55 protein-coding genes, 1 tRNA gene, 1 pseudogene and 1 riboswitch are annotated in these 56013 nt (G+C 55.7%); of the genes and pseudogenes, 35 read left to right on the forward strand and 22 right to left on the reverse strand.

Features of this window, described 5'->3' with window-relative positions:
• The 5 genes and pseudogenes from J7413_RS10555 to J7413_RS10575 form a co-directional block, all read right to left on the reverse strand.
• Nucleotides 1-196: pseudogene (locus J7413_RS10555) on the reverse strand (electron transfer flavoprotein subunit beta/FixA family protein); the annotation flags it as partial.
• 29 nt (nucleotides 197-225) lie between these two features.
• Nucleotides 226-1086 carry a sugar phosphate isomerase/epimerase family protein gene (locus J7413_RS10560; protein ID WP_209098057.1) on the reverse strand — a complete coding sequence of 287 codons (861 nt, stop codon included), beginning with the start codon at nucleotides 1084-1086 and terminating at the stop codon, nucleotides 226-228.
• A 4-nt stretch (nucleotides 1087-1090) separates the two neighbouring features.
• Nucleotides 1091-2239, reverse strand: coding sequence for a dihydrodipicolinate synthase family protein (locus J7413_RS10565; RefSeq protein WP_209098058.1), 1149 nt, complete (start codon nucleotides 2237-2239; stop codon nucleotides 1091-1093).
• A 9-nt stretch (nucleotides 2240-2248) separates the two neighbouring features.
• The gene (locus J7413_RS10570; RefSeq protein WP_209098059.1) at nucleotides 2249-3019 is read right to left on the reverse strand and encodes a 3-ketoacyl-ACP reductase; all 771 of its coding nucleotides are present in this window, start codon (nucleotides 3017-3019) and stop codon (nucleotides 2249-2251) included.
• Entirely contained in the window at nucleotides 3016-4161 is a 1146-nt protein-coding gene (locus J7413_RS10575; protein ID WP_209098060.1) for an acyl-CoA dehydrogenase family protein, read from the reverse strand. The genes J7413_RS10570 and J7413_RS10575 overlap by 4 nt, the downstream gene beginning before the upstream one ends.
• A 268-nt stretch (nucleotides 4162-4429) precedes the next feature.
• Between J7413_RS10575 and J7413_RS10580 the strand changes: the two genes are divergently transcribed.
• The 3 genes from J7413_RS10580 (at nucleotide 4430) to J7413_RS10590 (ending at nucleotide 6464) form a co-directional block, all read left to right on the forward strand.
• A complete protein-coding gene (locus tag J7413_RS10580) occupies nucleotides 4430-5446 on the forward strand; it encodes an aldo/keto reductase (protein ID WP_209098061.1) in 1017 nt (338 codons plus the stop codon).
• A 23-nt stretch (nucleotides 5447-5469) separates the two neighbouring features.
• A complete protein-coding gene (locus tag J7413_RS10585; RefSeq protein ID WP_209098062.1) occupies nucleotides 5470-5937 on the forward strand; it encodes a MaoC family dehydratase in 468 nt (155 codons plus the stop codon).
• A 95-nt stretch (nucleotides 5938-6032) separates the two neighbouring features.
• Nucleotides 6033-6464: a heme-binding protein gene (locus J7413_RS10590; RefSeq protein ID WP_209098063.1), complete on the forward strand. Its 432-nt coding sequence runs from the start codon at nucleotides 6033-6035 to the stop codon at nucleotides 6462-6464.
• Between the two features lie 99 nt (nucleotides 6465-6563).
• On the opposite strand, the gene J7413_RS10595 is transcribed toward J7413_RS10590, so the two are convergent.
• The gene (locus J7413_RS10595; RefSeq protein ID WP_209098064.1) at nucleotides 6564-7205 is read right to left on the reverse strand and encodes a TetR/AcrR family transcriptional regulator; all 642 of its coding nucleotides are present in this window, start codon (nucleotides 7203-7205) and stop codon (nucleotides 6564-6566) included.
• Between the two features lie 332 nt (nucleotides 7206-7537).
• Here J7413_RS10595 and J7413_RS10600 point away from each other — a divergent pair, with 332 nt between their 5' ends.
• The 9 genes from J7413_RS10600 (at nucleotide 7538) to J7413_RS10640 (ending at nucleotide 17419) form a co-directional block, all read left to right on the forward strand.
• A complete protein-coding gene (locus J7413_RS10600) occupies nucleotides 7538-8644 on the forward strand; it encodes a sugar ABC transporter substrate-binding protein (protein ID WP_247743463.1) in 1107 nt (368 codons plus the stop codon).
• A gap of 140 nt (nucleotides 8645-8784) precedes the next feature.
• Nucleotides 8785-9741, forward strand: coding sequence for an ABC transporter permease (locus J7413_RS10605; RefSeq protein WP_348538740.1), 957 nt, complete (start codon nucleotides 8785-8787; stop codon nucleotides 9739-9741).
• A 10-nt stretch (nucleotides 9742-9751) separates the two neighbouring features.
• On the forward strand, nucleotides 9752-11260 hold the full coding sequence (locus J7413_RS10610) for a sugar ABC transporter ATP-binding protein (RefSeq protein WP_209098066.1): 1509 nt from the start codon (nucleotides 9752-9754) through the stop codon (nucleotides 11258-11260).
• A gap of 10 nt (nucleotides 11261-11270) precedes the next feature.
• Nucleotides 11271-12236 (forward strand): ABC transporter permease, encoded by a 966-nt coding sequence (locus tag J7413_RS10615; RefSeq protein ID WP_247743464.1) that lies wholly within the window; start codon nucleotides 11271-11273, stop codon nucleotides 12234-12236.
• Nucleotides 12233-13276, forward strand: coding sequence for an alcohol dehydrogenase catalytic domain-containing protein (locus tag J7413_RS10620; protein ID WP_209098067.1), 1044 nt, complete (start codon nucleotides 12233-12235; stop codon nucleotides 13274-13276). Before J7413_RS10615 ends, J7413_RS10620 begins: the two co-directional genes overlap by 4 nt.
• A 22-nt stretch (nucleotides 13277-13298) precedes the next feature.
• Nucleotides 13299-13868, forward strand: coding sequence for an NAD(P)H-dependent oxidoreductase (locus tag J7413_RS10625; protein ID WP_209098068.1), 570 nt, complete (start codon nucleotides 13299-13301; stop codon nucleotides 13866-13868).
• Nucleotides 13868-14167 carry a putative quinol monooxygenase gene (locus tag J7413_RS10630; RefSeq protein WP_209098069.1) on the forward strand — a complete coding sequence of 100 codons (300 nt, stop codon included), beginning with the start codon at nucleotides 13868-13870 and terminating at the stop codon, nucleotides 14165-14167. The genes J7413_RS10625 and J7413_RS10630 overlap by 1 nt, the downstream gene beginning before the upstream one ends.
• A 50-nt stretch (nucleotides 14168-14217) precedes the next feature.
• Nucleotides 14218-15720, forward strand: coding sequence for an aldehyde dehydrogenase family protein (locus J7413_RS10635; protein ID WP_209098070.1), 1503 nt, complete (start codon nucleotides 14218-14220; stop codon nucleotides 15718-15720).
• Nucleotides 15721-15817: 97 nt separating this feature from the next.
• Nucleotides 15818-17419 carry a GMC family oxidoreductase N-terminal domain-containing protein gene (locus J7413_RS10640; RefSeq protein ID WP_209098071.1) on the forward strand — a complete coding sequence of 534 codons (1602 nt, stop codon included), beginning with the start codon at nucleotides 15818-15820 and terminating at the stop codon, nucleotides 17417-17419.
• A 194-nt stretch (nucleotides 17420-17613) separates the two neighbouring features.
• On the opposite strand, the gene J7413_RS10645 is transcribed toward J7413_RS10640, so the two are convergent.
• Nucleotides 17614-18432, reverse strand: a complete 819-nt coding sequence (locus J7413_RS10645) for an aldo/keto reductase (RefSeq protein ID WP_209098072.1) — start codon at nucleotides 18430-18432, stop codon at nucleotides 17614-17616.
• A gap of 144 nt (nucleotides 18433-18576) precedes the next feature.
• Here J7413_RS10645 and J7413_RS10650 point away from each other — a divergent pair, with 144 nt between their 5' ends.
• Genes J7413_RS10650 through J7413_RS10665 form a run of 4 tightly spaced genes read left to right on the forward strand, consistent with a single transcriptional unit; the run spans nucleotide 18577 to nucleotide 22558 of the window.
• On the forward strand, nucleotides 18577-20160 hold the full coding sequence (locus J7413_RS10650) for an acyl CoA:acetate/3-ketoacid CoA transferase (protein ID WP_209098073.1): 1584 nt from the start codon (nucleotides 18577-18579) through the stop codon (nucleotides 20158-20160).
• Nucleotides 20157-20927 (forward strand): enoyl-CoA hydratase/isomerase family protein, encoded by a 771-nt coding sequence (locus tag J7413_RS10655; RefSeq protein WP_209098074.1) that lies wholly within the window; start codon nucleotides 20157-20159, stop codon nucleotides 20925-20927. The genes J7413_RS10650 and J7413_RS10655 overlap by 4 nt, the downstream gene beginning before the upstream one ends.
• 45 nt (nucleotides 20928-20972) lie before the next feature.
• Nucleotides 20973-21284, forward strand: coding sequence for a Dabb family protein (locus J7413_RS10660; RefSeq protein WP_209098075.1), 312 nt, complete (start codon nucleotides 20973-20975; stop codon nucleotides 21282-21284).
• Nucleotides 21281-22558, forward strand: a complete 1278-nt coding sequence (locus J7413_RS10665; protein WP_209098076.1) for a glycerate kinase — start codon at nucleotides 21281-21283, stop codon at nucleotides 22556-22558. Before J7413_RS10660 ends, J7413_RS10665 begins: the two co-directional genes overlap by 4 nt.
• 115 nt (nucleotides 22559-22673) lie before the next feature.
• Here J7413_RS10665 and J7413_RS10670 read toward each other — a convergent pair whose 3' ends face one another.
• The 6 genes from J7413_RS10670 to J7413_RS10695 all read right to left on the reverse strand — a co-directional run bounded on the left by J7413_RS10670 (nucleotide 22674) and on the right by J7413_RS10695 (nucleotide 30099).
• A complete protein-coding gene (locus J7413_RS10670) occupies nucleotides 22674-23708 on the reverse strand; it encodes an aldo/keto reductase (protein ID WP_209098077.1) in 1035 nt (344 codons plus the stop codon).
• A gap of 77 nt (nucleotides 23709-23785) precedes the next feature.
• Nucleotides 23786-24814 (reverse strand): ABC transporter permease, encoded by a 1029-nt coding sequence (locus tag J7413_RS10675; protein ID WP_209098078.1) that lies wholly within the window; start codon nucleotides 24812-24814, stop codon nucleotides 23786-23788.
• 20 nt (nucleotides 24815-24834) lie between these two features.
• Nucleotides 24835-26385 (reverse strand): sugar ABC transporter ATP-binding protein, encoded by a 1551-nt coding sequence (locus J7413_RS10680; protein ID WP_209098079.1) that lies wholly within the window; start codon nucleotides 26383-26385, stop codon nucleotides 24835-24837.
• 66 nt (nucleotides 26386-26451) lie between these two features.
• On the reverse strand, nucleotides 26452-27426 hold the full coding sequence (locus J7413_RS10685) for a substrate-binding domain-containing protein (protein WP_209098080.1): 975 nt from the start codon (nucleotides 27424-27426) through the stop codon (nucleotides 26452-26454).
• A 23-nt stretch (nucleotides 27427-27449) separates the two neighbouring features.
• Nucleotides 27450-28937, reverse strand: coding sequence for an NAD-dependent succinate-semialdehyde dehydrogenase (locus J7413_RS10690; protein ID WP_209098081.1), 1488 nt, complete (start codon nucleotides 28935-28937; stop codon nucleotides 27450-27452).
• 10 nt (nucleotides 28938-28947) lie between these two features.
• Complete coding sequence (locus J7413_RS10695; protein WP_209098082.1) at nucleotides 28948-30099, reverse strand: mandelate racemase/muconate lactonizing enzyme family protein; 1152 nt, start codon at nucleotides 30097-30099, stop codon at nucleotides 28948-28950.
• Nucleotides 30100-30259: 160 nt separating this feature from the next.
• Here J7413_RS10695 and J7413_RS10700 point away from each other — a divergent pair, with 160 nt between their 5' ends.
• Nucleotides 30260-31021: a FadR/GntR family transcriptional regulator gene (locus J7413_RS10700; RefSeq protein ID WP_209098083.1), complete on the forward strand. Its 762-nt coding sequence runs from the start codon at nucleotides 30260-30262 to the stop codon at nucleotides 31019-31021.
• A gap of 338 nt (nucleotides 31022-31359) precedes the next feature.
• Here the strand turns inward: J7413_RS10700 and J7413_RS10705 are convergent, their stop codons facing one another.
• The 4 genes from J7413_RS10705 to J7413_RS10720 form a co-directional block, all read right to left on the reverse strand.
• A complete protein-coding gene (locus J7413_RS10705; protein ID WP_209098084.1) occupies nucleotides 31360-32283 on the reverse strand; it encodes a DUF5655 domain-containing protein in 924 nt (307 codons plus the stop codon).
• An 11-nt stretch (nucleotides 32284-32294) separates the two neighbouring features.
• On the reverse strand, nucleotides 32295-34964 hold the full coding sequence (locus J7413_RS10710) for a DEAD/DEAH box helicase family protein (RefSeq protein ID WP_209098085.1): 2670 nt from the start codon (nucleotides 34962-34964) through the stop codon (nucleotides 32295-32297).
• Nucleotide 34965: 1 nt separating this feature from the next.
• Nucleotides 34966-36588: a site-specific DNA-methyltransferase gene (locus tag J7413_RS10715; protein ID WP_209098086.1), complete on the reverse strand. Its 1623-nt coding sequence runs from the start codon at nucleotides 36586-36588 to the stop codon at nucleotides 34966-34968.
• 119 nt (nucleotides 36589-36707) lie between these two features.
• Nucleotides 36708-36875, reverse strand: a complete 168-nt coding sequence (locus J7413_RS10720; RefSeq protein ID WP_209098087.1) for a hypothetical protein — start codon at nucleotides 36873-36875, stop codon at nucleotides 36708-36710.
• A gap of 174 nt (nucleotides 36876-37049) precedes the next feature.
• On the opposite strand from J7413_RS10720, the gene J7413_RS10725 reads away from it, so the two are divergent.
• Together J7413_RS10725 and J7413_RS10730 are read left to right on the forward strand one after the other, a co-directional pair.
• The gene (locus J7413_RS10725) at nucleotides 37050-38126 is read left to right on the forward strand and encodes a hypothetical protein (protein ID WP_209098088.1); all 1077 of its coding nucleotides are present in this window, start codon (nucleotides 37050-37052) and stop codon (nucleotides 38124-38126) included.
• Nucleotides 38127-38184: 58 nt separating this feature from the next.
• Nucleotides 38185-38355: a hypothetical protein gene (locus J7413_RS10730; RefSeq protein ID WP_209098089.1), complete on the forward strand. Its 171-nt coding sequence runs from the start codon at nucleotides 38185-38187 to the stop codon at nucleotides 38353-38355.
• Nucleotides 38356-38475: 120 nt separating this feature from the next.
• On the opposite strand, the gene J7413_RS10735 is transcribed toward J7413_RS10730, so the two are convergent.
• A complete protein-coding gene (locus tag J7413_RS10735; protein ID WP_209098090.1) occupies nucleotides 38476-39030 on the reverse strand; it encodes a recombinase family protein in 555 nt (184 codons plus the stop codon).
• A 400-nt stretch (nucleotides 39031-39430) separates the two neighbouring features.
• On the opposite strand from J7413_RS10735, the gene J7413_RS10740 reads away from it, so the two are divergent.
• From J7413_RS10740 to J7413_RS10750, 3 genes are all read left to right on the forward strand, one after another.
• Nucleotides 39431-40192: a phosphoribosyltransferase family protein gene (locus J7413_RS10740; RefSeq protein ID WP_209098091.1), complete on the forward strand. Its 762-nt coding sequence runs from the start codon at nucleotides 39431-39433 to the stop codon at nucleotides 40190-40192.
• Between the two features lie 445 nt (nucleotides 40193-40637).
• Entirely contained in the window at nucleotides 40638-40985 is a 348-nt protein-coding gene (locus tag J7413_RS10745) for a helix-turn-helix domain-containing protein (protein WP_209098092.1), read from the forward strand.
• 1 nt (nucleotide 40986) lies between these two features.
• Nucleotides 40987-42096, forward strand: a complete 1110-nt coding sequence (locus tag J7413_RS10750; RefSeq protein ID WP_209098093.1) for a tyrosine-type recombinase/integrase — start codon at nucleotides 40987-40989, stop codon at nucleotides 42094-42096.
• Between the two features lie 66 nt (nucleotides 42097-42162).
• On the opposite strand, the gene J7413_RS10755 is transcribed toward J7413_RS10750, so the two are convergent.
• From J7413_RS10755 to deoC, 4 genes are all read right to left on the reverse strand, one after another.
• Nucleotides 42163-42239 (reverse strand) — tRNA-Arg (locus J7413_RS10755).
• A gap of 107 nt (nucleotides 42240-42346) precedes the next feature.
• Complete coding sequence (locus J7413_RS10760) at nucleotides 42347-42829, reverse strand: RNA pyrophosphohydrolase (RefSeq protein ID WP_209098094.1); 483 nt, start codon at nucleotides 42827-42829, stop codon at nucleotides 42347-42349.
• A gap of 111 nt (nucleotides 42830-42940) precedes the next feature.
• Nucleotides 42941-45286 carry an aldehyde dehydrogenase family protein gene (locus J7413_RS10765; RefSeq protein WP_209098095.1) on the reverse strand — a complete coding sequence of 782 codons (2346 nt, stop codon included), beginning with the start codon at nucleotides 45284-45286 and terminating at the stop codon, nucleotides 42941-42943.
• A 19-nt stretch (nucleotides 45287-45305) separates the two neighbouring features.
• Nucleotides 45306-46298 (reverse strand): deoxyribose-phosphate aldolase, encoded by a 993-nt coding sequence (gene deoC, locus J7413_RS10770; protein WP_209098096.1) that lies wholly within the window; start codon nucleotides 46296-46298, stop codon nucleotides 45306-45308.
• A 189-nt stretch (nucleotides 46299-46487) separates the two neighbouring features.
• On the opposite strand from deoC, the gene J7413_RS10775 reads away from it, so the two are divergent.
• The 13 genes from J7413_RS10775 to J7413_RS10835 all read left to right on the forward strand — a co-directional run bounded on the left by J7413_RS10775 (nucleotide 46488) and on the right by J7413_RS10835 (nucleotide 55999).
• Entirely contained in the window at nucleotides 46488-47450 is a 963-nt protein-coding gene (locus J7413_RS10775) for a zinc ABC transporter substrate-binding protein (protein ID WP_209098097.1), read from the forward strand.
• Nucleotides 47451-47460: 10 nt separating this feature from the next.
• Complete coding sequence (locus tag J7413_RS10780; RefSeq protein ID WP_209098098.1) at nucleotides 47461-48267, forward strand: metal ABC transporter ATP-binding protein; 807 nt, start codon at nucleotides 47461-47463, stop codon at nucleotides 48265-48267.
• A 3-nt stretch (nucleotides 48268-48270) separates the two neighbouring features.
• Nucleotides 48271-49476 (forward strand): metal ABC transporter permease, encoded by a 1206-nt coding sequence (locus J7413_RS10785; RefSeq protein WP_209098099.1) that lies wholly within the window; start codon nucleotides 48271-48273, stop codon nucleotides 49474-49476.
• Nucleotides 49473-50405, forward strand: coding sequence for a metal ABC transporter permease (locus J7413_RS10790; RefSeq protein ID WP_209098100.1), 933 nt, complete (start codon nucleotides 49473-49475; stop codon nucleotides 50403-50405). Before J7413_RS10785 ends, J7413_RS10790 begins: the two co-directional genes overlap by 4 nt.
• Before the next feature lie 167 nt (nucleotides 50406-50572).
• Nucleotides 50573-50728, forward strand: coding sequence for a hemin uptake protein HemP (locus tag J7413_RS10795; RefSeq protein ID WP_209098101.1), 156 nt, complete (start codon nucleotides 50573-50575; stop codon nucleotides 50726-50728).
• Nucleotides 50729-50740: 12 nt separating this feature from the next.
• Nucleotides 50741-51007: a (2Fe-2S)-binding protein gene (locus J7413_RS10800; RefSeq protein WP_209098102.1), complete on the forward strand. Its 267-nt coding sequence runs from the start codon at nucleotides 50741-50743 to the stop codon at nucleotides 51005-51007.
• A complete protein-coding gene (gene bfr / locus J7413_RS10805) occupies nucleotides 50982-51470 on the forward strand; it encodes a bacterioferritin (RefSeq protein ID WP_209098103.1) in 489 nt (162 codons plus the stop codon). The genes J7413_RS10800 and bfr overlap by 26 nt, the downstream gene beginning before the upstream one ends.
• 88 nt (nucleotides 51471-51558) lie before the next feature.
• Nucleotides 51559-51666: riboswitch (TPP riboswitch) on the forward strand.
• A gap of 48 nt (nucleotides 51667-51714) precedes the next feature.
• Nucleotides 51715-52518: a bifunctional hydroxymethylpyrimidine kinase/phosphomethylpyrimidine kinase gene (gene thiD, locus J7413_RS10810; RefSeq protein ID WP_209098104.1), complete on the forward strand. Its 804-nt coding sequence runs from the start codon at nucleotides 51715-51717 to the stop codon at nucleotides 52516-52518.
• Complete coding sequence (locus J7413_RS10815) at nucleotides 52515-53492, forward strand: FAD-dependent oxidoreductase (RefSeq protein ID WP_209098105.1); 978 nt, start codon at nucleotides 52515-52517, stop codon at nucleotides 53490-53492. Before thiD ends, J7413_RS10815 begins: the two co-directional genes overlap by 4 nt.
• Nucleotides 53476-53670: a sulfur carrier protein ThiS gene (thiS, locus tag J7413_RS10820; RefSeq protein ID WP_209098106.1), complete on the forward strand. Its 195-nt coding sequence runs from the start codon at nucleotides 53476-53478 to the stop codon at nucleotides 53668-53670. Before J7413_RS10815 ends, thiS begins: the two co-directional genes overlap by 17 nt.
• A 3-nt stretch (nucleotides 53671-53673) precedes the next feature.
• A complete protein-coding gene (locus tag J7413_RS10825) occupies nucleotides 53674-54444 on the forward strand; it encodes a thiazole synthase (RefSeq protein ID WP_209098107.1) in 771 nt (256 codons plus the stop codon).
• Nucleotides 54441-55037, forward strand: a complete 597-nt coding sequence (locus J7413_RS10830) for a thiamine phosphate synthase (protein ID WP_209098108.1) — start codon at nucleotides 54441-54443, stop codon at nucleotides 55035-55037. Before J7413_RS10825 ends, J7413_RS10830 begins: the two co-directional genes overlap by 4 nt.
• Nucleotides 55034-55999, forward strand: a complete 966-nt coding sequence (locus tag J7413_RS10835; protein ID WP_209098109.1) for a HesA/MoeB/ThiF family protein — start codon at nucleotides 55034-55036, stop codon at nucleotides 55997-55999. Before J7413_RS10830 ends, J7413_RS10835 begins: the two co-directional genes overlap by 4 nt.
• Nucleotides 56000-56013 lie beyond the last annotated feature (14 nt).

The raw sequence follows: 56013 nt of genomic DNA on the forward strand, positions 1-56013 counted from the left end.
TCACACCGATCGAAACAGCCACAACTTCGTCTGCTTTGCCGGCTTCCTTGAGACGGATGGCCTCTTCGACGGCAATCTCGTCAAATGGGTTCATCGACATTTTGACATTGGCGAGATCAACTCCGCTTCCGTCCGCTTTCACACGCACTTTCACGTTATAGTCAATCACGCGCTTGACAGGTACCAAGACCTTCATGGGGTTCTCCGTTGGGAAAGTTGCTTTCTTCAGCAACAGCTGCGGAAACGTTCGACGATGGTGTCGAGAACATCTTCCGGGGCGCGTTGCCACCAATTGTTGGCTGAGAAAATCTCAACCTCGCACAGACCATTATAGCCTGCGGATTCGACAGCGGCGCGCAGTGCTTTGAGATCGGCCACGCCGTCCCCCATCATGCCACGGTCCAGCAGAACATCGGTGGTGTCTGCCAGCCAGTCGCAGAGATGATAGCCGAGGATGCGACCGGCGCCACGTTTGGCGAGCGTGGCCGCCAGTGTGGTATCCCACCAGACATGGTAGACATCAATCGCCACCCCGACATTGGCCGCCCCCACAGCATCACAGACATTGAGCGCATCTGCGGCGGTCATGATGCAGGTGCGATTGCCTGCGGTCGCCGGGCTCAGCGGCTCCAGCGCCAGATTGACATTGCGCTCTGTGGCATAGTCGGCGGCACGCGCAACCCGGTCTGCCAGCAGTTTCTGACTTTCAAGAACCCCTTTGGTGCCCGGCTCAGGCCCTCCGGTCACGATTGTCAGCACCTCTGCGCCGAGTTCTGCGGCCTCATCAATCGAGCGGTGGAAGTCGTCCATGATCTCCGTGTCGCTGGGGAGAGCGAGGGGGCCGGTCAGAAAGGGTGTGCGGCACAGACCGGCAATTTGCAGCCCGGCCGCGCGGGTGCGCACCCCGATGTCAAAGGCGCGTTCCCCCAGTTCACGACGCCAGAAGGTGATGCCCCCATAGCCGCGCGCCGCGCAGGCGTCGATCACCTGTTCCGGCGACCAGCCTGCGCCAAAACCCTCAAGATTGTGCCCGAGGCTCGCAGTGTTGAGCGCAAGTGCGGCGTGGTTTTGGGAGAAATCACGCATCAGATCACACGCCGTAGAGCTTCAGCATGGCACCCATGCGTTCGACCGCCAGATCGGGATCCCGCAGCAAGCCGCAACCGTCCGCCATTTTGAAGCAATCGGTGAAATAGGGCAGAGAGCGGGTCGATTGCGCACCGTTGAGCATGATGAAGTGGTCCTGAAACCCATTCAGCCAAGCGAGAAACACCACACCGGTTTTGTAGTACTGCGTGGGTGCGCGGAAGATATGGCGCGCCAGTGGCACAGTGGGATCCAGCGTGTCGCGGAAGCTGCGCGTATCGCCCTCGCTGAGTTTACTGACCGCATAGGCCGCCGCAGGAGCCAGCGGGTCAAAGATACCAAGCAGCGCGTGAGAATGCCCCTGCTCGTCGCCTTCGATGAGTTCGGGGTAGTTGAAATCATCGCCGGTGTACATCTTGACGCCTTCGGGCAGGCGGCGGCGCAGCTGCACCTCTTTGTCGGCATCTAGCAGAGAGATCTTGATGCCATCGACCTTGGCGACATTGGCCTCAATGATCTGCACCACCGTGTCCAGCGTATCGGCGAAATTGTCGCTGCCCCAGTAGCCTGCCAGCTGCGGGTCAAACATATCGCCAAGCCAGTGCAGAATCACCGGCTGGTCGCAGGCGTTCAGCACATCGGAATAGATGGTGATATAGTCTTCTGGGCTTTGCGCGACGCGTGCCAGCGCGCGCGAAGCCATGAGGATCAGGCGGCCACCGACGGCCTGAATGGCGTCAACCTGCTCCAGATAGGCGCGGCGCACATCGTCCAGATCACGCGCGTCAGCTGGATCGAGGTGATCTGTGCCGCAGCCATTGGCCACCAGGGCATCAGGCAGCTCTTCTTTGGTGCGGCGGATCAGTTCGAGCGCGCCGTTCCAATCCAGCCCCATGCCGCGCTGCGCGGTATCCATTGCTTCGGCTATGCCCATGCCCATGCCCGCCAGATAGTGGCGAAACTCCATGGTTTTGTTCCAGTCCACCTTGGCGGGGCCGGTTGGATCATGATCGCCAAACGGATCAGAGACCACATGTGCCGCAGAATAGAGCACGCGGGCAGAGTTCTCTGTCAGTTTTGATGGGGTCACCGGGGTGCCGGTGAGCTGGTAGGGGTGCAACACACCTTGCGTGTCAGGCAGTTGAATTTTCATCAGAAGACCTCAGAAACGGGGCACAAGCATGCCGGCATCTGCCGAAATTGCCTGTCCGGTGGTGTAGGGGAGTTTGCCGCTGGCCAGGGAGGCGATGATGGCGCCCATGTCCTCTGGCTGGCCGACGCGCGGGAAGAGGGTGAGCCCGTCTTTGGCGCGCTGGTCATACATATCGATCACGGGTGCCGTCATTTCGGTGGCGATCAGCCCGGGCTGCACATCATAGACGGCGATGTTTTCCGCGCCCAATCGCACCGCGAAAGTTTTGGATACCATCGCGGCCGCCGCTTTTGAGGCGCAATATTCAGCGCGCGGCACGGCCACGGCAACAGCATTGGAGGAGGTGACATTGACGATGGCGTGAAACAGCGCTGTGTCGCGCTGGCGCGCGATCAGGCGTTTGGCAAAGGCTTGTGACAGAAAGAACATTGCCTTGGTGTTGACCGCCATGCAGCGGTCATAGCTTTCTTCGGACACCTCCAGCAGATCGCCGCGTTGCAAGACGCCCACACCGGCATTGTTGACCAATGTGGTGAGCGGGCCGAGCTCTGCCTCGATGCGTGCCAGTTGGGCATCATGGGCGGAGAGGTCGGTCACATCAAAAGCACAGGCCATGGCAGGCACACCTTCGGCGCGTATCGCTTCGACGGCGCGGTTGAGCTCTGCGTCTTCGTGGGGACCGTTGACCGCGACGGCAAAGCCCTCGCGTGCCAAGGCTGTTGCCGCCGCAAGGCCGATCCCCCGGGAGGACCCTGTTACTAGTGCAACCTGTCGCGTCATGCCTGCGCTCCTTTCGCAACCAGTTCACGCGCAATGATCATGCGCTGAATCTGGTTTGTGCCCTCATAGATCTGGGTGATCTTAGCATCGCGATAGAGGCGTTCCACCTCAAAGCCGCGAATGTAGCCAGAGCCGCCAAAGACCTGCACTGCGTCGGCGGAGCGGGCCACGGCCATATCGCCCGCAAAGCATTTTGCGATGGAGCAGGCTTTGGTTGCATCCTGTCCCATATCGATCTTGTAGGCTGCGGATTGCACGAGAAGGCGCGCGGCCTCCACATCTTTGGCAATGTCAGCCAGAAGCCATTGTACACCCTGAAACTCAGAGATGGCTTTGTTGAACTGTTTGCGCTGTTGAGCATATTCGGTGGCGGCCTCAAGCCCGGCTTGACCGATGCCAACAGCCAGTGCGGCGATGCCGACGCGGCCTTTGTCGAGCACGCTCATCATCATATGGAAACCACGCCCTTCGACACCCAGAAGTGCATCTGCAGGCAGGCGGACTTCGTCAAAGGACAGGGGGCCCACCTGACTTGCGCGCTGGCCCATCTTGATTTCTTTGGGGCCGCGGGTGACGCCCGCTGCGTGTAGATCAACGATGAAGATCGACATGCCACGATGCCCGGCGTCTGGATCGGTGCGTGCCAGCACAAAGCCCACATCGGCCACAGGGGCATTGTGGATCCAGATCTTCCCACCATTGAGTACCCAACCGTCACCGTCGCGCACGGCTGTGGTGCGAATGCCGGAGACATCTGTGCCTGCTTCTGGTTCGGTGATGCAGTAAGCAGGGCGCAGTTTGGCTGTGAGCAGATCGCCCATCCATTTGTCCCGTTGCGCTTCGGTGCCGTGACGGACAAGCAGGGTGGAGACCAGCTCCAGCAAACCGCATTGATCAGCCACAGAGGCATAACCGCGTGATAGCTCTTCCATCACCAAGGCATAGGTCACAGTGTCAAAACCCGGTCCGCCCATTTCTTCGGGTACGCCGATGCCAAACAGGCCCAATTCTCCCATCTGGTCATAGATTTCGGCCGGGAATCGCGAATCGCGATCCAGTTCTTCAGCAAGGGGGCGGATGACCTCCTGGGCAAATTGCCGGGTCATATCACGTACTTGTTCATGTGTTTCCGTCAGAAACATGGCGCGCCTCTTGTTCGATCTTAATGTAACTATCTAGTTACTTATAAGTCGGACAAATTCGACCCGTCAAGCGCGATGTCTGGCGTTGGTGCGGCGCGCGTCCTATTTGAGGCGAGCGCACCTGTGCTTGGCGCTTGATCGGAGAGGTAGTTTGCGTTAAATAACCAATCAGTTACTTAGGTGATTGTGTGCCTGTGGCACTGGGAGACACATCAGGCATGTTTGGCATAGGCGAACGTGTTTGAATGGAGGAAAAGGGAGGCTGGGTATGAACCCGAACAGTAAAAACAAATTTGGCCGAGTGGATCTTGAGGTCACGGCGTTTGGCTTTGGCACGGCGCCGGTAGGCAATATTTTCCGCGAAATCGATGAGCAGACATCCTCTGCCATGTATGAACATGCCTGGGATGCAGGCGTGCGGTACTACGATACGGCACCAATGTATGGCCATGGTTTGTCTGAACTGCGCACTGGGCAGAACCTGCGCTGGAAAAATCGCGATGAATTGGTGCTGTCATCGAAAGTGGGGCGCCTGCTGAAACCTGCCAAGCGCAGTGAGATCAATTTTGAGCCCTGGACGAACGCAGCGCCATTCACGATGGAATTCGATTATTCCTATGATGGTGTGATGCGCTCCTTTGAAGACAGTTTGCAACGGCTGGCGCTGGAGCGCATGGATATCTGTTTTATCCATGACATCGATGTGTTCACCCGAGGCAGCGAGCAGCCTGAAGTTTTCAAGCAGGCGATGGATGGTGCCTATAAGGCGCTGGAAAGCCTGCGAGATCAGGGTGTGGTCAAGGCCATCGGTGTGGGTGTGAACGAGTGGGAAGTTTGTCATGCTGCGTTGGAGCAACGTGACTTTGACTGCTTCCTGCTGGCGGGGCGGTACACGCTGCTGGAACAGGAGGCGCTTGATAAGTTCTTGCCTCTGTGTGAGGCGCGCGGCGCGGCCGTGGTTGTAGGTGGTGGCTTTAACTCAGGTATTTTGGCGACGGGTGCCAAAGAGGGCGCGAAATACAACTACGCCCCGGCCCCTGCAGACATCATGCAGAAAGTGGCCAAAATCGAAGAGGTGTGTGCGGAATACAACGTACCTCTGGCCGCGGCGGCGTTGCAGTTTGTTGTGGCACATCCAGCGGTGCCGTCGTTCATGGCGGGCACGCGCACCGTTCAGCAGTTGGAACAAAATCTGGCCTGGTTCAGTCATGAGATTCCAGCACAGTTCTGGGCTGATCTGAAAGCCAAGGGCCTGTTGCGCGAAGATGCGCCAACACCTGTTTAAGCGGCCAATCGGAGCGAAAGCACATGACGCAGGGTTTGAAGGGGGCAGCTTTGCCCCCTGGTGTGTATGGCTATGATGATCTGGCCATCGGAGATTGGATTGATGCGGGATCTGCGCAAGTTACGACTGCGCTGATTGATCAATTCGCCGCGGTGTCTGGGGATCACTATGCGTTGCATATGGATGCGGACTTTGCCGCCGAAAAGGGGTTTGCCAACCGTGTGGCCCACGGGCTTCTCGTGCTCTCTATGGTGGACGGCCTGAAGAACAATGCAGCGGCACGGCTGGATGGTTTGGTGTCCATGGGGTGGAACTGGCGCTTTGAGGCGCCAGTGCTGGCCGGGGACCGTATCCATGCGGGGCTGACCATTGTCGGGAAACGCAAAACCTCTTCGGGCGACAAGGGGATTTTGCGCACGCAGTTTGACGTCACAAATCAAGATGGGGATTTGGTGCAAAGCGGCACCAATGAACTGTTGTTTGTGTTGTAAGCACTGCGCGCGCGCAGGTTGGCCGCCCTGCAGGGCGCGTCGGCGCTGAGAAGCGCGCATTTGCAGATTTCAAAGACTGAAAAGGAGCAGATAAGATGAAGAGCTTCGCTCAACGCACAATCACGTTTCAGGCCGCGCAAGAGCTTGTGGCCGCAGCTTTAGAGTATGCGCAGTCAGAAGGTTGGGCCGTTGCTGTTGCCGTCTGTGATCCGCATGGCGGGCTCGTGTCTTTTGGACGTGATGATGCTGCCGCTCCGCCCATTGGCGGATTTGCGCAGGACAAAGCTTATACAGCAGCAACCTTGCGCAAGCCCTCCGCTGAGTTTGGTGAAGGCATGATGAAAAGCGCAACACTCAGCCTTGGTGTCGGCACGCGTGAGCGGTTTCTGACCTGGGGCGGTGGCGTTCCGATTTACGACGACGGGGTGCTGATTGGCGCTATTGGGGTGTCAGGTGCGAAAGAGCCCGAAGATGTGGCCTGCGCTTTGGCGGCGATCGAGGCAGCGGGGCTAGCGAGCGCGAAATGACGTTTGGTTAGGCGTTGGTTTGCGACATGAGGGAAGGAGCGGTATCTGCTTCTTCCTTTTTTGTTTGGTTTCGGTGCGGCGGCACTGGAGGGCAGGCCACTACTCCGCTGCAACCAGTCGCATGATTGTGTCGACGTTGAAGTCCAGACGGGCATCAAGCGCTGCCGTGTCCATCATGTCGCGGTCAAAAAGATAGGACCCGGTGAAGCGGTTGGTCAGATAGTAGTACCCGATCGCAGCAATGGTAATGTTGAGCTGTGTCGCATCAATGCCCGGGCGGAACTCGCCTGATTCTTCCCCTCTTTTCAGGATGTCGGAGACCAGATCCACGAGGCCGCGAGTCGCTTCTGGAAGTGTTTTGAGCCCTTTGAGGTGCTTGGCGCGGTGCAGGTTTTCGCTGTTCACGAGGGTGATGAATTCTGGGTTTTTCAGGTAATAAGTCCAAGTAAACCGCACCAGCTTTTCAAGTGCTTCGCTTGGGGCCATATCGTCTAGCTTCAGCCGCTTCTCAGCTTCACGAATTCCAAGATAGGCCTCTTCCAGCACTGCGCGAAACAGGTCCTCTTTGCTCCCGAAATAGTGGTAGATCATACGTTTGTTTGCATTGGCACGTTCGGCGATTTCGTCAACGCGGGCGCCGCCAAGTCCGCTTTTTGCAAACTCTTTTTTTGCTGCAACAAGGATTCGCGCCTTTGTGGCTTCTGCGTCTCTCTTGCGTTTCTTGGTGTTTGCTTCAGCCATGCTCTGCTCTTCCTTTTGCGGCGGGTTGGCGTTTTCAAAAAGGCAAAACGCTTTCAAAAATCGCCCTATGCAGCTCCTTTCAAATCGCCTCTTTGCGCCTCTCGCGTCAAGGGGCAACTGCGCCAGAGACTGGCAAACTGTTGAAATCTGCCCTGCGAGACGGGTTGACACGCCGTCATTTCGTGAAGTAACCAGTTAGTGCATTAAGCGCGACGCGGGGCGGTTGTCAGAGTGGTGTTTTGAGGCTGGGCTGGAGGCACTTCCTAGCGAAAACACGGTGGGCATCAGGCCGCACAGCGTTTTGCGAGATTTGAATGAAAAGGGAGGAAACCATGTCATTCATTAAGAAGTTCATTGAGCAGGAAACGATCAGCCGTCGTAACTTTCTTCTCGCCTCTGCCTATGGCGTGGGCGGTGTCGCTGCGTCCAGCATGCTGGGTGGCGTTGCGAGAGCGGCGATTTCTGATCCAACCGTTGCTTGGAGCTATCGCAACCGTACGAACCCGTACTGGAACGAGATTGTTTCCGGTGGCGAAGCGTTCATTGAGAGCCTCGGCAAGCCGAAGGAATTTCTAACACACCTGATCAACGAGGGGTCTTCTGAGAAGTCTCTGTCGGATGTGAAGGCATTGCTTTCCAAGACCAACGGCGAGCTTGCGCTTGCAATTGACACAAATGATGCGCCAAACGCACGCCCGATCGTCGAGGCCGTAGCGCAGGCGGGTGGCTATGTGTCCACCATTTGGAACAAAACAGACGATCTGCATCCTTGGGATTTTGGCGACAACTATGTCTCCCATATGACTTGGTCTGATGAAGGCCCTGCGGAGCAGACCGCGCGCATTCTGCTGGATGCCATGGGTGGCAAAGGTGGCGTTGTTCATCTTGGCGGCATCGCGTCCAACAACCCAGCGATCGAACGACTGCAAGGTCTGAAGAACGCGCTGAAAGACTATCCTGATGTGGAGCTTCTGGCAGCAGAGCCTGCGGATTGGGATACCCAGAAAGCCAATCAGGTGATGAGCGCCTTCCTGACCCGCTACGGTGATGAGATCAAAGGTGTGCACTGTGCCAATGACACCATTGCCTATGGTGTTCTGGAAGCCCTGCGTGCGGAAGGCATCGAGGACATGCCGATCGTGTCTTATGATGGCAACCCTCAGGCGGTTCAGCTGGTGGCAGAGAAGAAAATTCTCGCGACCGTCTTCACGAACCCGCATTGGGGTGGCGGCATCACAGCGGCACTGGCTTATCACGCGGCAATTGGCACGTTCAAACCGTCTGAAGAGCCCAATGCGCATCGCGAGTTCTACGGCCCGGCCGTGTTTGTCACGCCTGAAGATGCAGCGGCCTTCAAAGCCAACTACATCGACAGCGTGCCAAACTACGACTGGAAAGACTTCTGGGGTCCGACCAACGGTCAGATCGCCTATAAGTAAACTCCCTGGATGGGGTGGCGCTACGGCGTCATCCGATCTCTCCTCAGGCCACGCCGTAACTAGGCGTGCGTGGCCTGCCCTTTGTGGTCAGGGGATGGCCAAATTCTAATTTCTACACGGAGTGGGAACAGGTGGGCAGTGTGCTGACACGGAATGTTCTGATAAAATGGGCGCCATTGATCGTCCTGATCGTACTGGTGCTGTTTTTTGCGGCAATGGAGCCGCGCTTCTTTTCGCTGCGCAACTTTGCCAGGATCGGGATTTCGTCTGCACCTGCGCTCATGGTGGCGATTGGCGTAACTTTCATCATCATAATGGGGTCGATTGACCTGTCGATGGAGGGCACTGTTTCCGTTTGTGCGGTGGTGTTTGCCTTTGCGTTCATCGCCATGGGCGGGACATTGGCCTCGTTTGCCTGGTTGGCCCTGCCGCTTGCCTTGTTGGTGGGGGCGGTTGTCGGCCTGGTGAATGGGATGGTGCACGTCTGGTTGAAGATTCCCTCTTTCATGGCGTCGCTTGCGATGGGCTTTGTCGGCACCGGTTTTGCGTTGCTTTTGACGGGAGGGGATCGCGTCAGAGTGCAGGATGAGCTGTTCCGCTCACTGCTCACGGAGCGTTGGTTTGGCTTTCCAATCATGTGCTATGTCGCTCTGCTCTTCCTGCTGATCGGCTGGTTCATTCAGACCCGCACAACACTGGGCCGGAACTTCTACGCTGTTGGAGGAGGCGAAGAGTTGGCGCACGCCTCTGGTCTGAATGTGAACCGGGTGCGCATTCTGGGCTTTATGCTGGCGGGTGTCTTCTACGCTGTGGGGGCGTTGCTGGCAGTGGGTCGGATTGGTATCGCGGAAACCGCGACAGGCTCCAACTTCATGTTTGTTTCGATCACCTCAGTTGTGGTCGGGGGCACAGCACTTTGGGGCGGCATCGGTGGGGTGTGGAACACGCTGATCGGTGTGCTCATCGTGAACGTCATCAACAATGGAATGGTGGTGATTGGCCTGCCCGGATACGTCCAGGATGGCGTGCTGGGCCTGCTGGTTATCCTCGCGGTCGTGTTGTCCACCGACCGTAAGTCCGTCACCTTCGTGAAATAGGGGCCGGGATATGTACGAGCTTCAAAAAGTAGACAAGATCTTCCCTGGCGTGCATGCGCTCAAGGCGGTGGATTTTAAGATCGGGCGGGGCGAGATCGTCGGTCTGGTTGGGGAAAACGGCGCGGGCAAATCAACCTTGATGAAGGTGATCTATGGTGCCTATCAGCCTGATGGCGGTGATATCACCATCGACGGAACCAAAGTGCGCTTTCAAAATCCACGTCAGGCCATGGATCATGGTATTGGCATGGTGTTTCAAGAGCAGTCCCTGATCACCAATCTCACTGTGATGGAGAACATTTATCTGGGCTTTGAGCAGCAGTTTGTCAGCTTTGGCGTGATCAACTGGAAGGCCATGGCTGCAGCGGCGCGCCAACAGCTTGAAAAGGTGAAGCTGGATATTGATCCAGCAACCATCACTTCTGAGCTTTCATTCGCGCAACGCCAGTTGGTTGAACTTGCCAAAGTGTTGACCTTGGAAGAGCGCATTGATGGCGATCTGGTCATCTTGCTGGATGAGCCAACTTCAGTGCTGGCCAAGGAAGAGGTGGAACTGCTGTTCAGCCTCGTGCGTGAACTGACCAAACGGGCGTCGTTCATCTTTGTCAGCCACCGTATGGATGAGGTGCTGGATCTGTCTGACCGCATTTATGTGATGAAAGACGGCGAAGTGGTGGATGTGGTCACCCATGATGAGGCTGACGTCGATGCGATCCAGCATAAGATGGTCGGGCGCGACGTAGACAAGGAATACTACCGCGAGCAAAAACAAAAGCCCTATAAGGCTGACGCGCAGCCGCTGGTTTCCTTCAAGAATGTTTCACTGGAGCGGAAATACAGCGATATCTCGTTTGATCTGCATCCGGGCGAAGTGCTTTGTCTGGTGGGGACAGAAGGCTCTGGCCGCGAAGCCATTCTGAGAACTATTTTTGGCCTCGAAACACCGACGGAGGGGCAGGTTGCGCTGAAAGGCAGCGAAATAACCTCTTTCACGGCTAAGTCTGGCGTTGTGAATGGCGTTGGCTATATCCCGCGTGAACGCAAGATCGAGGGCATCGTTGCGGGCATGAACGTTTATGAAAACATGACCCTCAGCCAGATGGGTAACTATTCCAAATCAGGTGTCTTGAGCATCGGTGAGGAAAAAGCGCTTGCCCGAAAGTGGATTGAGCGTTTGGCGATCAAAACCCCGGATGTCTACAAGGACTGTGGCGGCCTTTCAGGTGGCAACCAGCAGAAGGTAGTTTTGGCGAAATGGCGCTCTGCCGGATCAGACATCATTCTGCTTGATCACCCCACACGTGGCTTGGACATTGGCGCAAAAGAAGATGTCTACGACATGGTGCGCGAGATGTCTGATGATGGCGTTGGGATCGTTTTGGTGGCGGACACGCTCGAAGAGGCCATTGGCCTCAGCCACACGATCATCGTGCTCAAAGACGGTGAGGCACAGAAACGTTTTGAGTGCAGCCCAGGAGACAAGCCGTCGCTCTATGACCTTGTCCACCACATGATCTGAGGATTTAAAGATGACTTCCAAGACGATGACAGCTGTCAACTTTGCGCGGATCAAACCGCATCTCCCCTGGATCACCCTGCTGGCGCTTGTGCTGATTGTGGGGATCGCCGATACCAATTTCTTGCGACCCGTAAATCTTGTGTCGATGGCTGCGGATATTGTGCCGCTGTTCATTATGGCGCTGGGCATGACCTTTGCGATTTACATCGGTGGCATTGATCTGTCGGCGCAATCGATTGCCAATATGACCACAGTGATCGCCACGCTTGCGTTGCCGAGCTACGGCATTGGCGCGGCGCTGATCTGTATTTTGGCCGGTTTGGCGATGGGCGCGGTCTCTGGCTATGTGACCACCAAGCTTCTTGTGCCGTCGTTTATTTCTACGCTGGCCGTGGGCGGCGTGGCCTTTTCGGCGGCGCAGTATATGTCCGGTCAGCGGGCCTTGTTCATGGATGCGACGATGCGTGACAGCACGTTTGGCTGGATGACGGGCGTGACTGCCGGCATTCCCCATGAGATTTTCATTGGTGGCGCGCTTGTCTTGGGCACATGGTTTCTGCAGTCTCGCACAACTTTTGGCCGCGCCTTGAAAGCTGTGGGCGCAGGTGAGCCTGCGGCGGTGGCCTCCGGATTGAATGTGACCCGTATCAAGATCATGGCCTTTGCGCTCTCTGCCGGGTTGGCCGCGATTGCGGGGCTGTTGTTTTCTGTCAAACTGTCTGGTGGCTCGCCAACGCTTGCCAATGGATTTTTGCTGCCGGCCATTGTGGCGGTCTTGGTCGGAGGCACTCCTCTGACTGGGGGTGTGGGCGGTGTGATCAACACGTTGATTGGCACGCTGATTGTGGCAGTGATCCGGTCCTCCATGCTCTACTTTGAGGTTGATGCCACCAAACAGCAGATGGTGTTTGGCCTGATCCTGATTGCGGCCATTGCTCTCACCATCGACCGCACCAAGTTGCGAGTGGTCAAATGACGGACGTGGCGTGCAACACGATGCGCGCCGCCGTCCTTACGGCGCCCGGCACCTTTGAACTTAGAGAGGTGCCGCGGCCCCTGGCGGGGCGCGATGAGGTGCTCATAAAGATCAGCCGTGTCGGGATCTGTGGCACGGATTTTCATATTTTCAATGGTCACTACGCCGCAGAAAACCTGCCGATGATCCCCGGGCATGAATTCACAGGTGAGGTTGCGGAATTGGGCGAGGGCGTGCGCGACCTCACTGTCGGGCAGCCTGTCGTGGTGGATATGAACATTGGTTGCGGTCGGTGTTTCTGGTGTCGGCGCAACGAGATCCTGAACTGCCCAGACATGCAGCAAATGGGCATCACAATGGATGGTGCTTTTTCTGAGTATCTCGCTGTGCCTGCACGGCTTGTGATCCCCGCTCCATCTGACATTCCGTCCGAAGTGCTGGCGCTGACGGAGCCTTTGGCCTGTGTCGTGCGCTGCGCGCGTAAGGCGAACATCACCTTTGGTCAGTCGGTGGTTGTACTTGGGGCAGGACCGATTGGTAACCTGCATGTGCAGCTTCTGCGCACGATTGGCGCAGCGCCAATCATTGTGGCGGATCTGTCTGAAGAGCGCGTGCAGATGGCGTTGGATGTGGGCGCAGATTTTGGCGTGACGGACCCGGATGCGCTGGAGTCTCTGGTGCGTGACAAAACGGCGGGACGTGGCGCGGATGTGGTGATTGAAAGTGTGGGTTTACCGGCACGGTATCGCCAAGCCACGCAGCTGATCCGAAAAGGCGGGCATATCGCGGCCTTCGGCATCACCGGCGCAGAGGAAGCGCTGGACCTGAACATCGTGGAAACGATCCTGCAGGAAAATTCCATCAAGGGATCGGTCGCCGGCATGGGGCAGGACATGCACGATGCGCTGACCCTGCTTGCTCATGCGCGCATCAAAACGGACCGGTTTACAGCCGCGTCTTTTGATTTGGAGGAGATCCAGCAGGCGTTTGACACCTTGTCGGAACGCCCGGGGGATCTAAAGACGCAAATTGTAATCTGATCGAAGAGTCTGGGAGGACCAAATGGGAAAGATCCTGATCATTTACGACAGCGAGAGCGACCGCAAATTCACCGCCTCAATGGTGCCGCTTGTGGAGGAGGGCATCAAACGTGTCGAGGGGATGGAGGTGCGTGTGCGCCATGTGGATGAGGCTGAAACAGAAGATGTATTTTGGGCCGACGGCATTGCGATTGGCTGCCCCACACATTTCGCGGGTATTTCCTGGAAAATGAAAAAATGGTGGGACACGCGGGTGGCGGACATCTGGTTCAAGACGGATGGTAAATTCGCGGTGCCTTTCACATCTGGCGGCTCGCTTGGTGGCGGTGGCGAATTGACCTGCAATGCGCTCAGCCTGATGATGATGAACATGGGCTATTTCGTTTTTGGGATCACCGATTATGTCGCCAAGAAAGAGAGCCTGCACTATGGCGCGGTTGTAGCCGGGGAACCCCGTGCCGATCATGCCAAAGAGGCCTGCCGTCGTGCGGGGCAACGATTGGCGGAGTGGGTTGGATACTACATGGATGGGCGCAAAGAGCTGCATCCGCTTGAGGCCAAATATCAACGTTTCTGGGAGCTTGCTGACTGATGACAAAAGTACGTCTTTTGGTGGAACTGGATGTGAAACCTGATCTTTCCGATGAGTTTGTGGCAATGTTTCGGGAGGAATTCATCGCCCGCTCGCGCACTGAAAAAGGGTGTGAGCAATACGAGCTTTGGCGTGACAGCACGTCGTCGAGCAAGATGACGATTGTTGAGGTCTGGAGCACGCAAGAAGATTTAGACACCCATCTCTCTCAAGACTGGTTCGCGATTTGGGGCCCCAAATTGGAAGCGATGCAGGCGACACCACTGGTTGTGCGCACGCTTTCCTCTATTGATGACTAACACCTGACGTCCGGCCACCGTTTCTGGACGCTCTACAGACTGAGGACACTATGGACAATTCCAACTCAATCCTGACGCCACCAAGCGCACCGCGCGACTTTGGCTTTTTTCTTGATGGCGCAGTTGTGCCAGCGGGCGAGCGAGATGTTTTTGAACGCAGCTCACCGGGACACGGTGTGCCAGTATCGCGCGTTCCGCGTTGTAGCGAAGCGGATTTGAACGCCGCGGTTGCCTCTGCGCGCAAAGCGTTTGATGATCGCCGCTGGGCCGGTCTGTCAGGGGCGGATCGTGCGGCTGTTCTGTTGAAAGCCGCCGAGTTGGTCCGCGCACGTGCTGAGGAAATCGCCTATTGGGAAACGCTCGAAAACGGCAAGCCGATTTCTCAGGCCCGCGCCGAGGTTGGTGGCTGCATCGGCATGTTCGAGTTTGCGGCAGGTCTTGCACGCGGGCTGCATGGGGACAGCTTCAACAACTCTGGTGATGGCGCGATGGGCATTGTGACCCGCGAGCCTATCGGGGTTGTTGGACTGATCACGCCATGGAATTTCCCATTCCTGATTTTGTGTGAGCGCGTGCCTTACATCCTCGCGTCTGGCTGTACCATCGTGGCCAAGCCTTCTGAGGTGACGGCGGTGACCACCCTGATGCTGGCGGAAATCATGTCTGAGGCTGGTCTGCCGGATGGGGTGTTCAATGTGGTCACTGGTTCTGGCAGTGTGATTGGCCAAAAACTGGCAGAGCATATGGATGTGGATATGCTGTCTTTTACAGGGTCGACTGCTGTGGGGCGCTCTGTTGTGGAAGCCTCTGGCAAGAGCAATTTCAAGAAGCTGGGCCTCGAACTTGGCGGCAAAAACCCGCAGATTGTTTTTGCCGATGCGGATCTGGATGATGCGGCAGATGGTGTAGCCTTTGGCATCGCGTTTAACACAGGCCAGTGCTGTGTGTCTGGCTCGCGCCTGTTGGTCGAGCGGTCGGTGGCAGATGAGTTTGCTCAGAAAGTGGCTGACAAGCTGCGCAAAGTGCGCGTTGGTGATCCGCTGGATGAGACCACGCAGGCCGGGGCCATCACGACGGATGCGCAAAATCGCACCATTCTGTCCTATATCGCGAAAGGTCAGGAAGAGGGCGCAACGCTGGTTTCCGGCGGTGGCACACCAGAGATTTCTGGGGGTCAGTACATAGAGCCGACAGTGTTCACCAATGTCACCCAAGACATGGCGATCGCGAGCGAAGAGATCTTTGGCCCGGTGCTTTGTGTGATGCCTTTTGACGACATCGAGGACGCCATCGCGATTGCAAACGACACAGAATATGGTTTGGCTGCAAGCGTATGGAGCAAAAACATCGACAAAGCGATGACGGTTTCGCGCCGCGTACAGGCCGGGCGTTTCTGGGTGAACACCACATTGGCCGGTGGCCCGGAACTGCCAATTGGTGGTTTTAAAGCCTCTGGTTGGGGCCGCGAAGCGGGGATGCATGGCGTAGAAGAATACACGCAGCTGAAATCGATCCATATTGAGTTTGGCAAGCGCAGCCATTGGATCGAATGATCGCTAACGGCGGTATGTGATCTTTGCATAAACATGGCATCTCGCCGCGCGTTTGTGCGGCGAGATGAAAGAAAAAAGACGGCAAATGGGGGCCACGATGGCACAAGTTGGATATGACTACGTGATCGTTGGGGGCGGTTCGGCAGGCTGTGTGCTGGCCAACCGACTGAGTGAAGACAGTGCGGTGCGTGTTCTGCTGCTTGAGGCGGGCGGCAAAGACAATCATCCGCTGATCCATATGCCCGTAGGGTTTGCCAAAATGACTGATGGCCCGCATACGTGGGGGTTCAATACGGTGCCGCAGGTGCATGCGAACAACCGCGAAATCCCCTATGCGCAAGCGCGCGTGATCGGCGGCGGCAGCTCGATCAATGCAGAGGTTTTTACCCGCGGCCACCCGGTGGATTATGATCGCTGGGCCAATGACGAGGGATGTGACGGCTGGTCGTTTGATGAGATCAAAAAGTACTTCATCCGATCAGAACGCAACGCCATCTTGTCTGGGGATTGGCATGGCACCGAGGGGCCTCTGGGAGTGTCAAACATCAACGCGCCGCAGGAAATGACCCGTGCCTTTGTGCGGTCTGCGCAGGAAGCGGGGTTGCCCTATAACCCAGATTTCAATGGCCCAGTGCAAGAAGGTGCAGGCGTCTATCAGGCGACGATCTGGAACAATAAGCGTTGCTCGGCAGCTGTTGGCTATCTCAAACCCGTTCTTGGGCGCGCCAATCTGACCGTCGAAACCGGTTGTCAGGTGCATCGCGTAGTGATTGCCGGGTCACGGGCAACCGGCGTTGAGTATGTCCGCAATGGTCAGAAAACTCTGGCATGTGCTGAGCAAGAGGTGCTGGTCACCTCCGGTGCCATTGGCTCACCCAAACTGCTGCAGCTTTCAGGTATAGGCCCTGCGGATCACCTGCGCGATGTGGATGTGGACGTGGTGCATGACCTGCCTGGGGTGGGGGAAAACCTGACGGACCATTTCGGCATTGATATTGTTGCCGAGCTGAATGGCCACCAAAGCCTCGACAAATACAGCAAGCCGCATTGGGCGCTTTGGGCGGGGATGCAGTATTACCTGTTTGGTTCCGGACCTGTGGCCTCCAACGTGGTTGAAGGTGGTGCGTTTTGGTATGGAGATAAGGCGGCTAAGGTGCCAGATCTTCAGTTCCACTTCTTGGCGGGGGCTGGGGCAGAGGCTGGAGTGCCAAGCGTGCCCAAAGGAAGCTCTGGCATTACGCTGAATTCCTACACTTTGCGCCCCAAGGCCCGCGGAACGGTGCGCTTGCGTTCCAACGATGTGGCGGACCTGCCTTTGGTGGATCCCAATTTCCTCGGCCATCCTGATGATCTTGCGATCTCGGTGGAAGGCGTCAAACATTCAATTGAAATTTTCAACCAGCCAAGTTTGCAGAAATACATTCGCAAGATCCGTTTCCCGGATGACTCTGTCAAAACGCAGGCGGACTATGAGGCCTACGCCCGCCAGTATGGTCGCACCTCTTATCACCCGACCTGTACCTGCAAGATGGGTGTTGATGAGATGGCTGTGGTCGATCCGCAGTTGCGGGTTCATGGCATCGATGGGTTGCGTGTGTGTGACAGCTCGGCGATGCCGAGCCTTATCGGATCCAACACCAATGCCCCGACCATCATGATGGCGGAAAAGGCAGCGGATATGATCCGTGGAAACCACTGAAATCTGAGCGCTTTGCCGCGACGGCATGCAAAAAAATAAGAAAGGCGGTGCAGCAAAGCTGCATCGCCTTTTTGCTGTTCAGAGGGGCCTGAACGCATTCAAAAAAGGCCCGCCACATTGGCGAGCCTCACGTTTTGATTTTTTCCTGATCGCTGTGTGCCGCCTGAAAGGGCGACACTTGCCTTAGGGCAGGCTTAGTCCCAGTCTGGCGCCCAAGGTACGAGATCAGATGTCACAATGCGGAAACCTGTCTGGGTCATGGCATCAATGCGCGCCATATCGATGTTGGACAGCGTGAAATCCATCACGTCAAAATTGGCTTCGATATTTGCACGTTTGGTCGACATTGTGTTGATCGACACGCCCTTCTGCAGGATCCAGCGCAGCACGACCTGTGCGGCGGATTTTTGGTAGGCGGCTCCGATCTCCGCAAAGATCGCATGTTTGAAAACCTCTCCACGCGCCACTGAACAGTATGACGATAGGGGGATTCCGGTCTCACTCGCAGCGGCGAGCAGAATGTCCTGATTGAGCAACGGGTGAAACTCGACCTGATTGGTGACGATCGGCGTCTCAATGATCTGAGTCGCATCTCGCATCATTTTGGCGGTGTAGTTGGAAACACCAATGTTGCGCGCAAGCCCTGCCTCATGGGCTTTTTCCAGAAGCTTAAGTGACGGAGCGATGTCGCCATCCGCAGGGGGCCAATGGAGCAGCAGCACATCCACATAGTCCAGTTGCAGCTTTTTCAGGCTCTCTTCTACGGATAGCAAAAAGGCCTCTGCGGTGAAATTGTCTGGATGCACTTTGGTGGTGATGCAAATCTCATCGCGTTTGAAACCCAATTCGGCAAGCGCTGATCCGGTTTCTTCTTCGTTTCCATACATTTGCGCGGTGTCAAATGAGCGATACCCAACTTCCGCAGCATGTACCATCGCGTTGCGCAGTTCTTCTCCTGTGAGTGGAAATGTGCCAAACGTGCGCTGATTGGTTCCTTGAAAATAGATATTCATGAAGGGCCTCCCTAACAGATTTGCAAGTAACCTAATGGTTACTTATGGTCTCGTCAAACCAAACTGTCTCCGGATTTAAGGTTGATTTTTGTTGTCTAATTTGCCATGAATTGATGTAACCAGTTAGTTACATATGAGAGTCGAATGACCAAGCTTATGACAGCGCGCGAGGCGGCAAACCTAATTCCGGACGAGGCAGTCCTTGCTGTAAATTCCTCTTCAGGTCTGTGTTGCCCTGATGCGCTTCTGCAAGGCTTGGGAGAGAGGTTCGATGAAGAGGCTGCACCCAAAAATCTGACGTCTATTCATCCGATTGCTGCTGGCGACATGTTTGGCACGAAGGGTGTGGACCATATTGCCAAGCCCGGCCTGCTGAGCAGGATCATTGGTGGCTCATATCCGTCCGGACCTTCCAAAGCGGAGCCGCCCAAGATTTGGCAAATGATCACGGCGGAGCAAGTTCGGGCCTATAACGTGCCATCGGGCATTATTTTTGACATGCTGCGCGAGGCAGCCGCCAAACGCCCCGGTGTGCTGACCAAGGTTGGCATGGAAACCTTTGTCGATCCAGATATCGAAGGCTGCGCAATGAATGGCGCAGCGCGCGAAGAGGCGATTGTGGAGCGCAAGAGCTTTGATGGCGAAGACTGGCTCTACTTCAAAGCCATTGCGCCAAATGTTGCGATGATCCGGGCCACCACCGCAGACGAAAAAGGCAATCTGAGTTTTGAGCAGGAAGGCGCGTATCTGGGCGCGATGGAGATGGCACTGGCTGTTCGCAACAATGGCGGTGTGGTGATTGCACAGGTCAAGCGTGTCGGTGCTGCCGGGTCCATCCGCCCTCACGATGTGCATGTCCCTGGAATTCTGGTGGACGTGATTGTTGAGGCGCCAGACCAGCTTCAGACAACTGCGACGGAATATGATCCTGCGATTTCAGGGGAACTTATCCGCCCACTCGATAGCTTCCGCACTGCCGAGTTTAATGTGGGCAAGGTGATTGCGCGCCGTGTGGCCCAAGAGCTCAAAGATGGTTGGGCGGTGAACATCGGTTTTGGTATTTCCGCCAATGTGCCGCGCATCATGGTCGAAGAAGGGCTGCATGGCTCCGTGACCTGGATGATTGAACAGGGCGCTGTTGGCGGCATTCCGCTTCTGGATTTCAAGTTCGGCTGCTCTGCCAATGCCGAAGCCTTTGTCGCATCACCGCATCAGTTCTGCTATTTCCAGGCGGGTGGTTTTGATGCCTCTCTCCTGTCATTTCTCGAAGTGGACAAGCACGGCTCGGTCAATGTTTCGCGCTTGTCAGCGATCCCGCACCGCACCGCAGGTTCCGGTGGTTTTGTCGACATCACGACACGCGCGCGCAAGATTGTGTTCTCTGGTAACTTCAATGCCGGTGCGAAGATGAGCATCGAAGAGGGGCAGCTGAAGATCCATCAGGAGGGCAAGGTCGCCAAGTTCGTGAATGAAGTGGATCAAATTTCCTTCTCTGGCAAAAAGGCGCGGGCACAGGGGCAGGACATCACCTATGTCACCGAGCGCTGCGTGATCCGCCTGACGGATCAGGGGCTGATGGTCACTGAAATCGCGCCGGGTATTGATTTGCAACGTGATGTTCTGGATCAGGCTGCAACGCCGCTGTTGGTCGCGGACGATCTTAAAACCATGGATGCCGCACTGTTTGATCCGGCATTGATGGGGCTGACCCTGGCCGCAGAAGGATGAGTTTCCTCCGGCTCGAAATCGCTGAGGGGATCGCGCATCTGACCTTGGTGCGTCCAGAGCGGTTAAACGCTCTGACCCAGGAAATGATGGATGATCTTCTGACGGTCTGTCGCCAGATTGAACGCGCTGAGGACGCGCATGTCGTGATCCTCAGTGGTGAAGGGCGTGCATTTTGTGCTGGGGGAGATATTGATGCCTGGTCGGATTTGTCAGCGCAGGATTTCTCGCGCCACTGGTTGCGCGATGGGCATCAGGCGCTCGACGCATTGGCGCGTTTGCGCCAACCTGTGATTGCCGTCCTCAATGGCCATGCGCTTGGCGGAGGTCTTGAACTGGCCGCCTGTGCCGATCTGCGTATTGCTGAGGAACACATTCGCATAGGCCAGCCAGAGCCGGGGCTGGGCGTGATACCGGGATGGTCCGGGACGCAGCGTGCTGCGCGCCGCTTTGGTGCGCAGGTCTTGAGGCGCATGGCGCTCTTTGGGGAAATTTTTACGGCACAGCAGGCACTTGAAATCGGGTTGGTGGATCAGCTTGCCCCAAGCGGTGATGGGCTCACACAGGCTCGCGCATTGGCGGGGACACTGCGCCATCGCGGCCCAGTTGCCACAGAACTCGCCAAGATGATGATCAATGCCGCCGAAGGCGAAGAGCGGGAGCGGGTGATCGATGCGTTTGCGGGGCGTATCGCGGCCTCTCAGCCTGAACTTCAGCGGGGCCTTGACGCCTTCAAGGTGCGCCGCAAACCCGATTTCTGGGAGCGCTGAGCACGGCGAAACACACCACAGTATTTGACAAATCGGGAGGAAAGCATGATCCGTCACCTTGTCCACCTGCGCTTTCGCGCGGATGTTACGCAGACACAGAAAAACGCCCTATACGAAGAGTTGGCTGGGCTATCGAACCACATTTCTGGGATTGTTGATTTTCAACACCGCAAAAATGTTTCTGTTGAAACGCCTCTGGTGCGGGATTTCCTCGATATGTTCTGGTTTGATTTTGCCGATACGGCAACACGAGATCTGTATCTTGAGGACAGCCAGCATCAGGCGATAGGCGCCAAAATTGTGGCGTGCCTTGAAGGTGGCGCGGACGGCGTATTTGTCTGCGACATCGCGCTATGATGCCAAACGCTTCGTTTCTGACTTCGCTGTTTGAAGCAGCGGTTGATGCGGCCGATCCGATGTCTGCGCTACGCCCTCACGTGCCTGCCCCGCCAAAGGGCCGCACTGTGGTGATCGGTGCAGGCAAGGGGGCGGCCCAATTGGCCAGCGCGTTTGAAACGCTTTGGGACGAGGCAGGACATGGGCCACTGTCCGGCGTTGTGGTTACGCGATATGGCTATGCAACGCCCTGCAAATACATAGAAGTTCTAGAAGCGGCTCATCCGGTGCCTGACGAAGCAGGGCTGCACGCGACAAAGGCGCTGTTTGAGTCCGTTGAGGATCTTGGTCCCGACGATCTGGTTGTGGCACTGATTTGCGGAGGCGGTTCGTCCCTTTTACCGTGCCCGCCCAGTGGGCTGACCTTGGCCGATGAGCAAGGTCTGAACGAGGCATTGCTGGCGTCGGGTGCCCCCATTTCGGCCATGAACGCCATTCGCAAACATGTCAGCGGCATTAAGGGTGGGCGACTTGCCGCAGCGGCCTTCCCGGCCCGGGTGGTGAGCTTGGTCGTGTCTGATGTGCCCGGCGATGATCCGGCGCAGGTGGCGTCTGGGCCGACGGTGCCCGATGATGTTAGCCAAGCGACCGCGCTAGATCTGATAAGCAGCCATGCCATTGATCTGCCTGATCACATCTTGCGTCATATTGCCAGCGATCAGGCGCGGGCCCCGGCTTCTGACGCGCTGGAATTCCAAAAGAATTCAGTCACGGTGATCGCCTCTGCGGATCTGTCACTGAAAGCGGCTGCACAGGTGGCCGAAGCTGCGGGCATTCCAGCTGTGATCCTTTCGGATGCGATGGAAGGCGAGGCGCGCGAAGTGGCCAAGGTTCATGCGGCGATGGCACGTGATGTCGTGCATCGCGCGCGTCCCTTCACCGCACCTGTGGTTTTGTTGTCGGGCGGTGAAACCACAGTGACCTTGCGGGGCAGCGGAGGAAAAGGCGGGCGCAACAGCGAGTTCCTTTTGTCGTTTGCCAAAGAGGTTGACGGGCTTTCAGGGATCTGCGCAATGGCCGCGGACACCGATGGCATTGATGGCTCGGAAGACAACGCAGGCGCGTTTGCTGATGGCACCTCCGCGGCCCGTATGCGCGCAGCAGGACGCGACCCTGCTGCAGATCTGGCTGCGAACAACGCCTATTGCGCTTTTGAAGCGGTTGCGGACCTTTATGTTCCCGGTCCCACGGGGACGAATGTCAATGATTTCAGAGCCATACTACTGAAGCCCTGACAGAGTAGAGCGCCATGGCGACCCAAATATGAGATGCGCCAATGGTCTGGCCCCGTCGAATTTTCAGCGAGGCCGGACCAACGTTGAGCCTGAGGTGTGTTGCACCTGCGTTTTTTTAGACCTCGATAAGCCCGCGATCTGCTAGGGTTTTCCAAAGCGCATCTGGGATTTCGGTATTGAACCAGTTGATGTTCTGCTCGACGTGCTGGCGAGATTGCGCCCCCATCACGACAGCGGAGATTTGAGCGTGGCGCAGTGGAAATTGGATCGCCGCTGCTGCCAGTGGCACATCAAATTCGTCACAGACCGTGCGCAATTTCTCTGCCTTTTCAATCATGTCGGCTGGTGCTTCGGCATAGTTATAGCGTCGTATTTCTCCGGGTTTGGAGACAAGTATGCCAGAGTTGAAAACGCCGCCCACAACCAAAGCCACATCCCGCTGTTTTGCTAAGGGTAGGAAATCGCGCAATGCGTCCTGATCCAGAAGAGAGTAGCGACCCGCCAGCAGGCAACAATCCAGATCGGTTTCCTCTAGTGAATCTCGGATCACTTCCCACTCATTCACCCCCAGGCCAAAGCCTTTGATGTTGCCGTTGCGCTTGAGCTCGTTAAGGGCATTGAACCCGCCGCCATAAGTCAGGTCCCGCCAATGCAGATCGTGACGCTCTGCATGGGTGGTGCGACCGATGTCGTGCACATATAACAAATCGATCTCCGGGAAGCCGAACCGTTGTTGGCTGTCCTCAAAACTGCGCATGATGGCATCATAAGTGTAGTCAAAAACCTCAGCAAACCGCATGCCATTGCCCCAACCCGGATCTTTCGGATTCTTGGGGGGCAGAGGCGGTAGCGGAGCGCCGGCACGCTCGGATTTCATCAGGCGCCCAACCTTGGTGGACAAAACGGTGTCCGTGCGCTCAAAATCAACTTCGCGCAGTTTTTGGCCGATCACATGTTCGGAGCGCCCCAGCCCATACATTGGTGCGGTGTCGAAGTATCGAATGCCTGCGTCCCATGCCGCATCCAAGGCGTCTGTGGCCTCTGGTGTGGAAACCTGAGTAAACATGCCACCCAAGGGCGCGCCACCGAATCCGAGCGCCGTGACTGACAAACCCGTATTGCCCAATCTGACTTTGCTGTCTGCTTTCATAGTCTTTCCTTTGAAATTGGCGCAGGAACGGTGTTGATCGTTCCTACGTTTCTCGTTCAACCGGTGGCTTGTGGGCGCTAGCCTTTGCCCCCGCTGCGCGCTTTAACAAAGCTGTCAAACCCGACCGCAACGACAATGATGAAACCGACAATGATCAGTTGCCAGTAGGATTGAATGTTCAGCATCACAAGTCCATTGATCAGCACACCAATGGTCAAGGCGCCGATGATTGTCCCTGCGATTGTGCCGATGCCGCCAAACAGGCTGGTGCCGCCAATCACCACTGATGCAATGACCCGCAGCTCATAGGACATGCCCGCTGTCGCCTCCGCGGAGTTCAGGCGCGCGGTCAGGATAAACCCCGCCAACCCAGCGAGCACACCAATCATGATGTAAACGCCCATCAGAGTTTTTTCGACATTGATGCCGGCAAGATTGGCTGCCTCTTCATTGCCGCCAACCGCATAAACATGGCGTCCAAAGTTGGTGAATTTCAACGTCAGCGCTGCTGCAGAGGCGATCAGAACAAAGAAGATAGCAGGAACGGGTATTCCCAAAATATCGCCACGGCCAAAAGAGCGATAAACACCATCAAAGCCACTGATTGGACCCCCGTCTCCGATCAGCAGTGTCAATCCGCGATAGATCGACATTCCGCCCAATGTCACAACAAAAGCCGGGATTTTGAAATGCGCGATGGCGTACCCTTGTATGCATCCAGCGAACAGACCCACACCCAGTGCGGTTGCCAGCGCCAAACCCCAGCCATATCCAGCCTCCGCGGCACCAAATCCGCCGCCGCCTCCCCCGGTCGCGACCCACGCTGCCGACATGCCACACAGGGCAAGCAACGATCCGACTGACAAGTCGATACCGGCTGTCAGGATGACAAAGGTCATGCCCACGGCCAAGAGACCGTAAATAGAGACTTCCGTTAGGATATTGAGCATGTTTCGCGTCGACAGAAAACGATCATTGGCGATGCCGAAGCCGATCACCAGAATGATCAGAAAGATCAGTGGAGCAAACTTCGCAAACAGCGCCCAATAGTCTGTTTTTTTCTCCGCATTTTTGTAGTTCGCATTTGCTTGACTTGCCGAACTCATAACACTCCTCCTTCGTGTACTTAGTTGGCGACAGCCAGAGTCAGATCCTCTGACGCGCCTGTTTGACTGAGGATCGAGGGCGACATGTATCGCATCAGCTGTTCCTCATTGGCTTCGGTTTGATGGAATTCTCCCGTCAAGCGCCCCTCGCAGAAGGTATAAATCCTGTCGCTCACACTCAGAATCTCGGGCAGTTCTGATGAGATGACGATGACGGCCACACCAGACTTCGCCATTTCGAAAAGCAGCCTGTGCACTTCGACCTTGGCGCCGATATCAACGCCACGGGTTGGTTCATCCACAATCAGAACCTTGGGGTTGGTCGCCATCCAGCGCGCCAGTAGAAGCTTCTGCTGATTGCCGCCTGAAAGGGTTTTGATGGGTTGGTCTTTGTTGGCGAGTCTCACGTTCAACGCATCAATGTAGCTATCCACGAGCGCGTTTTCCGCCTTTTCGTTGATGAAGCCGTTTGAAGAGATGCGCCCCAAGTTCGAAACAGAAACATTGTGCTTGCAAGACAGGTCGAGAAACAGACCCTGCGCCTTTCGATCTTCGGGCACCAGGGCAATACCTGCTTTAATGGCGTCGAGGCTGTTTTGAATTGAGACAGGTTCACCGTTGATCCGAATGTCACCGGTTGTTCCGAGGGGGGCACCAAACAGTGTTCGGGCCAGATCCGTGCGGCCAGCCCCGACCAGTCCTGCAAGGCCGACAATCTCTCCCGCTGCTGCAGTCATGGAAATTTTCTTGAGCACAACTGCTGCGGCAGCCAATGAGGATTGGTTTGTAAGGTTCTCAATCTCAAGCACCACATCGCCCGGTGCCTGACTCGCGCGGCGCTCAAACAGGCTTTCCATTGAGCGCCCGACCATCATTGAGATGATTTGATCTTCGTCTACGTCATCTACACGCCCGGACGTGATAAATTGTCCGTCGCGCAAAATCGTGTATCGATCACAGCATTCGAACACTTCGTTCAAGCGGTGGGTCACGATGATGACCGAAACGCCCTCTGCTTTCAGGTCGGCGATGATGCTTTGAAGTTGTTCGATTTCTCGGCGACTGAGCGCGGCAGTTGGTTCGTCCATGATGATGAGCTTGGCGTCCATCGTCAGCGCCCGTGCGATTTCCACTAGCTGTTGTTCGCCCACGCTCAAGTCGCGCACTTTGGTGGCGGGATTCATCTCGATGCCCAGTTTGTCTGTCACCGCCTTGGCCGCTTTGCGCATGGCTGAATGATCAATGAAAAAGCCGCCCGAATGCACCTCTCGTCCTGCAAAAATATTGTCGGCGATCGACATGTCAGGAAAGAGTGTGAATTCTTGGTAGATTGTTGCGATCCCAGCTTCTTGGGCGTCTTGCGGTGTGTGAAAATGCTGGACTTGGCCATCAAATTCAATGGTGCCTGTATCGGCCGGTTGCGCACCGGACAGGATCTTTAGCAGGGTCGACTTGCCTGCACCGTTTTCCCCTAAGAGCGCGTGAACTTCACCCTTTCCAACGGACAGGTTCACGCCATCCAATGCAACGACACCTGGAAAAAACTTACCTATGCCTTTGAGTTTAATCATTTCCCCTCCCCAGCAGATCTTTCGTCGTCGGCAGGAAACGGAGGCCCGTTTCCTGCCATCGTCAAACTACTGCGCGATCTCGCTGTAGCGTTCTGCTTCGGTGATGTTGGATTGATCGATCGGTTTTGGATTGATCAGTTGGATTTGTGTGTCTGGTGTCGCGCCGGTGGTCACAAATGCTTTTAAGACTTCGACGGCCGTTGCGGCTTGGAGCCCGGGCCATTGATCAACGGTTGCAGAAAATCCGCCTTCGGCGGTGCCTGCTTTGACGGCTTGTAGCGTGTTGGGCGCAGCGTCAAAGGTAATATGGGGCAATGAATTGCGCAGACCGAACTGATCCACCGCTTCCAATGCGCCAAAGCCCATAGCGTCTGACGCAGAGACAACAACAGTGGGGTAGTCCTCCGGATCGAGTCCAGCCATGATCGTTTCGGTCACACGGAAGGCTTCATCGCGCAGCCAATTCGCAGTTTGCTCGGCAGCGAAAACGTATTTGTCATCACCATCCAATTCTTCATGAAGACCTTTGTTGCGGTCAATTGCTGGGCTCGAGCCCGGGCGGCCGCGCAAGTACAGGATGCGTGCGCCATCGGGAAAGTTCTCTTTGACCCAGCGGCCTTGCGCGCGTCCGCCTTCCACGTTGTCAGCACCGATATGCGCCAGGATGCCGTCTACACCGTCGACGCGACGATCAATTGTGACCACCGGAATGCCCTCTTGAATGGCTTCTTCTATGGCGGGGGCGAGGGCATTTACATCAATTGGGCTGATGATGATGCCGTCGACTTCCAAGGTGATCGCGCGTTCGATATGGGCCGATTGAACGTTTGAGTCACCTTCGCCGTCTGCTTCGATGATAGTGATTTCATGCTCTTCGCCAGCCGCGTTCAGTGCTTGCTGCATATAGACAAAAAACGGTTCACGCGCCGTCGGCAAAGTGGTCATAAACCGAAGCTCTTCGGCAAGTGCTGATGTTGATGCAATCGACATCGTTGCAGCCACGGCAAAGACCGCAGATTTCAGTGCAGTTTTAAGTTTCATTTTTTCCTCCCTAGATCAGAAACTCAATTTGGATTGGAGTTCACATCCGCGATGCAGACCATTTTGCTTTGTAGAAATGCATCGAGACCTTCTTCGCCGCCTTCGCGGCCTAGACCTGAGTGCTTCATTCCCCCAAATGGAATTTCTGCAGTCGAGATCAGTCCTGTGTTGACGCCCATCACGCCACTATCCAACGCCTCTGACACGCGCCAAATTCGAGCGTTGTCGCGGGTGAAGAAGTAGGCTGAGAGACCGTATTCCGTATTGTTCGCAATCCGGATTGCGTCGGTTTCAGTTTCGAACTTTAGGACAGGCGCGATGGGGCCGAAAATTTCTTCAGTGCAAACGCGCTGGCCTTCTGTGACATCCACGAGCACTGCGGGCGCTACAAAGGCTGAGGTATCTTCAAACTCTGGTCTGTCATTGAGAATGCGTGCTCCGCCTGCAACCGCGTCTTGGAGAATGTCGCGAACACCCGCCGCGGCACGACGATCCACAAGCGGCCCCAGATCGGTTTCAAGGTCAAACCCATCCCCGATTTTCAGTTGCGACGTTCGCTCGGCAAAGCGTGCAACAAACTGATCATAGATGCCACTTTGAACCAGCACACGGTTGGCACAGACACAGGTTTGCCCGGCATTTCTGAACTTGGATTGAATGGCACTCTCAACAGCGGTTTCAATGTCAGCGTCGTCAAACACAATCAGCGGGGCGTTGCCGCCAAGTTCCAGTGACACATGTTTCAAACCGCGTGCGGATTTTTCATAAAGTGTCCGCCCGACAGAGGTTGAGCCTGTGAAAGTGACTTTGCTCACTTTGGGATGTTCGATCAGCGCCGGGCCGATCTCTGCCGCGGATCCGGTGATCACATTGACCACACCGGCGGGCACACCTGCCATTTCAGCGATTTTGGCCACAGCCATGGCTGACAGAGGGGTTTGTGATGCGGGTTTCACAACAACAGAACAGCCCGCCGCCAACGCTGGCGCCAGTTTGCGCCCCATCATGCCCGCAGGAAAATTCCACGGTGTGATAATCGCTACCACGCCAATGGGCTGACGCATGACCAAAAACCGCTTGTCCGGGTCGGGTGTTGGCACGACCTTGCCGTAGGCTCGCCGAATTTCTGCTGCGTACCATTCAAAAAATGAAGCCGTGAACAGGATCTCATTGATGCCTTCGCGCAATGGCTTGCCCTGCTCGGCGGTTAGAATTGCGCCGAGGTCTTCAGAGTGTTCAACCAAAAGGTGGTACATCTTCATCAGAATGTCGGCGCGCACCTTTGCGGTTAACGTCTTCCAGCTGTCAAAGGCTGCGGCTGCGGCGTCCACTGCGGCATCGGTTTCTGCAGCGCCCAACTTGGGCACCTGTGCGATAATTTGGCCCGTTGAGGGGTTCTCAACCGAGATCGCCGAAGCACTCGCGCTGATCCATCGTCCGTCAATCAGGCATTCCGGTGCCAGCAGCTCAGGTGTCTTTAGCCTGGCTTTCAGTTCTTCAAATCCGTTCATGATCATCTCTTTAGGCTTCTGCCGTGTCCCACACAGAGGAGACGCCAGCCTCAAAAGCGGCGTATTTTTCGACCTGTCCTTCATCGAAATTGAAGCCAAGACCGGGGGTTTGCGGCAGCAGAACATCGCCGTTTTCAAACGTCAGCTGCGTGTCGATGAGCTCGCGGAAGTTCAGAACCTCTGAGTCGACAAAAAATTCGACATACTGCGCAGATGTGGATGCTGCGACGGTATGAATATGCACGTCGTGGAACCAATGCGGGTTGGTGGTAATCCCATAAGAGGCAGCGGTATCTGTGATCCGGCGCCATTCGGTGATGCCGCCACAGACGCAGGCGTCATGTTGAAGAATGGAAATAACATCTCGGTCCATAAGATCCTTCATCCGCCAGCGGCCTGCTTCGATTTCACCAGTGGCAATTGGGATGCTGGTCAGGCGCCCCAACCTGGCATGGTTGTCGATGTCATCTGGTAGAAAAGGCTCTTCGATCCATTCGGGATGATAGGGCTCATATGCTTTGCAGTGCGCTTCGGCCGTGCGCAGATCCGTCCAAGCGTTGTTGGCATCCAGCATCAACGGGATATTGGGGCCAATGGCCTCTCGCGCTGCGGCAACACGTGCGGCTTCCTCAGCCACGCCAAACTTTCCGACCTTGATTTTGACGGCTTTGAAGCCGGCTTTGACGTAGTCAGAAACTTCGCCTGCGAGGTCAGCAGGTGTCTTGCCCTCTACATAATATCCCCCAGAGGCGTAGGCCGGAACGCGATCCAGTGCGTCGGCGCCCATGTATTGATAAAGTGGCAGCCCAACGTTGCGCGCGTTCAGGTCCCAAAGGGCAATGTCAATACAGGACAGCGCGCGCATAACGCTGCCAGTCCGTCCGTGCAGCAGGCCTTCCCGGTACATTTCTGTCCACAAGCCCGTTGTGCGCAGGCTGTTCTGGCCCAAGACGACCGGAGCGAGCAGATCAATCACCGCACGCTGCACCAATTGTCCACAGCGGTGGCCTGCATAGCAAAACCCGATACCCGAATTGCCCGTGTCGTCGGTCACTTTCACGAGCACGTATTCCCGGTTGGTGACCACACGTGACGAAAGTGAAGTTACGTTGTTCAGAGGCACTCGGGACAGCGAGGCCTCCACCTTCTTGATAATCGCCATATTGGCTTCTCCTTCTCGACGTCACTCGCTTGAGTGTTATTTTAGCAGGTCAGCAGGTTGTCAGACAAATTAGATGTTGGTCTAGTTACCTGACAAATTTTTTTGCGTCAAGCTTGGATTATTGAAGTTGTTTCGCTACCTCTTTAGGAGCGGAGTCGATGTGGGTGACAATTGCCCGGTCGCAAACTTTGGAAGAAAAATGAAAACGCTAGAAACAAAGGTTGTCGCGGCTTTGTCGCTGCCGCAGCAGATTGCAAAGATTTTGTCAGACCAAATTTTGGGCGGTGAGCTCAAACCGGGTGAAGGTTTGCCAACAGAAAAAAGCCTGGCTCAGACCTTCAATGTAAGTCGAGCGGTGGTGCGCGAAGCGATCTCCAGTCTCAAATTTGAGGGGCTTGTGCAAACACGTCAGGGGGCGGGGGTTTTTGTGTCACCCAACCCGATTGCTTCCGCGTTTCGTATACCTGCCGATCGGGTTGGAAACAGCGATGATTTGGCAGCTCTCTTTCAACTGAGGATGTATGTGGAAAGCGCGGCTGCTGAATTGGCCGCCCAGAAAGCAACACCGCAAGATGTCAGTCGAATGACGCTCGCGCTTAGTGAGATCGAGCATTGCATTTCATCCGGAGAGGCCGCAGGTGAGCAAAGTATCATCGCTGATCTGGATTTTCACATCGCGGTGTCTGAAGCCTCAAGTAACCCGTATCTGTTGTCCTTTATTCGATTCTTGAACGAGAACCTCAGAAGATCCATCGAAACTGGGCGCCGCAACAGTGCGACCGTTCCTGGCCGGGCAGAGCTGGTTTTGCAGGAGCATCAGCAGGTATTGGAGGCCATCGTACAAAAAGACCCGGCAGCAGCCTATGCCGCTATGTATAAACACATCCAGCACTCAGCGGATCGACTGGGCCTGAAGAGCTAGGCCATTTGCCTTTCCCGAGTTGCGTTGGGTGGTTCAGTCTATAGCTCCAAGATTCCGGGGCGAGAACTACTTGGGAGGACTTGTGTGGCAGGCTGAGCAAAAAAACGCATGCACGTTGCATCTGCGTGCAGCAGAAGCGGCGTCAGATTTGAAACTTAATGGCGACCCCGGCAGGGTAGTCATCCCTATTGAAAACAAAAGGAAAAGCCCAAGGTGTGTCGGCTGGACCGCAAACAAGCCCGTGGAGCCGGGCCAGCAACACACTCATGAGTGGTTAAAACTCACTCGATACGAAAGATGGCGTCACCAATCTCGAGCACAGCTTCATCATCCAAAACTCAAGCATTGTGATAGCTGTGCTCCACCAGAGGCATAGCCTTAGCAAGATCATCATCGGATCGAATGACCACCTCTAAGTCACCGGTGCCAAAATGCCCGATCTTCCTTACATCGCGTGTGAAGCCCGGTTCCAGTGACACCTCATCAGGATTGACCTTCAGGTAAACCAATAACTTCCGATCTTGTGGTTTGACTTCGACGCAAGCAAAGTTCTTGATGCGACGGAACGCAAAGTAGTTCTTAAGCGTTTTCTCTTGCACATCATCACCCAAGTTCCCGAGGAAATCCTTCAGGGCATGAAAGCGGTCTGTCAGGTCCTGATCAGCCTTTTCCAGGTATTCGCTAACCGTAGTGTACTTTGTGATTTCCTTGGCCTTGGATGATGGTTGCGAAGACCGAACTAAAACCGGCGGCGTGACAGAAACAGAGTTGATCTGCTCAAGTAGCAGCAGGTCATCGTCAAACTTAATGTAGCGGACCAGTTCAATGTTCCGCTGCATCTGCTTGATCGCGTGCTCATCAAATTTGTTGAAACCACCGGCGATGCAAATGAGGCGAGGCGACGACCATTCGACAGAGCGAGCCGCTTCTTCACCCAATCGCTTGAGTACCAGCATCTCAAAGTCTCCACGGTGCGTCACCAACCAATCAAGATAGAACAGCCCTTGATTGATCACGTTGGCATTCGCAGAACGTTTATACTCAATGATTACCGGACAATTGTTCTCGTCAATGCCAAGCGTGTCCATGCGGCCACCATGATCGCGATCTGTCACAAACTCCGACGCCAAGAACCGAACACCCAGCAAGGTTTCCAGATTGGATTCGATAAGTGACTGAAGGGATTTCTCCAGCGAGACGGACTGGCCATTTACTTCAATCGCACCGCTGTCTCCCAATTTATAAAGCTTGATGTCACTCATCTGAAATTCCGTTAAGCACTCATCTCAATAGTCTGCTTGATTAGTTCAAAATTACGATCCGTTGGCATACAGAAGAGGCATTGCCCATCGGAGGCTTCTGCCCAAACCGCACCGATTTGCCGCTTAGTTTCCTCGCCTTCGTACAGGTGCTTGCCCTTGTACTCGACCACCAAGATACGACCGTCTTTCAGCATTGCGACGAAGTCAGGGTAGAACTTGTCCTTGGGCAATTGTAGCCAGAACGAGCCATTCTTCCTCTCTACATTCCTGATCCAATAGGCGACCTCATCCATGTTGTCCAAATACGCGGCACAGTCGAATTCTTCGCCGCTAGGCTTCAGGTCACCAATGATCGACGTATAGTGCTTGTTGAACTTTGTCGCACCGGAATAAGGCTGGTTATAAGGATAGTTGTTCTCGTCAAAAATAATTGAGAAATCAGAACTCATGGCAAACTGACTCGCGTCAGTCGCGAAGAGCGCGTTGTAGTTGCCATTCTGCCGTTCTGCCCTCAGGTCCGAAATCAACGCCTTCAGGTGGGTACGAAGATCATACTTGTTCCTAGCCAACTCATCCAAGGTGAGACCCTGTTCCATCAGCTTATTGATCGCTTCGGAAAGAAATTTCACCGCACTGGATTTGGTGATGTCGTCGTGCCGAATACCACGGTCCAGCCAGTTCACCAGTCGCGGCAATGTCCACGCTTGCTCTTGAACCACGGCGGCGAGTTGCCCTTGCAGACGTTGTGCGAAACTAATCTGTACCTGCCCCTCATCTGTCACGTCGATATTGCCGGTCTCGGACCTATCAACGATACGGAAGCGATTCAGAATGTCACTGGAATCGCACTCATCCAACCGCCACGGCAAGTCCAAGAAATGCTCTTGGGAAAACAATTCCAAAGTGCCCTGCTTGTTGAAACCAAGAAGTGGCACAATGAACGGGGGCTTGTCTTCCTGTTCCGCAGCGGAGGTTTGATAGTTGTTCGTTTTCGCATACAGTTTATCGACAACCTTGGATGCGCTGGGCGCTGCACCCAACACCAAATGCAGGTGATTCCGGGCCTCCTTAGTCATCGGCCCTTTGTAACTCAGCGAATTCTTCTGCGGATCAAAAGTCACCCGTGTTTTAACCGAAGGTGGAAGCTTAGCGATGGCCTCTTCCACCTGCACCGTAGTGATCTCTTCAGGCGCTATCGGATCAGATTCGTGATCTTGCTCATTAACGATCCCTGAATTCAGCAATGTCGGTTGTTGCTGCACCAGCGATGCCACTTCAGCCCGGTTAAAGCCCGATCCCTCCACCAAACCGTCCTTCAGTCTGTTGGCGGTGTCATTGAACGAATTCGATGCAACATACGCATATGCTTCGTTCAATACCGGTCGCTGCTTCAACGTCGCCTTCGGCATCCGCAATACACGCCCAAGGATTTGCTCAATGGCGGTCGCAGACGACTGTTCGGCCACAGAGCACAGCACATAGGCAAAGGGGCAATCCCAGCCCTCTTTCAGCTTCTGCACAGTGATGATGAAACGTACATTGCAATTACGATCAGCAATGTCCTTGATTGCATCCAAATCTTTGCGTGGCCCCGAGTGCACCGCAATCTGATCCTCTGGGATTTTCTGATCGGTCTTCAGGTACTCTTCCAGCACATCATAGGTGATCCTATGTGGATCGTTTTTGCTGGCGGCTTGCGCTTGGAACAAAATGATTGGACGAATGTACTCGCCGGTTTGGCCTTCTTCTGCCAGTGCGGACTTCTCCAGCGCCTTTTGACAATCCAACGCCATACCGACCGTCTTGCGCCATTCACGATCCGTGGTCAGCTTGATCGGCATCTTGATCATCTGCTCGGCTTTCAATTCCGCTGCGGACACCGAGTACAGTACATTGGACGCATGTTCGCCCTTGGCCGGATCGTGTTTGATCTGTGGCGTCGCAGTCAGTTCCAGGATCAATGACGGATCGAACCGGGACAGCGTATCGAATGACAGCGCAGTGCGGGCGTTGTGGGCTTCATCCACGATCACCATAGGACGATGCAGCTTCAATACGTTGGCCAGTGACGCAATCGGGCGCTCTGTGCCCTCTGCCTTCTCCAGACGCGCTCTCTGAGGCTCTGAGAGGCCCGAAAAGTGGCTCATTAGAGCACCAGCATCCTGATAGACCTTCAGGCCCTCCCTATCCTCGTCTCCGTTCGGCTTTTCACGGCGGAACGATTGGATAGTGGACACAATCACACAGGCCCCGCCTTCGGCATCAGCACGGGACATTGCCAATGCTTCGTCTTTGGTCAGGATTGAGATATTCGGGCCAAAGTCCTGCGCCAAAGCGGCACGGTACGGATGGTTAAGGTTCTTAAGCGCCGTGACGGTTTGATCCAAAACCGCTGATGACGGAACCAGCCACAACACCATGGGATTGGAGGACTGCAGATACTCATTCGCCGCAATCCCCACAGCGTGAGCGGCCATCACGGTTTTGCCGCCACCTGTGGGTATGCGCAGGCAGACATAGGGCGTCCCATCGGCCACCAGCGGAGCCGCCCGAAACGGGTTCTTGGTGATGCGATAAAACGCGGTATCGGCATCATCGGATGCGCAGTAGCTAAGATATTCACGGAACTTCTCAAGCGCTGCAGATTGGTATTCCTTCAGTTCGAAATTCACAGCCGCCATCTTACGCCCCCTGAATCGAGTAGGGGATTTGCTTAAATACGATACCTTCGGCCTTCAGCCGGTCTGCTGAGACCGTGCACCCTTCGGCGTAGACCACACGTTCCCCTACGAACCCATCAGGCGCAGCAGGTAGATTGGTCAGCATATCCGGTGTAAGCACATTACCAGCTTCTATGCGGGCAAAACCCTGTTCCGGTTCGGAATAGAGCAGATAGACGATCTGCGCCCCATGCTGACCAACCAACGGTGTGGAGCCATCCACCCGCTGCGGGATCGGTGCACCGGTTTCGCTAAAGAACACATGCGCAGCAAGGTCAGGGAACGACACAGCGCCATCGATATCACCAAATTCGTCAAACAACGGCGTGCCAAGCCGACAATACCGGAAACCACCGCCAAGACCTTCGACAGGTTTGACAGAATCTCCGCCTTTGTCATAGCCATTGACTACGCGGCGCAAACGTTCCCCCGTAATCTCCGAGGCGATCTTCTCATCCATTTCAACAAGGATAAATTGGCGGTTGCCACCATCCTGTTTGTTTAAGTTGAGCACGGCGTGCCCAGTAGTACCTGATCCAGAAAAGGTATCCATTACAAGATCGTCTGCCTTGGTAGCTATCCGAAGAATTTTCTCAACGAACTTTGTGGGCTTAGGTGTCGGAAACAACTCGGACGTCGGAACTTCTGGAAAGATGTTCTTCAATTCGTATTTTGCATTTCGGTTGTGCCCTGTTTCATCAATATCAACCCATAGAGAACTTGGAGCCAACCCCTTTTGATCTTTTAGGTATGTTTTGCGCAGTATGCCTCGTGACGTGTCGGTGAAAACAATTTCGCCGCTTGCGATCTTCTCTTCAACTTGTTGCTTTGACCATCGCCAACCATTTGCCGGAGGTTCCAGTGCCCTCCCGTCAGGGTGACTGATTTGATAGCGAAGATTCTCCCTTGGATTGGGCGACGACAAATTGCCTGCGAACCACGGTCCGTTCGGATCATCATCTGGGTTTGAGTAATGCGCATTGTTTTCCTCAGATCGCGGCAACGCAAAAGAAATCCAGTCGGGCCTTTTTGAGTAGGCAATCGTATAGTTGTGATCCATGGAAACTTTTTTTGCGTCATTATTAGAACTGTCCGCTGATCGCCAAATGATATCAGCGACAAAACAATTTGAGCCAAAAATCTCATTCATTACCGCACGGAGATGGTGATTTTCATTGTCATCAATTGAGACGAATATCACCCCATCTTCTTTCAAAAACTCTCGTAACAGTCTTAAGCGCGGATACATCATGCATAGCCACTTATCGTGGCGCGACAAGTCCTCGGCCTCTTTGCCAACGACCTTGCCCAACCACTGTTTGATCTCGCCCGAGTTCACGTTGTCATTGTAAACCCAGTTCTCGTTCCCAGTGTTGTACGGCGGATCGATGTAGATGCATTTCACTTTGCCCGCATAATACGGCAGCAAGGCTTTAAGGGCTTCGAGATTGTCCCCTTGGACCAGAAGATTGCCGCTGTCCGCATTCCCGGCGGATAGTTCACTGTCGCAATGCAATAATCGATACGGGACTTCACGGTGGTGGTTCACGATGGCATCTTTGCCGATCCATTTCAACTCAGGCATGTGCGGGCCTTTCCTGCTCGCCCTGTGCGGGCTTCGAAATCTGTGCACTACCCCTAGCCGCTTAACCACCTAACTTGCAACGTACGGATCGTGGTTTGCACCGTGGGAATGGCCAAACCTTACTGGACAGAGTCACTGACTTCATCCTCTTCAAAGACCTCTATCCAATACTGGGTGATTGCATCTGAAAGGATAGCCCCGACGAAGCGTTGCTCGACCTCGCGTAGTTCGCGCAGCTTGTCCAACGCCTCTTCTTCAATCCCGCGAAACGATGTCTTCTTTCTCATGAAAATGTCCTCCATCGGTATTTAGCAGGTGGGATCATTGTCCTGCGCAGGTTCGGCTGACTGAGAACCTGCGTGGGTCATACAACTGTCCGACTAAATACCTGTCGCACCAAGAAAGGCGACAGGATGAGGGGATTACACCGAACACGGCTGAACACGCGATTGGCTAATACAATGAACATGGATGGCAAACGGAAAGCCGAGCGAGACATACTTCGCACTATGCCCGAGTTCGATGCATGGGTCGCAAAACTAGATAACTGTAAGCCTTCACGCCCGTGCAATCTGCCCATGTGTGATCACTGCGCCGGTGCAGGGGCAGAGAATGCTCACCTCGGGCCAGACAGCAAGAACTACACCAACAGGAATACGGGTCGTGGCGCAAAGATCAACTATCGCAACCGTGGGGGCGACTGGCTTCTTGCGCCTTTTCTGGAGTTCGATACGGACAATCTCCACGCCTTCACCATAAACTTCCGGATTTGCGCCAAAGACTGTGACCCAAAACTGACCAAGGCATCCGTTCAGCGCGAATTTCGCTACTTCTTGGATCAGCACATGCCCGACGCAATCGCTCGCATGACTTTGGATGTCGCAGTCTGCACTGGCCCGAAGTCACGGTTGGGCTATCCAGAAAGACACGTGGACCCCGACATCATAGATGGCGATTTCTGGATGAAGTTTCATGGCCACGGAATCATTTGGCATCCACTGTTGGGCAAGCATGACATCGCGAAACGAATGCGTGGTTTCTACCCAGGGCCTAACCGGGTTGCATTCTCCAAACGGTACGACTTGGACAACACAGCCGACGGCTTTGAGGTAGGAGGTCTGAAGGGATGGGGCGAATATGCGGCTATGGAGAAAACGGAACTGGCGTTGCCTGATGGCGATCAAGAAAATGACAACGTGGCGGCGTTCCAGCATCTCGCTCGCCTTCGTCTTGCATGGCCCCGTCAGTCACGACGGATCACATACGGAACCCACAAAGGCAGAGGACAACGAAATCGAACTCTGAAAGGTATAACTACGGCAACTTCTGTGGACGTGGATGACGCAGACTGTCTTCGCGACGTCTCAGGCAGCAATTGCACTTACGCGGCCCCATCTGATGATCGTTTTTTTATTTCTATCTTTATTGGTAACGGTGGAGCGCTCCGAAATCCAACCAAGGATATAGGAATAAGGGGCCTCGTCGAACCGCTTCTGTCACACCTAACTGCACCGCATAACGTCCGCAAACCACCCTAATCCACGGACCTGTTTTCCGCTCTGCCCCTAAATAGGATTGAGTGAGAAAGGAAACCCGATGAGAAAAGTGTCCAAAACCGGATTGCTGTCGAAAATGACACCAAACGTTGCTGATCTGATCACAGAACTTCAGCGTGATTTGGAAACCCATGACGATGAGTTTCACTTGGTTTTAACTGAAGCACTGACCGGAGCACCTCGACACAAACACGTTACCCAGGCAGCCTGATTTCGTACCAATAGAGGCGGTGTCAGTAAGAGTGGGCAGTAAGCCTTTGCTGATCTAACCGTATCACGCTACGGAAGCCGCCGGATGATCAACGAGATCGCAACCGAATACAAAATGACTTCATCGGCTGCTTGCTGGAATAGTTCGGTACAGAGTCGGAACCGACACTCCAAACGCTGATGCAATTTCGGCGGCAGGCACTTCCTTTGCGAACATCTCTTTGGCCGATGCGATCTGAACTTCATTCATCTTCTTGGGGCGACCACCCAAACGGCCGCGCTTCCTCGCGGCATCCAACCCAATATTGGTGCGCTCGATAAGGAGGTCTCTCTCCATCTGTGAACAGGCCGCCATGACCGTGAACAGCATCCGCCCCGCTGGCGTGGTTGTATCAATGGTCTCGGTCAACGACATGAAGCCGATTCCGCGCTCTTCGAAGTCTGCAACGATTTGGATGAGATGCTGAACTGACCGTGCTACCCGGCTCAAGCCAAGGCAAACGAAGGTATCGCCAGTGCGACAGTAGCTCAGGGCTTCTTCCAGTACAGGCCGATCCACTTTGGCCCCAGACGCAACCTCTTCAAATATGCGATCACAGCCAGCATCTCGTAGCCGGTCGATCTGCCCATCCAAGTTCTGGCCACCTGTTGAAACCCTCGCGTATCCGATCCGCATTGCACCTCCATCGATTCTTAAAACTCATCACAAGATACCATGTGACAGAGTAAGTTTCGAGAATGAGTTTCGAGAATCGCTAAGTTCTTTGATTTCAGTGTTTTTGATTAATGCGGTTTCGAGATGCATGAACGACCGTTTTTGATAAGCGTGCTAGGAGTGCAGAGTTAGGAAAATCGTGAGACAAAGGAAATGTCTAATTTGACCCCGATCATCGAACATGCAAGATTTGGGCTGGACACTGGACGTTGAAAGTCTATCACGTACTGGTTGAGCTTCGTCCTTTCTTAGCGGTCACTTCCTTAGGGCGGCCCATCACCTGTGGCTGGGGGCAGGGTTTCTTGCCTTTCATGAAAAGAATTGGAGATTCCTAGCGTTGGGACTGCGAATTGACGGAAGTATGGTCTTTGTCGATCACAACAATCACGAGCATCTACGCACTACCAAAGCGGGCAACCCAACACTGACTGAAATCGATGGAATCAGCGTGCACAGCGTCTTCCAAAGACTGAAGAACTCGGCCAAATTTTCAAAAGATCGCTCAAAGAAAACTATCGGCGATAATTGCCCACTCGTGTACGCATTAAAGGGCAAAGATGGGCTTCGCACGAATGTGACGGCCATCAAGTTGCTTTTTGACGACTTCGATCAAATTGCACAGGAAATTTGCGCGAAGATACACGGTAACTTTGATTGCATAGCGCCAGTCCCTTCCAGTTTTCCTTTGGCTGATTGCCTGGCGAACAGGCTTGCCAGACGGACCGGTTTGCCAGTTTACAAGAGCGTCTTTCGCAAATCGAAGAACCATGAAGCCTATGGTGCGATTGAGCCGGTTTTCACCATGAATCCCATGAGTTTTGATCGCGAGGATGCCAAGCAGCTACGTAATGCCTTAAAGAGGATGAAAAAGATTCCCGACGAAGATTATACAGCAAAGTATGTCGGTGTCGGTGTCGGTGTCGGTGTCGGTGTCGGTGTCGGGGTTAGGCGGTATTTTGATCCGTTACAGATTGCGAACAACAATATTCCCGCCGGTCAACGTCCTCTTCTGGTTGATGATCTGCTTGCCACTGGCGAAACGCTGGTCTCGGCAAAGAAACTGTTGTTGAATGGCGGCGGCGCTGCACCGTCCATGGCTGTAACTTGGTTCAGCAATGTGTAGCGCACCACTTGGGCAAGGCGACCGTCACGATTTCACTGGACAACCTCCGACACTTGTGCATATATATGTTTCGAGCGTGTTTGATGTGCCCCGCTCATAAAAGATCAGAAGCATACCGCGTAGCGCTCCACGGCCAGATTGTAAAGATCAAGTAGTGGGCGACTGTGCAGCGGACAGTCAAATCGGTATAACCGAAAATGTGGAAAAGGTAGGCGTAACGGCCTACCTTTTTCTCTTTGCAACAACCGTATCTCGCAGATTCAGGTGTAACCGTTTCCACATCACACCTTACCGAGTGCGCACAAAAAAATCTCAAGCGCCTTGAAAGGGCTTTGGTGGGATTCTAACTACGAATGCAGGGAAGCACTGTGCGACCCAATATGCTAACACAACCAGTTCTCGAAGACGGGTGCAACCACGGTCGGGACCTCAATGGAGGTACGACTTGTATACACTGCACAACAAAACCGTCTTCGAAAAAGGCGACCAACTCCACACCAAACCGATCACGCACCCCGCGCAGAAGGCAGCACAAAAGTCATCGCGGTGGCCCGGGATGATGAGCATTGCGACGCTTGCCGAATACATCGATGTTTCGGTTTCGACCGCAAGCAATCTTGTTAGAACTGGGCAACTTCCACCGCCAACCATCGCTCCGACACCAAGGCTGAAACGATGGTCGCGGGAGGATATTGATCAGTATCTGCACCGATCTTCAGATCACATCGCTAGTGGTCCATCAATTGACGAACTTCTGGGTGTAGCCTCCACCAAGTCACGTGGAGGCTACTAAAATGCCGCGAATTCGTGAGTTCCTGATCCAAGAGAAAACCCGCCACGGCAAAACGCGCTATCTGTTCCACCGCCGCCCAGATGGCCGACGCATCACGATTAAAGGTCGACCCGATGAAGCCGACTTTGAAGCCCGGTACGACTGGCTGTCCGGTGGAGGTGACCAGCAACTTGATCTCCAAAAGGCATCCATCGAACGGCAACGCCAAGGCGCGACACCACAGACGGTCGCTGAGCTTTCTCAGTACTACTTTCGTTATGTTGATCGTGAGGTTGACCGCAGGGCCTTCGCGTCCAGCACGGCCAAACACTACGGACGTTTCACCCGGCGCTTCATCTCTGATTTTGGTCCCGTACCGTTGAATTCAATCCAGCCAAATCAGTTAGAGCGTATTCTTGATAGCTGGAGTGCGACCGACAATGCATGGAACAATGCTTTACGGGCAATCAAGCACATGTTTCGGTTCGCTGAAAAGCATTGGGGATTGCGACCCAACCCAGCCCTAGAAATAGAAAAACGCAAAGTTGTCACCCGGGGGTTTGAACCTTGGGAAACCCATGACATCCAAACCTATTTTAATACCCACACATATGGAACAAAGGCTCACTTGGCGATGATGCTATTACTTGAGGCGGCACCACGTCGGGCTGACATCGTCAAATTGGGGCCTCCCCACCTTGAGCAAGACAACGGGGTGACACAACTGAAATTTGTGCCGCAAAAAACAGAAAACAAGAGCGCCATTCCAGTGACAGTTCCAATAAGTGACCGCCTTCTTAGGGCAATCGACGACACAGCCACCGGTGAGAACACATTCCTAGTGACGTCTTTTGGACACCCCTTCACGGCGGCAGGTTTTGGAAACAAACTGGCACAGTGGAGAGATGAAGCTGGTGTTCGGTCCAGTGTGGCAACCCACGGAATCCGCAAGTCCGTTGGCATCAACATGGCTGAGAATGGTGCAACGCCATATGAAATCATGGCGGCACTTGGCCACTCTTCTCCAAAGGTCACCAAAGTTTACACCGAAGAAGCTGACAGGCGAAAGCTTGCGGCCAAAGCATCGTCCAAAAGCACCCTTTCTGCATTGGTCACAGAGGGGGATGAGTGATGGATTTACACACCTTTTCACACACCTTCCGTGTGTCGCCATTTTCCTTAATGAAATCAGGAATGCTGGCGACCCCGGCAGGATTCGAACCTGCAACCTGCCCCTTAGGAGGGGGCTGCTCTATCCAGTTGAGCCACGGGGCCGTACTGAAACTTCTAGCGAGGCAAGGTGGCCTTGTCATGCAGGTTTTTACTGGCCCAGCTCCGCTTCTGGCTTTGAGAAATCTTCAAGTGCTTGGTGAGTTTGAAGTTTAGAGGTGTTCGGCAAACGCCGCCACAACCTGCTGATAAACTTCGCGTTTGAACGGCACGATATTTTCCACAAGTTCATCTATGGGCAGCCAGCGCCATTCAGAAAATTCCGGGTGATCCACCGCAATGTTCACATCCGCATCGCTGCCGTGAAAGCGCAGCAGATACCACATTTGTTTCTGTCCGCGAAAGCGGCCTTTCCAGATGCGCGGCACGATATCGTGGGGGAGGTCGTAGGCAATCCAATCAGCGGTTTCTGCCTCGACCGTCACCAGATCCGCAGAAACGCCGGTTTCCTCTTCGAGCTCACGAAGGGCCGCATCTTTGGCGCTTTCGCCTTTGTCGATCCCGCCTTGAGGCATCTGCCAGGCAGGGACCTCGCTGTCCAGGCGCTGGCCCACAAAAACATGGCCATCGCCATTCACCAGCATCACACCGACGTTTTCGCGGTAAGGCAATTTTGCGATTTCTTCCGGTGTCATCGTGGGCTCCCTGGCTTTGTGATGTGCCACTGGTATCGCCCCGCAAGCAGGGTCGCAAATGAAAACAGCCCCGCGCGGGCGGGGCTGTTTCAGTTTCCAGGATGGCAGGCTTTATTCGCCGTAAGGCACCCAGATGTTTTTGACCACAGTTGCAGCCTGCAGGAAGGCACGCCCTTCGCCATCAGCACTCAGCCAGTCACGCGCTGTGCCGTTGTTGACCCAAGTGCGCTTCAGGTTGCCCGCGCTTGCGGCCTCAATCTCCTGTGCCAAGTCTGTGCTGGAGAAGGACCAGACCGCATCAACGTCCAGATGCCCGGCCAGGGAGCCTGCGAGTTCCGCGTGAGAGCCGGTGAGAATGTTCACCACGCCGGCTGGCACGTCGGAGGTCTCTAGAACTTGATAGAAGTCGGTCGCTGCCAGCGGGAAAGCCTCGGAGGCGACCAGAACTGCGCGGTTGCCCATTGCGATGGCTGGGGCCATGGCAGAGATCAGGCCAAGAAGCGGGGCTTCGTCCGCACAGAGTGCGCCAATCACACCCACAGGCTCCTTCATCGCCAACGCGACGCCGCGAATGGGCACCCCGTGGGCCTGACCGTCATATTTGTCCGCCCATGCTGCATAGGTGAAGAGGCGACTGATCGCGGTTTCGACTTCCTGTACGCCATCTTTGCCGCCGGTCAGCGCATCGATGCGACTCGCGAACTCTTCGCGACGAGCGGAGAGGTTCTCGGCAATGTAGTAAAGGATCTGCGCGCGCAAATGGCCTGTGGTGCCGGACCAGCCTTTGGCCGCATGTGCTGCCTCGACAGCATTACGCACATCTTTGCGGTTGGCGATGGGGGCCTGACCCAGCAGCGCGCCATTTTTGCCGTAGATATTCTGGCTGTAGCCGCCATCCGGGCGCGCCTGTTTGCCACCCACATAGAGTTTCGGTGTGCGGTCCAGCGGATCCACCGGGCCTTTGTCGCCTGCGAAGGCTTCAACCGGTTTGAGCGCTTTGGCGGTGCCTTTGGGTTTGGTGTAGGCAGCAAGACCTTCCCAGCCACCTTCGCGGCCGTAGCCACTTTCGCGCACGCCGCCAAAACCGGCAGCGGCATCAAACAGGTTGGTCGCGTTCACCCAGACCACACCAGCGGCGAGTTTGGGCGCGATGTCCAGCGCGAGGTTCACGTTTTCCGTCCACAGCGTCGCGGCAAGGCCATAACGTGTGTTGTTGGCCAGCTGCACCGCCTCAGACGGGGTGCGGAAGGTGGTGGAGACCAGTACCGGGCCAAAAATCTCTTCCTGCATCAGCTTGGAGGAAGGCGCGAGGCCAGTGATCAGGGTTGGCGGGTAGAAGCAGCCTTCCACTGGCATCTCAACGGCGGCTTTGTAAGTATCGCCTTCGCTGTTGCTGTCTACCATCTCTGTGATGGTTTGCAGTTGCACGGGATCCACCACAGCGCCCACGTCGATGCATTTGTCGAGCGGGTTGCCGATGCGCAGCCCATCCATGCGCGCTTTCAGTTTGGCGTGGAAGCGCTCAGCAATGCCTTCCTGCACGAGCAGACGAGAGCCTGCACAGCAGACCTGGCCCTGGTTGAACCAGATCGCATCCACCAGCCCTTCGATCGCGCTGTCGATGTCGGCGTCTTCAAACACGATGTAGGGCGACTTGCCACCCAGTTCTAGGGTGAGGGATTTGCCCGACCCCGCGGTGGCTTCGCGGATGCGCTTGCCCACCTCGGTAGAGCCGGTAAAGGCCACTTTGTTGACGTCGTCATGCGTGGTGATCATTTCACCCACGGCACCGTCGCCAGTGACGATGTTCACCACACCTGCCGGCAGGCCCGCCTGTTGGCAAATGTCAGCAAAGAGCAGCGCGGTCAGGGAGGTGTATTCCGCTGGTTTCAGCACCACGGTGTTGCCCATGGCAAGCGCAGGGGCCACTTTCCACGCCAGCATCAACAGCGGGAAGTTCCATGGAATGATCTGGCCGCAAACACCCAGCGCTTGAGCGTTGGGCAGCTCTGCTTCCATCAGCTGTGCCATGCCTGCGTGATAGTAGAAATGGCGCTGCACCAGTGGGATATCGATGTCGCGGCTTTCACGGATCGGTTTGCCGTTGTCCAGTGTTTCCAGCACAGCAAACAGACGCGCGTGTTTTTGCAGAAGGCGGGCAATGGCATAAAGGTACTTTGCGCGGCCATGACCGCCGAGCCCTTCCCATTTGCCTTGCGCTTTGCGCGCGGCTTTGACAGCGGCGTTGACCTCATCTTGCGAAGCTTGTGTCAGGTCTGCCAGAGTTTCGCCGTTGGCAGGGTTCTTGGATTGGAAGTCCTTGCGCGGCGTGGTCCATGCGCCATCAATGAAATGGCCAAAGGCCGCGCCTTGATCGACGATCCAAGCCAGCGCATCTGCAGCGCTTTCCGGGGCAGGGCCATAGTCCATGGTCTCAAAAATCTCTTTTACGGTCATCGTGTCAGCCTTTCTCGGGTCAGGCCATCGCGTGGCGGTAGGAGGCCGAGTATTGGCCGGTGACGTGGTGTTCAAGCTGGCGTTCGATGTCGCCGAGCAGCGAGGATGCGCCAAAGCGGAAGAGATCAGGTTGCAGCCAGCGATCCCCCAGCTCATCCTTGATCAGCGACAGGTACACGAGTGCGTCTTTGGCTTTGGAAATGCCGCCCGCAGGTTTGTAGCCAATGCGGAAGCCTGTGCGTTCATAATAATCGCGGATCGCGCGGATCATCACCAGAGAGACGGGCAGGGTGGCGTTCACGCTTTCCTTGCCGGTGGAGGTCTTGATGAAGTCAGCGCCCGCCATCATGCAGACCAGAGAGGCTTTTGCCACATTGCGCAGCGTGCCGAGCTCACCTGTTGCCAGAATGGCTTTTACATGCGCGTCGCCACATGCTTCGCGCATTTCTTTCATTTCATCATAGAGCGCTTGCCAGTTGCCTTGCAGCACGTGACGGCGTGTGATGACAATGTCAATTTCTTCCGCACCCGCTTTCACACTTTCGCCAATTTCTGCGATGCGCAGGTGATAAGGCGACAACCCTGCAGGAAATCCGGTAGAAACCGCAGCCACAGGAATGCCGGTCCCTTTGAGGGCGGTGACGGCTGTTTCGATCATATCGTGATAGACACAGACCGCGCCGGTGGTCAGGCCTTCCATTCCCAACGCGGCAAGCAGATCCGCGCGCACGGGCTGTTTGGCTTTGGCGGCCAGCCGCTCCACGCGGCCTTCCGTGTCATCCCCAGAAAGCGTGGTCAGATCGATCAGCGAAATCGCTTTGCACAGCCACGCCGCCTGATAGTCCTTTTTGACAGACCGGCGGCCGGGGAGCGTTTTGGCGCGGCGTTCGATGGCAGATGTATTTGCCTGCGCGCTGCGCACCCAATCCAGATCCAGTGGCATGCCTGGGTTGCGCGGCTCCAATGCGGTGGGCAGCTGATGCCCAGTGGGGGTCAGTGTTGACGTTGCCATCGGCCTATCCTGTAGCGAAAAACAGGCTTCAAATTGCCCTAACTTGGGGGGGCTTGGCAAGACATGGGGCGCTGCATTTGTCTATGTTTTGACCATTTGGTCAGACAAAAGATGCGAATAAGTCGCAATTGCGTTGACATAATTGCGAATGGTTCTCATATTCAGTCTGAAAGAGTAAGTGAGGGTGAGATGCGATTCTCTCGGCGTGACTTTATTTTGACAACTGCGGCAGCCAGTTTGGGCGGTGCGATGCCCGCGTTTGCGGCTGGCAAGCTGCAGGTTGTGGCCACCACCGGGATGATTGCCGACACGGCGCGCCGCATTGGCGGGGACTTGGTTGCCGTGAAGGGGCTGATGGGGCCGGGTGTTGATCCGCATGCTTACCGTCAGACCCGCACCGATATCGTCGCGCTGACGAAAGCGGATCTTGTGTTGTGGCACGGCCTATACCTCGAAGCGCAGATGGAAGAATTTTTCCACAAGCTTGAGAAGCGCGGCACCGTTGTTGCGGTGACAGACACATTGCCAAAGGCGCTTCTGCGTGGTCATGACGATTACGAGGACAAATTCGACCCTCATGTTTGGATGGATCCGAAGCTCTGGGTGTTTGTCGCAGAGCGCGTCCGTGATGCGCTCGCACAGCGGATGCCGGAAGCTGCGTCGCAGTTTGAGGCCAACACCGTAGAGTTTCTGGCGGAGCTCAATGCCCTGAGTGATTATGCGGCCAACGCATTGACCTCTGTGCCGCAAGAGGCGCGCATTTTGCTGACAGCCCATGATGCGTTTGGGTATTTTGGTCAGGCCTACGGGTTTGAAGTCATGGGCATTCAGGGCATCTCAACCGAATCTGAGGCCGGCCTGAACCGGATTGGTGAATTGGTTGATATGCTTGTTGAACGTCAGATCGGCGCTGTTTTCGTTGAAAGCTCCGTCTCTGACCGGTCGATCCGCGCCCTTGTCGAAGGTGCGGCGGCCAAGGGCCACAAGGTCGCGATTGGCGGCGAGCTTTACTCGGATGCCATGGGGGCGGAAGGCACCTATGAGGGCACCTATGTCGGCATGATTGACCACAACATCACCGTGATTTCACGGGCGCTTGGCGGACAGGCGCCGGTGCGCGGTATGTCCGGTGATCTGACGGTTGGGTCATAAGGAGGAAAAGATGAGCGTTTCCCTGGCAGCAAACGAGGGTGTGGCGCCCTCATCTTCCTCTGTTTCTGACAGCCCGCTGGCGATCCGTGGCATGACCGTTTCCTACGGTCAGAAACCCGTTGTGTTTTCTGTTGATATGACTGTTGCCGAAGGCGCTATGACCGCAATCATCGGGCCAAATGGCGCAGGTAAATCCACTCTGCTGAAGGCAGCGCTTGGCATTGTGTCGCCTCTTGCTGGGCGGGCGACAGTCTTTGGCAAGCCGCTGAAAGCGGCACGTCATCGCATTGCTTATGTGCCGCAACGCGCCAGCGTGGATTGGGATTTCCCAACCCGTGTGATCGACGTTGTGCTGATGGGGCTGTCCCGTGAACTGGGCTTGCTGCGCCGCATTCGCCCGTATCATATGGACAAAGCGTACGCCTGTCTGGAACGCGTCGGCATGACCGAATTCGCCGAACGCCAGATTGGACAGCTTTCCGGTGGTCAGCAACAGCGCGTGTTTCTTGCGCGCGCCTTGGCGCAAAATGCCGATCTCTATCTGCTGGACGAGCCCTTCGCGGGCGTTGATGCCGCCACTGAAAAAGCCATCATCGACGTGCTTAAGGCGCTGCGCTCTGAGGGCAAAACAGTTGTGGCTGTGCATCACGACCTGACCACTGTACCCACCTATTTTGACCGTGTGTTCCTGATCAACACGCGCAAAGTTGCCGAAGGCACTGTGGCGGAGGCCTTTACACCAGACACCCTCCACAAGACCTACGGCGGACGTTTGGCAACCGGGCAAATTGACCAGCTGGAACTCGCGGCAGGCTAACCTATGTTGCTTGATGCTCTGACTTTGCAGCTTGGCTACAACGCCACGCTGGTGACCGTGGGTGCCGCTTTGCTCGGCGTTGCGTCCGGCGTCACCGGAACCTTCCTTTATCTGCGCAAACGTGCCTTGGTCAGCGACGCGATCAGCCATGCAACGCTACCCGGTGTGGGGCTCGCCTTTATTGTGATGGTGCTGCTTGGGGGGGACGGACGGTCGTTGCCGGTCCTGCTGCTTGGGGCCGCAATGTCTTCGTGGGTTGGGCTATTGTGCGTCAATCTGTTGAGCCAGCGCACGCGGCTTTCTGAGGATGCGGCCATTGGCGCGGTGCTTTCGGTGTTTTTTGGGTTTGGCATTGTTCTGTTGACGGTCATTCAGACCATGGGAAGCGGGCGCGCGGCGGGGCTTGAAAGTTTCCTGCTGGGGGCCACAGCTGGAATGTTGTTTAACGATGCGATGGTTATTGCCATTGGTGGTGCCCTCACGCTTTTGGCGGTTGTGATCTTGCGTCGCCCAATGACCTTGCTCGCCTTTGATCCCGAATATGCAGCTGCGCGTGGTTTGAATGTGCAGCGCATGGATTTGGCGATCATGGCGCTTGCCATGGCTGTAACGGTGATTGGTTTGAAGATTGTCGGGTTGATCTTGATCGTCGCCATGCTGATCATTCCGCCGGTCACGGCCCGATTCTGGACAGACCGCACCGACCACATGACACTGATCGCTGGTGTTGCCGGCGGGGCTGCCGCGTGGATTGGAGCTAGCCTTTCGGCCATCGCGCCCGCGCTGCCCACCGGGCCGATCATCGTTTTGGTCAGTTTTGCCCTCTTTGCTCTGTCACTTCTGCTTGCGCCAAATCGTGGATTGCTTGCGGTTGGGCTTCGCCACAATCGGTTTCAGCGCCGGGTGCATCTGCGGCAGGGGCTATTGGCCTTGGCGCAAGGTCAGCCGATCTATGAGGCGTACACGCTGCGTATTTTGCGCCGCGCCGGATTGGCGCATGCCGATGGGGTGCCCACCGACACCGGGCGCGCGCGTGCCGCCAAGGCATTGTTGGATGAAAAACGCTGGGAAACCGTGCGTCAGGATCAAGCGTTTGAAAGCGCCGCTGCCCTGTATGACGGGTTGCGCGACATCGAAACCGTGCTGACCGCCGATCAGATTGCAGAGATTGACCACCGGATAGGTGGACCGAAAGAGGTGACGCCATGAGCGGTGCGGAATTTGTCCCTCTGTCCCTCACACCGATGTTGATCGGTGTGCTGTCCGCGATTGCATGCGCGCTCCCCGGCAACTTTCTTCTGCTGCGCAAACAGGCGCTGATCGGAGATGCCATCTCTCATGTGGTGTTGCCAGGCATCGTGACCGCATTTTTGCTGACAGGCGTGGTGGCTGCATTGCCGATGATGATCGGTGCGGCCGGCGCAGCTGTGGTTGCTGTGGTGATGATCGAAGCCGTCCGTCGCTTGGGCAATATCGAGCCGGGCGCCGCCATGGGGCTGACTTTCACCACGCTCTTTGCTGGTGGTGTTTTGTTGTTGGAGCAAAGCGATACATCCGGGGTTCACTTGGATGTAGAACACGCACTTTATGGCAATCTGGAAAGCTTGATCTGGCTTGACGCAACAGGCTGGGGCAGCCTGTTGGATGCAAGCGCCTTGTTGGGATTACCACCTGAACTTGGGCGTGTCGCGATCGCGTTGATCGGGGTTGCAGTGTTCCTGTGGCTGTTCTGGCGCCCGCTGGTGCTGTCCACATTCGATGAAAACTTTGCAAGAACAATGGGCGCGCCCACCACTGTGTTGGGCATCGCGCTGGTGCTTGTCTCTGCTTTGGCTGCGGTTGCAGCCTTTGATGCGGTGGGGTCGATCATTGTGATTGCCATGTTCATCTGCCCACCAGCAGCGGCGCGTCTCATGACCAATCGTCTTGAACATCAAATCGCTTGGAGCGTGGCCTTCGCCACGTTGTCTGCGGTGCTTGGCTATGTGCTGGCTGGCTATGCGCCGCTTTGGTTTGGGTTTGAATATGCAGTCAGTGCCGCGGGAATGATCGCGACGGTGTCAGGGCTTATTTTGGCCGCGGCTGCGTTTTGCGGGCCGTGCCGGTTGCGATCTGGCGCATCTACAGTCTCATTTTAATAGCTGACTGAAAAACTCTGGTTGATCTTTCTTACTATTTCAGTAAGAAAAGAGAGCTCGTGAGTACTAGGCTTGGTTCCTCTACCAAATCTGATTCTTCTGAGCTTTTGATGCCTGCAATCTGAGGGCGAAACGCGATGTCACGCGAAGACAACAAGAGTATAAATATGACCGACCGCTTTGACGCAGCTACCGCGCAGTCAACTCCAATCCATGACGCTGAGACGCTGACAAAAGGCGGTAATCTCGCGCGCATTCGCCTTGAAGACGCAGAATATACCCTGCGCATCACCCGTCAGGGAAAGCTCATTCTGACCAAGTAAAACGAGGCTGCCATGATCGTTTGTCATTGCATGAACATCTCCGATCGCGACATTCACGCCGCCATTGACTGGATGCGCGCGTCTGATCCGGCAGCCTTGATCAATCCGGGCAAGGTCTACCACGCCCTTGGTAAAGCCGCCGATTGTGGTGGCTGCATGCCTCTGTTTCTCGACACAATGCGGAATAATGATAACCTGACTGTGCCAGCGCACCTTACCGGTCTGCGCAAGCCACATACGGAGGGACGACGCATTGAAAGGCAATCCAGAAGTTATTGAATACCTAAACAAATCACTAAGACACGAGCTCACGGCGGTCAGTCAGTACTGGTTGCATTATCGTCTCCAGGAAGACTGGGGGCTGATCCATATGGCCAAAAAGAGCCGCGAGGAATCCATCGAAGAGATGGAGCACGCTGACAAGCTCATCGCGCGCATCATTTTCTTGGGTGGCCATCCAAATCTCCAGAAACTCGATCCGTTGCGCATTGGGCAGACGCCTCTGGAAACGCTTGAATGTGACCTGGCCGCAGAGGTCAGCGCGCGCGAGCTGTATTCTGAGGCGCGCAAATGCTGTCAGGAGGCCGGAGATTTTGTGTCCATGAAGCTTTTTGAAGAGCTTCTTGCCGACGAGGAAGGGCACATCGACTTCCTCGAAACACAGCTTGAACTGCATGAGCGTATCGGCGCTGAGCGCTACGCCCAGCTAAATGCTGCAACAATGGACGAGGCAGAGAGCTAAGCGCCTCGCTTTGTAAGCCAATGCGGCACTCTTGATTTGCAAGGGTGTCGTTTTGCTTTGACGTTTTCAGTGGCCTTTTGTATGCATCCGACAACCGTTGGGGTGTCCCACTTGTTGGGGCTGAGAGTCGCTTACGCGTAAACCCATCGAACCTGATCCGGGCAATTCCGGCGGAGGGAACGGTGTCAAAAAAGATAACGTTTTTGCCGTGCGGAATCCCGTTTGCGAACTGGGAGGCGCCACTGTGGCACATATCGCTTTGACTATCGCCGGCTCTGACAGCGGCGGCGGCGCAGGCATTCAGGCAGATTTGAAAGCGTTTTCCGCACTCGGCACATTTGGCGCCAGTGTGCTCACCGCTGTGACCGCACAAAATACGCAGGCCGTGACCGCCGTGCACGCCATTCCATTGGATGTGGTGCGCGCGCAAATTGATGCGGTTTTGTCTGACTTGGCTGTCAATGCGATCAAGATTGGCATGCTGGCCACGCCAGAAATCATTCACACCGTCACTGACGCGATCAAGGGGTTCACCGGTCCCGTCGTGCTGGATACCGTTATGATCGCCAAATCTGGTGATGCGCTGTTGGCAGACGAGGCGGTCTCCACACTCCGTGAGGTTCTGTTGCCCCGCGCAACTGTCATCACGCCGAACTTGCCTGAAGCGGCGCGCCTGCTGGACCAAGAGATGGCGCAGAACGATCAGGAAATGGTGGCGCAAGGTCGGGCGCTCTGTGCTTTGGGGGCGCAGGCCGTCCTGATGAAGGGGGGGCACGCCTCTGGTGACATTTGTCGCGATTTTCTGATCACATCTGAGGGGGTGGCGGCGGAATTCACTGCCCCACGTAAGAACACCCGCAACACCCATGGCACCGGGTGCACGCTGTCGTCCTCCGTGGCAGCGGGTCTTGCCAAGGGGCTAACCCTGCAGGACGCGGTCGCAGAGGCGCATAGCTACCTGCAAGGCGCAATTGCGGCAGCAGATGATCTCAACATTGGCCACGGTCACGGGCCACTGCATCACTTCCACCGGGTCTGGCCTGCATGAGCCTTTTTTCCGTCATTGGTGCAGGCGTCGCTGGGTTGGCGGTTGCCACCGAGCTTGTAGAGCGCGGGGCAGAGGTTCAGATCTTTGACCCTGCCGGGCTGCCGGGCCCGCATGGCTGTAGCTGGTGGGCCGGTGGCATGCTGGCGCCGTGGTGTGAATACGAAAACGCCGAGGAGCCGGTTCTGCGGCTGGGCAAGGAGGCAATTGACTGGTGGCGCGCGCGCACGCCTGTCACCACGTCCGGCACGCTGGTTGTGGCCAACAAACGTGATCTGCCTGACCTGCGACGGTTTGCGCGCCGCACAGAGAATTTTTCAGAAGTTGGTCGCGATAAAATTTCAGAGCTGGAGCCGGATTTGCATGGGTTTGGCCAAGGGCTGTTTTTTCAAGACGAGGCCCATCTGAACCCACGTCAGGCGCTTCAGGATCTTTATCGCGGGCTCAAAGACAAAGGTGTGACGTTTCACAATCGCATCGCCCCAACGCAGCTTGAAAACGCAATTGACTGCCGTGGTTTGTCTGCGCGCGAATATCTCTATGATCTGCGCGGGGTGAAGGGCGAAATGCTCATCATCCGCTGCCCTGATGTAGAGATCACCCGTCCTGTGCGCCTGCTGCATCCGCGCATTCCGCTTTATATCGTGCCGCGTGGCGAGGGCATCTATATGCTTGGCGCCACCATGATTGAAAGCGAAGACAGCAGCCGCATCACTGCGCGGTCCATGCTGGAAATGCTGAGTGCGGCCTATGCGCTCAACCCGGCGTTCGGCGAAGCGGAAGTGCTGGAAATTGGCGTCGATCTGCGTCCGGCCTTTCCAGACAACTTACCCCGCATTCGGCGACTTGGTCGGACGATTTATGCCAATGGGCTTTACCGTCACGGCTACCTGCTCGCGCCGGCTTTGGCGCGCGGCGTGGCCGATCTGGCGCTTCACAACACACATTCGGAGATGGTCGATGAAGATCGTGCTTAACGGAGAGCCGCGCGAGGTGGCCGCCACCACCCTTGCCGAAGCGTTGGAGGAATGCGGTTTTACCGGCCGTGTTGCCACATCGCTGAACGAAACCTTTGTGCCCGCGCTGCTGCGCGCAGGGCAAGCGCTGGCAGATGGCGACCGCATCGAAGTGGTCGCCCCGATGCAGGGGGGCTGAGGGATGAGACCGTTTTATGGCGTTGATCTGCCCAACCCGCTGATGCTGGGCACCGCGCAATATCCAAGCCCCGCCATTCTGGAGGAAGCTTTCCGCGCAAGCGGTGCTGGGGTTGCCACCGTGTCTCTGCGCCGCGAAGGCGCGGGCGGCACTGGGCAAACGTTCTGGAAAATGATTCAGGATCTGGGCGTGCATGTGCTTCCCAACACAGCGGGCTGTCACACCGTGAAAGAGGCTGTGACCACCGCCCATATGGCGCGCGAAGTGTTTGACACCAAATGGATCAAGCTAGAACTCATTGGCCACACCGACAGCTTGCAGCCGGATGTGTTCCAACTGGTCGAGGCCGCGCGCATTCTCTCCGAAGATGGCTTTGAGGTCTTTCCCTACACCACCGAAGATCTGATTGTGGGCGAGCGTCTTCTTGAGGCGGGCTGCGAGGTGCTGATGCCCTGGGGGGCGCCGATTGGCTCAGGTCGTGGATTGAACAACATCTATGCGTTGCGTGCGATGCGCGCCGAATTTCCAGAAGTGCCTCTGGTGGTGGATGCAGGCATTGGCCTGCCCTCACACGCAGCGGCAGCGATGGAGCTTGGCTTTGATGCGGTGTTGCTCAACACCGCTGTGGCCCGCGCAGGCGACCCTGTGGCCATGGCGCGCGCCATGATCGGGGCCGTAGAGGCGGGGCAGGCGGCGTTTGAAGCCGATCCAATTGAGGCACGCGATATGGCTGAAGCCTCCACGCCCGTCATTGGAAAGGCTTTTCTTTCATGACCTTGCACAAGTTCTACCCGATTTTTGATGATGTCAGCTGGCTCAAGCGGATGCTGCCGCTTGGCATCAAGCTGGTGCAGCTGCGCATCAAAGATCAAACCGAGGCGCATGTGCGCGCTCAGATCGCTGAGGGTCAGGCGCTTTGCCGCGAATACGGCGCAGTGCTGGTGATCAATGACTACTGGCAGGCGGCAATGGATCTGGGCTGTGACTGGATCCACCTTGGTCAGGAAGATCTCGATGACGCCGATTTGAAGGCGATCCGGGCGGCGGGGCTCAAATTGGGTGTCTCAACCCATGATGATGATGAGCTGGAGCGTGTTCTGGCGATGGACCCAGACTATGTGGCGCTTGGCCCGGTCTACCCAACCATTCTGAAAAAGATGAAATGGCACCAGCAGGGGCTGCCAAGGGTCACCGAATGGAAAGAACGGGTTGGCGACGTGCCACTCGTGGGTATCGGTGGCATGTCGGTGGAGCGTGCGCCAGGCGTGCTCGAAGCTGGAGCAGATATTGTTTCCGCCGTCACCGATATCACCCTGAACGATGATCCAGAGGCACGCGTGCGTCAGTGGCTGGAGGTCTGCGCGTGAGCCGCTACGCGCGCCAGATGATCTTGCCCGAAGTGGGCGAAGATGGTCAGGCAAGGCTAGCGGCTGCCCATGTGCTCGTGATTGGCGCAGGCGGGCTCGCGGCACCGGCTTTGCCGCTGCTGGCAGGTGCAGGTGTGGCGCGTATCACCATTGTCGATGGCGATCAGGTTGAGCTGTCCAATCTCCACCGACAGACGCTTTTTACGGAGTTGGATCAAAGACAAGCCAAGGCCGAAGTGGCCGCTGCCCGCTGCCGCGCAATCAACAGCGAAATTGATGTGGAGTCGGTGATTGGTAAACTCACACCTTCCAACGCGCCGCAGCTGTTGCAAAATGTCACCTTGGTGATGGACTGCGCAGACAGCTACGCGGTGAGCTATACCCTCAGCGATCTCTGTTTTGCGCGCAACATTCCCCTGATCACCGCTTCCGCATTGGGCCTGTCTGGCTATGTCGCAGGCGTCTGTGGCGGCGCGCCCTCGCTGCGTGCGATCTTCCCCGAAGCGCCGCAAAATGCGGCAAGCTGTGCCACCGCAGGCGTCATGGGGCCGGTGGTCGCCATGATGGGGGCTATGCAGGCTCAGATGGCACTGGCCTGCCTGATGGGGCAGACCCCAAGTCCGCTTGGCCAGATGGTGCAGTTTGATGCCAAAACTCTTCGCTGTGCGCCCTTTAGGTTTGAGGGCGCGCCCGAACCTGTTCAGGCTTTTGCCTTTGTGGCACCGGAAACACTTGCGCCCTCAGATACCATCGTGGAGCTGCGCAGCAGCGAGGAGGCGCCAACACCGGCGCATCCAGATGCGCTGCGCATTGCACCCGATCAATTGAAAGATCACCTGCCAGCAGCCGAGGGGCGGCTGGCACTTTGTTGCGCAACAGGGCTTCGTGCTTGGCGTGCCGCAGAGCAAACCCATGAGATTTGGCCGGGCGAGATTGTGCTCGTCGCAGCCTCAGCTTCTTAGTTGAAAGGACATAG

Origin of the sequence: Shimia sp. R10_1 (assembly GCF_017744095.1) — a bacterium.
In the GTDB taxonomy this organism is placed as follows: domain Bacteria; phylum Pseudomonadota; class Alphaproteobacteria; order Rhodobacterales; family Rhodobacteraceae; genus Shimia.

What these genes read in the sequence shown, in the direction of transcription:
- J7413_RS10710 (WP_209098085.1), bottom strand. Translation starts at nt 34,964, where the DNA reads ATGGCGGCTGTGAATTTCGAACTGAAGGAATACCAATCTGCAGCGCTT.
- J7413_RS10735 (WP_209098090.1), bottom strand. Translation starts at nt 39,030, where the DNA reads ATGCGGATCGGATACGCGAGGGTTTCAACAGGTGGCCAGAACTTGGAT.
- J7413_RS10560 (WP_209098057.1), bottom strand. Translation starts at nt 1,086, where the DNA reads ATGCGTGATTTCTCCCAAAACCACGCCGCACTTGCGCTCAACACTGCG.
- J7413_RS10780 (WP_209098098.1), top strand. Translation starts at nt 47,461, where the DNA reads ATGAGCGTTTCCCTGGCAGCAAACGAGGGTGTGGCGCCCTCATCTTCC.
- J7413_RS10595 (WP_209098064.1), bottom strand. Translation starts at nt 7,205, where the DNA reads ATGGCTGAAGCAAACACCAAGAAACGCAAGAGAGACGCAGAAGCCACA.
- J7413_RS10585 (WP_209098062.1), top strand. Translation starts at nt 5,470, where the DNA reads ATGACGCAGGGTTTGAAGGGGGCAGCTTTGCCCCCTGGTGTGTATGGC.
- J7413_RS10695 (WP_209098082.1), bottom strand. Translation starts at nt 30,099, where the DNA reads ATGGCGATTATCAAGAAGGTGGAGGCCTCGCTGTCCCGAGTGCCTCTG.
- J7413_RS10645 (WP_209098072.1), bottom strand. Translation starts at nt 18,432, where the DNA reads ATGAATATCTATTTTCAAGGAACCAATCAGCGCACGTTTGGCACATTT.
- J7413_RS10665 (WP_209098076.1), top strand. Translation starts at nt 21,281, where the DNA reads ATGATGCCAAACGCTTCGTTTCTGACTTCGCTGTTTGAAGCAGCGGTT.
- J7413_RS10565 (WP_209098058.1), bottom strand. Translation starts at nt 2,239, where the DNA reads ATGAAAATTCAACTGCCTGACACGCAAGGTGTGTTGCACCCCTACCAG.
- J7413_RS10670 (WP_209098077.1), bottom strand. Translation starts at nt 23,708, where the DNA reads ATGAAAGCAGACAGCAAAGTCAGATTGGGCAATACGGGTTTGTCAGTC.
- J7413_RS10765 (WP_209098095.1), bottom strand. Translation starts at nt 45,286, where the DNA reads ATGACCGTAAAAGAGATTTTTGAGACCATGGACTATGGCCCTGCCCCG.
- J7413_RS10640 (WP_209098071.1), top strand. Translation starts at nt 15,818, where the DNA reads ATGGCACAAGTTGGATATGACTACGTGATCGTTGGGGGCGGTTCGGCA.
- J7413_RS10775 (WP_209098097.1), top strand. Translation starts at nt 46,488, where the DNA reads ATGCGATTCTCTCGGCGTGACTTTATTTTGACAACTGCGGCAGCCAGT.
- deoC (WP_209098096.1), bottom strand. Translation starts at nt 46,298, where the DNA reads ATGGCAACGTCAACACTGACCCCCACTGGGCATCAGCTGCCCACCGCA.
- J7413_RS10785 (WP_209098099.1), top strand. Translation starts at nt 48,271, where the DNA reads ATGTTGCTTGATGCTCTGACTTTGCAGCTTGGCTACAACGCCACGCTG.
- J7413_RS10740 (WP_209098091.1), top strand. Translation starts at nt 39,431, where the DNA reads ATGGTCTTTGTCGATCACAACAATCACGAGCATCTACGCACTACCAAA.
- J7413_RS10655 (WP_209098074.1), top strand. Translation starts at nt 20,157, where the DNA reads ATGAGTTTCCTCCGGCTCGAAATCGCTGAGGGGATCGCGCATCTGACC.
- thiS (WP_209098106.1), top strand. Translation starts at nt 53,476, where the DNA reads ATGAAGATCGTGCTTAACGGAGAGCCGCGCGAGGTGGCCGCCACCACC.
- J7413_RS10580 (WP_209098061.1), top strand. Translation starts at nt 4,430, where the DNA reads ATGAACCCGAACAGTAAAAACAAATTTGGCCGAGTGGATCTTGAGGTC.
- J7413_RS10730 (WP_209098089.1), top strand. Translation starts at nt 38,185, where the DNA reads ATGAGAAAAGTGTCCAAAACCGGATTGCTGTCGAAAATGACACCAAAC.
- J7413_RS10635 (WP_209098070.1), top strand. Translation starts at nt 14,218, where the DNA reads ATGGACAATTCCAACTCAATCCTGACGCCACCAAGCGCACCGCGCGAC.
- J7413_RS10620 (WP_209098067.1), top strand. Translation starts at nt 12,233, where the DNA reads ATGACGGACGTGGCGTGCAACACGATGCGCGCCGCCGTCCTTACGGCG.
- J7413_RS10790 (WP_209098100.1), top strand. Translation starts at nt 49,473, where the DNA reads ATGAGCGGTGCGGAATTTGTCCCTCTGTCCCTCACACCGATGTTGATC.
- J7413_RS10715 (WP_209098086.1), bottom strand. Translation starts at nt 36,588, where the DNA reads ATGCCTGAGTTGAAATGGATCGGCAAAGATGCCATCGTGAACCACCAC.
- J7413_RS10825 (WP_209098107.1), top strand. Translation starts at nt 53,674, where the DNA reads ATGAGACCGTTTTATGGCGTTGATCTGCCCAACCCGCTGATGCTGGGC.
- J7413_RS10705 (WP_209098084.1), bottom strand. Translation starts at nt 32,283, where the DNA reads ATGAGTGACATCAAGCTTTATAAATTGGGAGACAGCGGTGCGATTGAA.
- J7413_RS10690 (WP_209098081.1), bottom strand. Translation starts at nt 28,937, where the DNA reads ATGAACGGATTTGAAGAACTGAAAGCCAGGCTAAAGACACCTGAGCTG.
- J7413_RS10725 (WP_209098088.1), top strand. Translation starts at nt 37,050, where the DNA reads ATGAACATGGATGGCAAACGGAAAGCCGAGCGAGACATACTTCGCACT.
- J7413_RS10680 (WP_209098079.1), bottom strand. Translation starts at nt 26,385, where the DNA reads ATGATTAAACTCAAAGGCATAGGTAAGTTTTTTCCAGGTGTCGTTGCA.
- J7413_RS10575 (WP_209098060.1), bottom strand. Translation starts at nt 4,161, where the DNA reads ATGTTTCTGACGGAAACACATGAACAAGTACGTGATATGACCCGGCAA.
- J7413_RS10660 (WP_209098075.1), top strand. Translation starts at nt 20,973, where the DNA reads ATGATCCGTCACCTTGTCCACCTGCGCTTTCGCGCGGATGTTACGCAG.
- J7413_RS10610 (WP_209098066.1), top strand. Translation starts at nt 9,752, where the DNA reads ATGTACGAGCTTCAAAAAGTAGACAAGATCTTCCCTGGCGTGCATGCG.
- J7413_RS10685 (WP_209098080.1), bottom strand. Translation starts at nt 27,426, where the DNA reads ATGAAACTTAAAACTGCACTGAAATCTGCGGTCTTTGCCGTGGCTGCA.
- J7413_RS10615 (WP_247743464.1), top strand. Translation starts at nt 11,271, where the DNA reads ATGACTTCCAAGACGATGACAGCTGTCAACTTTGCGCGGATCAAACCG.
- J7413_RS10630 (WP_209098069.1), top strand. Translation starts at nt 13,868, where the DNA reads ATGACAAAAGTACGTCTTTTGGTGGAACTGGATGTGAAACCTGATCTT.
- J7413_RS10760 (WP_209098094.1), bottom strand. Translation starts at nt 42,829, where the DNA reads ATGACACCGGAAGAAATCGCAAAATTGCCTTACCGCGAAAACGTCGGT.
- J7413_RS10750 (WP_209098093.1), top strand. Translation starts at nt 40,987, where the DNA reads ATGCCGCGAATTCGTGAGTTCCTGATCCAAGAGAAAACCCGCCACGGC.
- J7413_RS10650 (WP_209098073.1), top strand. Translation starts at nt 18,577, where the DNA reads ATGACCAAGCTTATGACAGCGCGCGAGGCGGCAAACCTAATTCCGGAC.
- J7413_RS10800 (WP_209098102.1), top strand. Translation starts at nt 50,741, where the DNA reads ATGATCGTTTGTCATTGCATGAACATCTCCGATCGCGACATTCACGCC.
- J7413_RS10795 (WP_209098101.1), top strand. Translation starts at nt 50,573, where the DNA reads ATGACCGACCGCTTTGACGCAGCTACCGCGCAGTCAACTCCAATCCAT.
- J7413_RS10675 (WP_209098078.1), bottom strand. Translation starts at nt 24,814, where the DNA reads ATGAGTTCGGCAAGTCAAGCAAATGCGAACTACAAAAATGCGGAGAAA.
- J7413_RS10720 (WP_209098087.1), bottom strand. Translation starts at nt 36,875, where the DNA reads ATGAGAAAGAAGACATCGTTTCGCGGGATTGAAGAAGAGGCGTTGGAC.
- J7413_RS10570 (WP_209098059.1), bottom strand. Translation starts at nt 3,019, where the DNA reads ATGACGCGACAGGTTGCACTAGTAACAGGGTCCTCCCGGGGGATCGGC.
- J7413_RS10625 (WP_209098068.1), top strand. Translation starts at nt 13,299, where the DNA reads ATGGGAAAGATCCTGATCATTTACGACAGCGAGAGCGACCGCAAATTC.
- J7413_RS10600 (WP_247743463.1), top strand. Translation starts at nt 7,538, where the DNA reads ATGTCATTCATTAAGAAGTTCATTGAGCAGGAAACGATCAGCCGTCGT.
- J7413_RS10815 (WP_209098105.1), top strand. Translation starts at nt 52,515, where the DNA reads ATGAGCCTTTTTTCCGTCATTGGTGCAGGCGTCGCTGGGTTGGCGGTT.
- J7413_RS10830 (WP_209098108.1), top strand. Translation starts at nt 54,441, where the DNA reads ATGACCTTGCACAAGTTCTACCCGATTTTTGATGATGTCAGCTGGCTC.
- J7413_RS10590 (WP_209098063.1), top strand. Translation starts at nt 6,033, where the DNA reads ATGAAGAGCTTCGCTCAACGCACAATCACGTTTCAGGCCGCGCAAGAG.